General features: G+C 44.8%; 49 protein-coding genes and 2 tRNA genes (1 of these 51 running past the window's edge). 23 read left to right on the top strand and 28 right to left on the bottom strand.

The window, feature by feature from the left end:
• From G5B00_RS00255 to G5B00_RS00245, 3 genes are all read left to right on the top strand, one after another.
• Window positions 1–6,513 carry the 3' portion of a gliding motility-associated C-terminal domain-containing protein gene (locus G5B00_RS00255; protein ID WP_163871241.1) on the top strand. 2,925 nt of this gene lie to the left of the window's left edge, so the window shows 6,513 of its 9,438 coding nt (coding positions 2,926–9,438); its start codon lies beyond the left edge, outside the window; its stop codon occupies window positions 6,511–6,513.
• 108 nt (window positions 6,514–6,621) lie between these two features.
• On the top strand, window positions 6,622–7,629 hold the full coding sequence (locus tag G5B00_RS00250) for a type IX secretion system membrane protein PorP/SprF (protein ID WP_163871240.1): 1,008 nt from the start codon (window positions 6,622–6,624) through the stop codon (window positions 7,627–7,629).
• A gap of 340 nt (window positions 7,630–7,969) precedes the next feature.
• The gene (locus tag G5B00_RS00245) at window positions 7,970–9,760 is read left to right on the top strand and encodes an OmpA family protein (protein WP_317168821.1); all 1,791 of its coding nucleotides are present in this window, start codon (window positions 7,970–7,972) and stop codon (window positions 9,758–9,760) included.
• Between the two features lie 443 nt (window positions 9,761–10,203).
• Here G5B00_RS00245 and G5B00_RS00240 read toward each other — a convergent pair whose 3' ends face one another.
• On the bottom strand, window positions 10,204–11,838 hold the full coding sequence (locus G5B00_RS00240; protein ID WP_163871238.1) for an amidohydrolase: 1,635 nt from the start codon (window positions 11,836–11,838) through the stop codon (window positions 10,204–10,206).
• Window positions 11,839–11,953: 115 nt separating this feature from the next.
• On the opposite strand from G5B00_RS00240, the gene G5B00_RS00235 reads away from it, so the two are divergent.
• Window positions 11,954–13,150, top strand: a complete 1,197-nt coding sequence (locus G5B00_RS00235) for an aspartate aminotransferase family protein (RefSeq protein WP_163871237.1) — start codon at window positions 11,954–11,956, stop codon at window positions 13,148–13,150.
• 70 nt (window positions 13,151–13,220) lie between these two features.
• Here the strand turns inward: G5B00_RS00235 and G5B00_RS00230 are convergent, their stop codons facing one another.
• Both G5B00_RS00230 and upp read right to left on the bottom strand, forming a co-directional pair.
• Window positions 13,221–13,694, bottom strand: a complete 474-nt coding sequence (locus G5B00_RS00230; protein ID WP_163871236.1) for a ribonuclease H-like YkuK family protein — start codon at window positions 13,692–13,694, stop codon at window positions 13,221–13,223.
• Window positions 13,695–13,835: 141 nt separating this feature from the next.
• On the bottom strand, window positions 13,836–14,480 hold the full coding sequence (upp, locus tag G5B00_RS00225; protein ID WP_163871235.1) for a uracil phosphoribosyltransferase: 645 nt from the start codon (window positions 14,478–14,480) through the stop codon (window positions 13,836–13,838).
• Window positions 14,481–14,585: 105 nt separating this feature from the next.
• Between upp and G5B00_RS00220 the strand changes: the two genes are divergently transcribed.
• The 3 genes from G5B00_RS00220 to G5B00_RS00210 all read left to right on the top strand — a co-directional run bounded on the left by G5B00_RS00220 (window position 14,586) and on the right by G5B00_RS00210 (window position 18,090).
• A complete protein-coding gene (locus G5B00_RS00220) occupies window positions 14,586–15,002 on the top strand; it encodes a transposase (protein WP_205966230.1) in 417 nt (138 codons plus the stop codon).
• A gap of 196 nt (window positions 15,003–15,198) precedes the next feature.
• The gene (uvrB, locus tag G5B00_RS00215) at window positions 15,199–17,232 is read left to right on the top strand and encodes an excinuclease ABC subunit UvrB (protein ID WP_163871234.1); all 2,034 of its coding nucleotides are present in this window, start codon (window positions 15,199–15,201) and stop codon (window positions 17,230–17,232) included.
• A 108-nt stretch (window positions 17,233–17,340) separates the two neighbouring features.
• Window positions 17,341–18,090: an SGNH/GDSL hydrolase family protein gene (locus G5B00_RS00210; protein ID WP_163871233.1), complete on the top strand. Its 750-nt coding sequence runs from the start codon at window positions 17,341–17,343 to the stop codon at window positions 18,088–18,090.
• 41 nt (window positions 18,091–18,131) lie between these two features.
• On the opposite strand, the gene mtaB is transcribed toward G5B00_RS00210, so the two are convergent.
• Window positions 18,132–19,451, bottom strand: a complete 1,320-nt coding sequence (gene mtaB, locus G5B00_RS00205) for a tRNA (N(6)-L-threonylcarbamoyladenosine(37)-C(2))-methylthiotransferase MtaB (RefSeq protein ID WP_163871232.1) — start codon at window positions 19,449–19,451, stop codon at window positions 18,132–18,134.
• A 214-nt stretch (window positions 19,452–19,665) separates the two neighbouring features.
• Window positions 19,666–19,815, bottom strand: a complete 150-nt coding sequence (locus tag G5B00_RS00200; protein ID WP_163871231.1) for a hypothetical protein — start codon at window positions 19,813–19,815, stop codon at window positions 19,666–19,668.
• 228 nt (window positions 19,816–20,043) lie between these two features.
• Here G5B00_RS00200 and G5B00_RS00195 point away from each other — a divergent pair, with 228 nt between their 5' ends.
• Window positions 20,044–20,865, top strand: a complete 822-nt coding sequence (locus G5B00_RS00195; RefSeq protein WP_163871230.1) for a thymidylate synthase — start codon at window positions 20,044–20,046, stop codon at window positions 20,863–20,865.
• Between the two features lie 71 nt (window positions 20,866–20,936).
• Window positions 20,937–21,434: a type 3 dihydrofolate reductase gene (gene folA / locus G5B00_RS00190; RefSeq protein ID WP_205966813.1), complete on the top strand. Its 498-nt coding sequence runs from the start codon at window positions 20,937–20,939 to the stop codon at window positions 21,432–21,434.
• A 58-nt stretch (window positions 21,435–21,492) separates the two neighbouring features.
• Here folA and G5B00_RS00185 read toward each other — a convergent pair whose 3' ends face one another.
• Together G5B00_RS00185 and G5B00_RS00180 are read right to left on the bottom strand one after the other, a co-directional pair.
• Window positions 21,493–22,419 (bottom strand): M23 family metallopeptidase, encoded by a 927-nt coding sequence (locus tag G5B00_RS00185; RefSeq protein WP_163871229.1) that lies wholly within the window; start codon window positions 22,417–22,419, stop codon window positions 21,493–21,495.
• A gap of 43 nt (window positions 22,420–22,462) precedes the next feature.
• The gene (locus G5B00_RS00180) at window positions 22,463–23,464 is read right to left on the bottom strand and encodes a D-alanine--D-alanine ligase (protein ID WP_163871228.1); all 1,002 of its coding nucleotides are present in this window, start codon (window positions 23,462–23,464) and stop codon (window positions 22,463–22,465) included.
• A gap of 274 nt (window positions 23,465–23,738) precedes the next feature.
• Between G5B00_RS00180 and G5B00_RS00175 the strand changes: the two genes are divergently transcribed.
• The 7 genes from G5B00_RS00175 (at window position 23,739) to G5B00_RS00145 (ending at window position 32,550) form a co-directional block, all read left to right on the top strand.
• Window positions 23,739–24,491 carry a PASTA domain-containing protein gene (locus G5B00_RS00175; protein ID WP_163871227.1) on the top strand — a complete coding sequence of 251 codons (753 nt, stop codon included), beginning with the start codon at window positions 23,739–23,741 and terminating at the stop codon, window positions 24,489–24,491.
• Between the two features lie 12 nt (window positions 24,492–24,503).
• A complete protein-coding gene (gene mltG / locus G5B00_RS00170) occupies window positions 24,504–25,544 on the top strand; it encodes an endolytic transglycosylase MltG (protein WP_163871226.1) in 1,041 nt (346 codons plus the stop codon).
• A gap of 160 nt (window positions 25,545–25,704) precedes the next feature.
• Window positions 25,705–26,115, top strand: coding sequence for an acyl-CoA thioesterase (locus tag G5B00_RS00165; protein WP_163871225.1), 411 nt, complete (start codon window positions 25,705–25,707; stop codon window positions 26,113–26,115).
• Window positions 26,116–26,134: 19 nt separating this feature from the next.
• Window positions 26,135–27,118 (top strand): YihY/virulence factor BrkB family protein, encoded by a 984-nt coding sequence (locus tag G5B00_RS00160; RefSeq protein ID WP_163871224.1) that lies wholly within the window; start codon window positions 26,135–26,137, stop codon window positions 27,116–27,118.
• A 187-nt stretch (window positions 27,119–27,305) separates the two neighbouring features.
• On the top strand, window positions 27,306–29,240 hold the full coding sequence (gene rpsA / locus G5B00_RS00155; RefSeq protein ID WP_163871223.1) for a 30S ribosomal protein S1: 1,935 nt from the start codon (window positions 27,306–27,308) through the stop codon (window positions 29,238–29,240).
• Between the two features lie 356 nt (window positions 29,241–29,596).
• Window positions 29,597–31,273, top strand: a complete 1,677-nt coding sequence (locus G5B00_RS00150; protein ID WP_240894335.1) for a DUF1800 domain-containing protein — start codon at window positions 29,597–29,599, stop codon at window positions 31,271–31,273.
• A 2-nt stretch (window positions 31,274–31,275) separates the two neighbouring features.
• Complete coding sequence (locus G5B00_RS00145) at window positions 31,276–32,550, top strand: DUF1501 domain-containing protein (RefSeq protein WP_163871221.1); 1,275 nt, start codon at window positions 31,276–31,278, stop codon at window positions 32,548–32,550.
• Between the two features lie 55 nt (window positions 32,551–32,605).
• Here the strand turns inward: G5B00_RS00145 and G5B00_RS00140 are convergent, their stop codons facing one another.
• On the bottom strand, window positions 32,606–33,016 hold the full coding sequence (locus G5B00_RS00140) for a BrxA/BrxB family bacilliredoxin (protein WP_163871220.1): 411 nt from the start codon (window positions 33,014–33,016) through the stop codon (window positions 32,606–32,608).
• A gap of 222 nt (window positions 33,017–33,238) precedes the next feature.
• Between G5B00_RS00140 and ahcY the strand changes: the two genes are divergently transcribed.
• Window positions 33,239–34,555, top strand: coding sequence for an adenosylhomocysteinase (gene ahcY, locus G5B00_RS00135; protein ID WP_163871219.1), 1,317 nt, complete (start codon window positions 33,239–33,241; stop codon window positions 34,553–34,555).
• A 10-nt stretch (window positions 34,556–34,565) separates the two neighbouring features.
• Here the strand turns inward: ahcY and G5B00_RS00130 are convergent, their stop codons facing one another.
• Window positions 34,566–35,117 (bottom strand): AAA family ATPase, encoded by a 552-nt coding sequence (locus G5B00_RS00130; protein WP_163871218.1) that lies wholly within the window; start codon window positions 35,115–35,117, stop codon window positions 34,566–34,568.
• Window positions 35,118–35,243: 126 nt separating this feature from the next.
• On the opposite strand from G5B00_RS00130, the gene G5B00_RS00125 reads away from it, so the two are divergent.
• The 5 genes from G5B00_RS00125 (at window position 35,244) to G5B00_RS00105 (ending at window position 38,918) form a co-directional block, all read left to right on the top strand.
• A complete protein-coding gene (locus G5B00_RS00125) occupies window positions 35,244–35,468 on the top strand; it encodes an addiction module component CHP02574 family protein (protein WP_163871217.1) in 225 nt (74 codons plus the stop codon).
• A 5-nt stretch (window positions 35,469–35,473) separates the two neighbouring features.
• Window positions 35,474–35,779 (top strand): type II toxin-antitoxin system RelE/ParE family toxin, encoded by a 306-nt coding sequence (locus G5B00_RS00120; RefSeq protein WP_163871216.1) that lies wholly within the window; start codon window positions 35,474–35,476, stop codon window positions 35,777–35,779.
• A gap of 146 nt (window positions 35,780–35,925) precedes the next feature.
• A complete protein-coding gene (gene proB, locus G5B00_RS00115) occupies window positions 35,926–36,951 on the top strand; it encodes a glutamate 5-kinase (protein WP_163871215.1) in 1,026 nt (341 codons plus the stop codon).
• 223 nt (window positions 36,952–37,174) lie between these two features.
• Window positions 37,175–38,425, top strand: a complete 1,251-nt coding sequence (locus G5B00_RS00110) for a glutamate-5-semialdehyde dehydrogenase (RefSeq protein WP_163871214.1) — start codon at window positions 37,175–37,177, stop codon at window positions 38,423–38,425.
• 100 nt (window positions 38,426–38,525) lie between these two features.
• Window positions 38,526–38,918 (top strand): hypothetical protein, encoded by a 393-nt coding sequence (locus G5B00_RS00105; protein WP_163871213.1) that lies wholly within the window; start codon window positions 38,526–38,528, stop codon window positions 38,916–38,918.
• A gap of 300 nt (window positions 38,919–39,218) precedes the next feature.
• Here the strand turns inward: G5B00_RS00105 and G5B00_RS00100 are convergent, their stop codons facing one another.
• Window positions 39,219–39,674: a hypothetical protein gene (locus G5B00_RS00100; RefSeq protein ID WP_163871212.1), complete on the bottom strand. Its 456-nt coding sequence runs from the start codon at window positions 39,672–39,674 to the stop codon at window positions 39,219–39,221.
• Window positions 39,675–39,932: 258 nt separating this feature from the next.
• Between G5B00_RS00100 and G5B00_RS00095 the strand changes: the two genes are divergently transcribed.
• Window positions 39,933–40,568 (top strand): peroxiredoxin, encoded by a 636-nt coding sequence (locus tag G5B00_RS00095; RefSeq protein ID WP_163871211.1) that lies wholly within the window; start codon window positions 39,933–39,935, stop codon window positions 40,566–40,568.
• Between the two features lie 435 nt (window positions 40,569–41,003).
• Here G5B00_RS00095 and G5B00_RS00090 read toward each other — a convergent pair whose 3' ends face one another.
• The 18 genes from G5B00_RS00090 to G5B00_RS00005 form a co-directional block, all read right to left on the bottom strand.
• The gene (locus G5B00_RS00090) at window positions 41,004–42,092 is read right to left on the bottom strand and encodes a S1C family serine protease (RefSeq protein ID WP_163871210.1); all 1,089 of its coding nucleotides are present in this window, start codon (window positions 42,090–42,092) and stop codon (window positions 41,004–41,006) included.
• Between the two features lie 7 nt (window positions 42,093–42,099).
• Window positions 42,100–42,693: a sigma-70 family RNA polymerase sigma factor gene (locus G5B00_RS00085; RefSeq protein ID WP_317168820.1), complete on the bottom strand. Its 594-nt coding sequence runs from the start codon at window positions 42,691–42,693 to the stop codon at window positions 42,100–42,102.
• A gap of 167 nt (window positions 42,694–42,860) precedes the next feature.
• Window positions 42,861–43,154 carry a hypothetical protein gene (locus tag G5B00_RS00080; protein WP_163871209.1) on the bottom strand — a complete coding sequence of 98 codons (294 nt, stop codon included), beginning with the start codon at window positions 43,152–43,154 and terminating at the stop codon, window positions 42,861–42,863.
• A 20-nt stretch (window positions 43,155–43,174) separates the two neighbouring features.
• Window positions 43,175–44,263 (bottom strand): RagB/SusD family nutrient uptake outer membrane protein, encoded by a 1,089-nt coding sequence (locus G5B00_RS00075; RefSeq protein ID WP_163871208.1) that lies wholly within the window; start codon window positions 44,261–44,263, stop codon window positions 43,175–43,177.
• Window positions 44,264–44,273: 10 nt separating this feature from the next.
• Complete coding sequence (locus tag G5B00_RS00070) at window positions 44,274–47,864, bottom strand: SusC/RagA family TonB-linked outer membrane protein (RefSeq protein WP_163871207.1); 3,591 nt, start codon at window positions 47,862–47,864, stop codon at window positions 44,274–44,276.
• Between the two features lie 136 nt (window positions 47,865–48,000).
• The gene (locus G5B00_RS00065; protein ID WP_163871206.1) at window positions 48,001–49,176 is read right to left on the bottom strand and encodes a FecR family protein; all 1,176 of its coding nucleotides are present in this window, start codon (window positions 49,174–49,176) and stop codon (window positions 48,001–48,003) included.
• Window positions 49,177–49,252: 76 nt separating this feature from the next.
• Entirely contained in the window at window positions 49,253–50,296 is a 1,044-nt protein-coding gene (locus G5B00_RS00060) for a Fic family protein (protein ID WP_163871205.1), read from the bottom strand.
• 264 nt (window positions 50,297–50,560) lie between these two features.
• A complete protein-coding gene (locus tag G5B00_RS00055; protein ID WP_163871204.1) occupies window positions 50,561–51,157 on the bottom strand; it encodes an RNA polymerase sigma factor in 597 nt (198 codons plus the stop codon).
• 91 nt (window positions 51,158–51,248) lie between these two features.
• Window positions 51,249–51,815 carry a hypothetical protein gene (locus G5B00_RS00050; RefSeq protein WP_163871203.1) on the bottom strand — a complete coding sequence of 189 codons (567 nt, stop codon included), beginning with the start codon at window positions 51,813–51,815 and terminating at the stop codon, window positions 51,249–51,251.
• Window positions 51,816–51,827: 12 nt separating this feature from the next.
• On the bottom strand, window positions 51,828–52,769 hold the full coding sequence (locus G5B00_RS00045) for a relaxase/mobilization nuclease domain-containing protein (RefSeq protein WP_163871202.1): 942 nt from the start codon (window positions 52,767–52,769) through the stop codon (window positions 51,828–51,830).
• Window positions 52,759–53,136 (bottom strand): plasmid mobilization protein, encoded by a 378-nt coding sequence (locus G5B00_RS00040; RefSeq protein WP_163871201.1) that lies wholly within the window; start codon window positions 53,134–53,136, stop codon window positions 52,759–52,761. Before G5B00_RS00040 ends, G5B00_RS00045 begins: the two co-directional genes overlap by 11 nt.
• 188 nt (window positions 53,137–53,324) lie before the next feature.
• Complete coding sequence (locus G5B00_RS00035) at window positions 53,325–54,287, bottom strand: toprim domain-containing protein (protein WP_163871200.1); 963 nt, start codon at window positions 54,285–54,287, stop codon at window positions 53,325–53,327.
• A 22-nt stretch (window positions 54,288–54,309) separates the two neighbouring features.
• Window positions 54,310–54,540, bottom strand: coding sequence for a hypothetical protein (locus tag G5B00_RS00030; RefSeq protein ID WP_163871199.1), 231 nt, complete (start codon window positions 54,538–54,540; stop codon window positions 54,310–54,312).
• Window positions 54,541–54,566: 26 nt separating this feature from the next.
• Window positions 54,567–54,875: a helix-turn-helix domain-containing protein gene (locus G5B00_RS00025; protein ID WP_240894334.1), complete on the bottom strand. Its 309-nt coding sequence runs from the start codon at window positions 54,873–54,875 to the stop codon at window positions 54,567–54,569.
• A gap of 421 nt (window positions 54,876–55,296) precedes the next feature.
• On the bottom strand, window positions 55,297–56,562 hold the full coding sequence (locus tag G5B00_RS00020) for a site-specific integrase (protein ID WP_163871198.1): 1,266 nt from the start codon (window positions 56,560–56,562) through the stop codon (window positions 55,297–55,299).
• Between the two features lie 233 nt (window positions 56,563–56,795).
• Window positions 56,796–56,872: transfer RNA gene (locus G5B00_RS00015), tRNA-Asp, on the bottom strand.
• Between the two features lie 65 nt (window positions 56,873–56,937).
• Window positions 56,938–57,011, bottom strand: a tRNA-Asp gene (locus G5B00_RS00010).
• A 370-nt stretch (window positions 57,012–57,381) separates the two neighbouring features.
• The coding region (locus tag G5B00_RS00005; RefSeq protein WP_240894333.1) for a GIY-YIG nuclease family protein at window positions 57,382–57,671 on the bottom strand (290 nt) is incomplete at its 5' end.

The raw sequence follows: 57,671 nt of genomic DNA, 5'->3' as shown, positions 1-57,671 counted from the left end.
CTTTCTGTCGTCAAGACCGACAATGCTGCGACTTATACGCCGGGTAGTACAGTGACCTATACAGTCACAGTGACCAACAATGGCCCTTCGGATGTTACCGGTGCAAGGGTAGAAGATACTTTCCCCGGTAGCCTGCAAGGTACTTGGACCGTGGCTTTGAACGGTGGTGCCTCGGGGGCCGCACCGAATACTACAGGTGCCACAGGTATCGACCAATTGGTCAATATCCCTAATGGAGGCAGTATCGTCTACACGGTCAATATTGCTGTACCGTCCGATTATATAGGCCATCTGGTCAATACGGCTACGATCGGTGTTCCTCCTGGAGTAACTGATCCGAATCCGGGCAACAATACATCTACGGATGACAATACACCGGCACCGAAAGCGGATCTGTCTGTGGTAAAAACAGGTCCGGCTACATATACCGCGGGTGAGACTGTAGTCTACACCGTGACAGTCCGTAACAACGGTCCGTCTAATGTGACAGGTGCTACGGTACAGGATATCCTTCCTGCCGGTACCACTGGTACATGGACGGCTGTCTATGGTGCGGGAGTATCGGGTGGTGCATATACTACTACGCCTATCAGCGGCCATATCAATGAGACCGTCGATATCCCTAACGGTGCGACCATCACGTACACCGTGACGGTCAATGTACCATCCAACCATACAGGCGCGGTAGCCAATACGGCTACGGTAGCGGTGCCCCTGGGTACGATCGATGAGGTTCCGGGCAACAATACGTCCACGAGCACCAACGATCCGGCTCCGGCAGCGGATTTGGTAGTCGTCAAGACCGATGGATCGGCCACCTACAGCCCGGGTACTACTGTTGTCTACACGGTGACTGTGACCAACAATGGTCCTTCCGATGCGGTAGGCTATACAGTGACGGACAATCTTCCTGCCGGTACCACAGGCTTCTGGACTGCTGCTTTCAATGGCAATGCGACAGGTGCGCTTTTGGGTACAGGCAGTATCAGCCAGACGGTGAACATTGCCAATGGTGCAAGCATCGTCTATACGGTTCACGTCGTCGTGCCGTCTAATTTTACAGGACAGCTGATCAATACAGCTACGGTAACGCCTCCGGGCACTCCTGGAGATCCGGGCTATCCGACTGATCCGAATCCGGGCAATGAAACCTCTACGGATATCGACGATCCGGCTCCAAAGGCCGACCTGTCTGTCGTCAAGACAAACAATTCGGCAACCTATACACCGGGTACTACGGTGAGATATACCGTGACCGTCCGTAATAACGGGCCTTCCGATGTGGCAGGTGTTGCGGTAGTGGACAACTTCCCTACCGGTACGACAGGTACCTGGACTGTTGTTCAGAACGATGGTGCCTCGGGTGCTACGTCGAATGCGACAGCGGCAACAGGTATCAGCCAGACAGTGAATCTTCCTAACGGAAGCAGCATCGTCTACACGGTAGATATAGATGTACCGTCCGACTTTACCGGACAGCTGATCAATACAGCTACGGTAACGCCTCCGGGCACTCCTGGGGATCCGGGCTATCCGGAAGATCCGAATCCGGGCGACGAAACCTCTACGGATATCGACGATCCGGCTTCGGTAGCTGACTTGGGAGTAGCGAAAACCAATGGTGCCACCACATATACACCGGGTAGTACAGTGACCTATACAGTCATAGTGACCAACAACGGTCCTTCCGATGTGGTAGGCGCGGTCATCACGGACAACCTGCCTGCCGGTACCACCGGTACATGGACAGTCACATCTTCTACAGATGCTTCCGCTGTCGCCGGTACCACCGGTACAGGCCATATCAACGAGACGGTCGACATCAAGGATGGAGGTAGCATTGTCTACACCGTCAATGTCGTGGTACCGTCTGATTATACAGGCGATCTGGTCAATACCGCGAGGGCTACTGTGCCTCCGGGTACAACCGATCCTGATCCGGACAACGATAAATCTACGGATATCGACGAACCGGCTCCGGTCGCCAACCTCTCTATTGAAAAAGACAACAACCAGACACAGTATACGCCGGGTACTACCGTGACCTACACGATTACAGTAGCCAATGCCGGCCCTGCTGACGCGTCGGGTGTCCGCGTGACGGATCTTCTTCCTGCAGGTATCACCGAGGCAAGCTGGACAGCCAGCTATATCGGTGGAGCTTCGGGTACAGCTTCCGGCGCGGCTAATGCGACGCACATTATCAACCAGCTGGTCGATCTTCCAAACGGAAGCAGTGTCGTCTACATGGTCAATGTCGAAGTGCCGTCCAGCTTTACAGGCAATCTGCGCAATGCGGCAAGGGTCGATCTTCCTCCTCCGGGACCGGGTATCCCTACGGATCCTACACCGGGCGACAATGAAGATTTCGATGAGGATCCTCCGGCTTCGGTAGCAGACCTGTCTATTGTCAAGACGGATAATTCAGCCACCTATACACCGGGCATGCCGGTAATATACACCATTACGGTGACCAACAACGGGCCTTCCGATGTGACAGGTGCTGTGGTAGAGGATACTTTCCCTGCTGGTACGACAGGTACCTGGACGGTGACCCTCAATGATGGTGCCACAGGTGCTACGCCGGGTGCGGTGGCAGCGACGGGCTTCAGCCAGACAGTCAATATCCCTAACGGTGGCAGCATCGTCTACGAAGTCACCGTGGATGTACCGTCCGGATTTACAGGCAACCTGACGAACACGGCTACGGTCGGCGTTCCTCCGGGTACGACTGACCCGAATCCCGGTAACAATACATCGACAGATGACAATCCACCGGCTTCAAAAGCCGATCTGTGGATCACCAAAAATGCCAACGATGCTACCTATACACCGGGTACGACAGCGACCTACACGGTAAGGGTAGGTAACAATGGTCCTTCCGATGTGACAGGCGCTACCGTACAGGATATCCTTCCTGCCGGTACCGGTAATGGTACATGGGAAGTCACAGCTGTCAGTGATCCTGCAGACGTATCTGTTGCGGTCGGTACGACCGGATCCGGCCATGTTAACCAACAGGTAGACATTGACAATGGCGGTTGGATTGAGTACACCGTCAATGTCGAGGTACCGTCCGATTATACAGGCGAGCTGGTCAATACCGCTACGGTGACTCCTCCTCCGGGATTGGAAGATCCTCAATTAGACAACAATACGTCTACGACCGGCAACCCGCCGAATGCGGTAGCAGACCTGTCTCTTGTAAAAGTAAGCGAATCTGATACCTATACACCGGGTGAGACGGTAATATATACCATTACGGTGACCAACAACGGTCCTTCCGATGTGATAGGTGCTACCGTAACGGACAACTTGCCTACGGGTACCACAGGCCACTGGACCGCGTCCATGAACGGTGGTGCTACAGGCGCGCTTTCGGGTGCGGGCGACATCAGCCAGACAGTCAACATGCCTGGCGGAAGCAGCATCGTCTATACGGTGACAGTCAATGTACCGTCCGGCTTTACAGGCGACTTGACCAATGCGGCCGGTGTTGGCGTTCCTCCGGGAGTGACTGATCCGAACCCGGGCAACAATAACGATGACGATACAGACGGTCCTGCACCTAAAGCTGATCTGTCTGTCGTCAAGACCGACAATGCGGCCAACTTTACACCGGGTACTGCTGTGGTCTACACCGTGACGGTGACCAACAACGGGCCTTCCGATGTGACAGGTGCTACAGTGACGGATGTGCTTCCTGCCGGTACGACCGGTGGATGGGAAGTGACCGCTTCTACGAATGCTTCGGCAACTGTCGGTACCAATGGTATGGGCAACCTAAGTCAGACGGTAAACATCCAAAATGGAGGTAGTATCGTCTATACGGTAACGGTCGATGTACCGTCCGACTTTGCGGGTAACCTGGTCAATACGGCCAGAGCTGATGTTCCTCCGGGTACGACAGATCCTGATCCGGACAACAATACATCTACGGATGAGAATGAACCTGCTTTGGTAGCCGATCTGGCACTTACGAAAGCAGTGAGCAACGCAAACCCGAAAGTGGGTGACATCGTGACCTTTACCTTGACCGTGACAAACAACGGTCCGAGTGATGCGCCTGATGTAGTGGTAACCGACCACTTGCCAAGCGGTTATACTTTTGTCTCGGCCAGCTCGGCAGATTACAGCGAGGCGACAGGCTTATGGACAGTGGGGACACTGGCCAACGGGGCGAATGCACAATTGACTATACAGGCACGTGTACGCGGTGCTGGAGACTACCGCAATATCGCGACAGCCAGCAGCCCTGCACATGATCCTCATCCAGGTGACAATACCGACAATGCGAAAGGATCCGTCATCCAGGCCAACAACGACCATCTTGGATCGGTCAACGGCCATGAGGGCGGCACCACGTTCGGTAGCGTGCTGGACAATGACTTGCTGAACGGTGCAGGCATTACAAGAAATGCGGCAGGTGAGCCGGTCGAAGTAGAATTGCATGTGGGCACGGTGACTACACCTCCTGCCTCCGGTACGATCACGATGAACCCTGACGGTACGATCACAGTCGATCCGGGTACGACAGAAGGTACGTACGAGATACCGTACGAGATCTGCGAGGTTGGCAATCCGACAAATTGTGATCAGGCTGTAGCCACGATCTTGGTGACCAAAGCCATCATCGATCCGGACGACGATTTCTATGACAACGTCGACGGTATCACAGGCGCCACAGTAGGCAATGTACTGGACAACGACAAGCTGAACGGTGTACAGGTCGATCCGGCCGATGTGACCATCACGGTGTTGGAACCGGCTACTTCCGTACCGGATGCAGTAAACGCGAACGTACCTGTGCTGCATGCTGACGGTACGATCACGATAGTTCCGAACACGCCTGCGGGCGAGTACAGGATCCGTTACCAGATCTGTGAGAATATCAACCCAACAACCAACTGCGACTGGGCTATAGCCCGTGTCAACGTGGTGATGCCTCAGATCGATGCGGTGAATGACAATATGGGACCGGTCAACGGTGTGACAGGTGGTTCTGCCGGCAATGTGCTGGACAACGACACCTTCAACGGTAATCCGGCGACAACAAGCAATGTGGCAATCACTGAAGTCAATCCGGCTATACCTGTCATAGACGCGCCAAGCGGCAACACCACTGTGCCGACGCTTGATCCGGCTACAGGTGAGGTTACAGTACCTCCGGGTACACCGGCGGGCGACTATCGCATAGATTACCGCATCTGTGATGTGATCAATCCGAAAAATTGTGACGACGCTACCGTGACGGTACGTGTCTTCAAGCCGGAGATCAAGGCAGAGGACGATAACTATATCACTCCGGACGTAGTGCCATGTGGCATAGGCCGTGCGGGTAGTGACAACATCGGCAATGTACTGAGCAACGACCGCTTCAACGGTGTGACCGGTGCAGGTATATTAGCATTAGCTGATATTTCTGTGGTACAGGCAGCAGTGGCCAACCACGATGCCGTGAATGCCAATGTTCCGGTACTCAATACGGCTACGGGTGTGGTATCTATCCCTGCCAATACACCGGCAGGTACGTATCAAATACGTTACCGTATCACGGACAAGCTGATGCCAACGAACTACTCGGAAGCAACAGTGACCGTGCGGATATGTAAAGCAGAGATCGACGCGGTCGATGATAAAGGTATTCCTACTGTCACCAGACCGGATTATGTATCGATCAACGGTTACGAAGGTGGTGCTGTGCCAAGCGTCATCACGAATGACCTGCTGAACGGTACGGCACTGACCACCGCCAACATCGGTACAGGTATCGATCAAGTGACCTTGACCCCTGACATGGACGGGCCATATCCGGGCAAGCTGACGTTCAACGCGGACGGTACTATTACCGTAGCGCCACAGACCGAAGCAGGCGAATACAGATGGTGGTACACGGTCTGTGAAAACCTCAACCCGCACAACTGTGACCGTGCTGTAGCGACTATCGTCGTACATGCGGCACCGATCGACGCGGTGGACGACAATTTCCCGATCACTATCGGACGTACCGGTTCTACAACACCGAGTGTGCTTGACAATGACCTGCTGAACAATGATCCGATCATCCGTGATGAGATCATACTGACGCCGGGTACACCAAGTCATCTGGGACTGACGATGAACGAGGACGGAACGATCAACGTACCGGCCGGAACTAAAGAGGGTACATATACCTATCCGTACACGATATGTGAGGTGCTCAACCCATCCAACTGCGACGATGCGGTAGCGACGATCGTGGTGACGGCACCGGATCTGGAAATCCCGAATACCTTTACACCGAACGGTGATGGTAAGAACGACGCTTTCGAGATCGTCGGATGGGAAGCGTATGACCGTATCGAACTGGTGGTGTTCAACCGTTGGGGCAACGAAGTGTACCGCAATATAGACTACGCCAACAACTGGACAGGCGCCGGGCTGAACGACGGTACCTACTATTACATGGTCAAACTGATCAAGGGCAATACAACGGATATCCGTAAAGGTTGGGTGTTGATTAAGAGGCGTTGATGATAAGTAGTCAGTGGACAGTGGTCAGTAGTCAGTTACTGATCACTGACCACTGATCACTTCAATCTGTGAAATCCTCATAATCTGTGTAATCATAATAAAAAAGACATGAAAAAGAGATTTAAATATTTAACCCTTGGACTACTGCTGCTGTCGGGTACAGCAGGTCACGCGCAGCAGAACATCCAGTTTACGCAGTACATCTTCAATTCGATGAGCGTAAACCCTGCCTATGCGGGCTACAAGGGGGAGTGGTTCGGACAGCTGGGCCTGCGGAGCCAGTGGACAGGCTGGGGCGGTGGACCGAAGACGGGAGCGATCTCGATCGACGGTGTGCTTGATCCGGATATGCAGCGCCACGGCGTAGGCCTGCAGGTGACGGCCGATGGACTTGGCGCACAGTCCGCTACGGCAGCCTTTGCCAACTACGCGCTGCGCCTTCCCGTAGACCGTTCGGGCGAGCACCGTCTGAGCCTGGGCATTGCCGGTGGCGTGACCCAGTACAAGGTCGACCAGAACAAGATAACGACCATAGACCCGAATGACCCTGCTGCTATCGGTGGCACTACCCTAAAACCCGACATCCGCTTGGGTATCTACTACAGCAATGCAAAATGGTATGCCGGCGTAGCTGCACATGACCTTTTTGCAGGAGCCAACAGCACGGATGACTATGTGCTGGACCAGGACGAGATCGTGGAGAGCATCCGCCGCAACACGCACGGCTATTTTATTGCCGGAGCACTATTCCAGCTGGACAGGGGACTGCTGCTGCGTCCGAGTGTGCTAGTCAAGGATGACTTTAAAGGGCCTACTGCACTGGACCTAAGCGCGATGTTCATCTTCAACGAGAAGTTCTGGATAGGTCCGAGCTTCCGTACACGTAGCCGTATCTTCGACCGTGACTACTCGGACTATTCAGTAGACAGGCTGAGCTCCGAGAACTCGATCAGCGGTATCGCGCAGTTCTTCATCACGCCAAAGTTCCGTATCGGGTATTCGTACGACCACATGATGAACCGTATGTCCAGCAGGGCTGGAGGTACGCACGAGGTGACGCTTGGGATTACATTCGGACAATTGGGCAGACAGATATTAAGCCCGCGGTACTTTTAATAATGGTTAATGATTAGTGGTTAATGGTTAATTGAGAATTGACAGTGGACAATTGAGAATGGACAATGTTTAGAATTACGAATTACGAATTATGGACTTTCATATCCCAATACGCTATACGCACTACGCAAATCTCAATACGCAATACGCACTACTCAATACTAAAACAAAGACAATGAACAGAACATTTAAATACATTATTTCGGGCTGTCTGGCGGGCAGTTTCCTGCTGGGGACGGCTTCTGCCCAGGAACAGCCGAGCCGGGGCCGTCAGGCGGAGCAGCTCTACCACAGCATGGAATATGCCCGTGCGGCGGCGGCCTACGAGAAGCTGGTGGATGTGCGGAAGCCCCGCACCTCCGATATGGAGCGCCTGGCGGAAAGCTATCTTTATCTGAACCAATACGAGTTGGCGGAAAACTGGTACGCACGTATCGTACGTCAGCCGGACGCGAGCAAGGATGCCCACCTCAACTACGCGGAGGCACTGAAGCAGCGTGGTAAATATGCTGCTGCTAAGGAACAGTACCAGCAGTACGCCTCGCGCTACGGTGAGAGCGATGCGGTCACCCGTGCCATCCGCGGTGCGGACTCGGCGCAGGTGTGGATGAAGAACCCGACGTACCACAGGCTGCGCAACCAGAGCGATGTGAACACGGAGCGGGCCGATTTCAGTTATTTCCCTACAGGAGCAGGCACAGGCCTGTACGTGACCGAGCCGCACCGTATCCTGGGTAGCAAGAGCGGAATGACCGGAGAGTCGTACCTGCGTGTGTACTCAGTAGAGGAAGGGGAGAACGGTACGTTGGGCAATCCGAATGCGATCTTCGGCGAACCAAACGATGGCAGGTACCATATCGGCCCTGTCGCAGTGGATGCGGCAGGAGAGAAGTATTACGTGACGCGTACCTATCCGGGCAAGACAGATGCCGAGCGTTTCCGGGCCTTTGGGCAGAAGTGGCGCAAGCAGAACCTTGAGCTCCTTATCTACAGTAAGGAGGGAGATAGCTGGAAAGTAGAGAATTTCTCTTACAACAACGCAAAGGAATACTCCCTGGGCCATGCGGCACTGAGCGAAGACGGCAAAGTGCTTTACTTTGCCTCGGACATGCCGGGTGGCAAGGGCGGTGTAGACATCTGGTATAGTGAATTGCAAGGCGATGGCAGCTGGGGATCCCCGCAGAATGCCGGCGATGCGATCAATACCGATGCAGACGAGATGTTCCCTGGTGTGGATGGAGGGACACTGTACTTCTCAAGCAACGGACATATCGGCATGGGGGGCTTGGATATTTTCAAGACCACCGGCCAGAAAGCCTCTTTCACAAAACCCGTCAATCTGGGCTATCCGTTGAACTCGGCTTCTGACGACTTCGCTTATGTGGTGTCACACAGGGGAGACAACGGCAGCTATACGGGTTATCTGTCGTCCAACCGCAGCGGTGGAGCAGGATCGGATGATATCTATTCGTTTGGCTATAGCAAGCCCTGTGCAAAGATATTGGTCAAGACCATTGTGCGCGACAAGAAGACCGGCGAGCTATTGCCTTATGCCAATGTGACACTTTTCGGTGCTAACAACGAGGTGATCTCCAGAGGTATCGCCAACGACAAGGCCGAGATCAGCTTTACGGTAGACTGCAACACGGATTACCGTGTGCTGGGCGAGAAGGAAAAGTACCACGAAGATACGAAGCCATTGTCGGCGGTCAATCCGACACGGGATACCACGCTACAGGTAGCACTGAACTTGCAACCGGCGTTCAAGGTGGGTGATAAGTTTGTGTTGGAGGACATCTACTACGACTTTGACAAGCATTTCATCCGCAAGGATGCTGCTGAGATCTTAGATCGTCTGGTAGCGACAATGCGTGACAACCCTACTTTGAAGATTCAGCTGTCGAGCCACACGGACAGTCGTGGTACGCATAAGTACAACGAAGGTCTTTCGCAGAGACGTGCGCAAGCTGCAGTTGACTATCTGGTCAGCCGCGGTATAGCACGTGACCGTATGGTGGCCAAAGGCTACGGTGAGACCAGGCTGACGAACAGGTGTGCCGACGGGGTATCGTGTACAGCAGCGGAGCATCAAGCCAACCGGCGTACAGAAGTGGAAGTGCTGGAATTCTAGAAGAAAAGACGAGGGTGTCTCAAAAAAGCAGCAGCTATTGTTGTTTTGTCATTCCGACGATAGGAGGAATCTATCTCCAAAGGTATTCAAAACTGTTTTAGATCCTTCCTGTCGTCAGGATGACAGACTTTCGGGACATCCTCTTTACAAAAATATTTAAGATCAATCCGTCCGGATTATTCATAGGTAGATGAAGTTAGGTGTTACCTCCCGGTAACGCCTTCTTTTTTCTTACGGAACGATAGTTGCATGAGTTACAAATATCGAGATAGACACCCTGAAAAAATCAAGAAACAAGTGGTAGAGAGTATTCTCTCGGGGGTACTGCTGTTGGAAGAAGCTATGTCGAAATACAAAATTCTCTCAAAGAGAACTGTGATTCGTTGGTTAAAGCAACATCATCAAGAAAATGGGGAAAGGCGTATAACCTAAAGCAGACTATGTTAATTAGACAGAAATACCGTCTCTCCGGCAATGAATGTTCTTAGTACTTTTGTTTGGCGGATATCCTTCACAGGAATCTTCATGATATCCTTATCCAGAACGACAAAATCTGCATCCTTTCCTTTTTCTATAGAGCCTCGCTTTTTTTCCTGGAAACAAGCATATGCTGCCCAGATCGTCATTCCACGTAGAGCTTCTTCACGGCTGAGCGCATTTTCGATTTGAAAGCCACCTTTGGGTAATCCATCTTTGTCCACACGTGCCACAGCGGCATGAAAGCCGTATAAGGGGTTGATATGCTCTACCGGAAAATCACTGCCCAAAGCTACTTTTCCGGATGTGTTTAAAAGTCTTTTGTATGCATATGCATATTTTATTCGATCAGGGCCTAGCCTTTCCTCTGCCCAATACATATCCGAAGTGGCATGAATGGGTTGAATAGAAGGAATAACGTTGAACATATGGAATTTTTCAAAATCAGCAGAGTCCACCACTTGTGCATGTTCTATCCGCCATCTCTTGTTATTGTTTTCCCCAAGGTATTTTCCATAGAGATCCAGAATAATACGGTTTGTCGAATCGCCAATAGCATGCGTACTGACTTGGAAACCCGTATTGGCCAGTTTTCTAAAACTGCTTTCTAGTTCCTCTATGCTGTGAAGCAAAAAACCTTTGGTAGGACTATCTTCGTAAAAATCCAATAGACAAGCTCCTCTAGATCCTAATGCACCATCAGCTAGGAACTTGATAGAACGAATTGTCAGTCTATCCGACTGGAATATACCGTCACGAATGTGTCTATCGATGTGCTTGGGATCAGCAACTATCATGGCGAAATTTCTGATTTTTAAGGAGTCCCGCGCATAGAATTTTTGTAACATATCCAGTTGATTGCGATCCAGTCCTGCATCTACAATAGATGTCAGTCCGACTGACAACAAAGAATCCTGGGCTTGACGAAGATAAAGGAGCAGTTCGCTGTCGATAGGTTCGGGAACAAAAGGGCTGACTAATGACATAGCATTGTCTATAAGAAGTCCATCCAGACGGCCTGTACTGTCTGTCGATAGCAGACCTCCTTCGAGGTGGTGGGTACTGTCTATCCGGGCAAGGTGTAAGGCTTTGGAATTGACCAATGCAGCGTGGTAGTCAATGCGGTATAAATAAACAGGTATTTCGGGAAAATATTTATCCAGGCTATCCTTGGTAGGAAGTTCGGGATTCTCCCATAGGTTTTGATCCCACCCACCACCGACGATCCATTTTTTTGTGGGATTGCTTCGATGATAAGCTTGAAGCCTTTCGATGATCTCGGACATGGATCGACTACCTTTTAGGTCGGCTTGCTGCAAAAGATCAGCATACAGGAAGGAATGCGCATGGGTGTCATAGAAACCCGGAAAGACAGCCTTTTGCTCCGCGTCGATAATTTCCTTGGCATGGTATCGGTTTAGGATGTCTTTGCTGCTCCCTATATCGATAAATATGCCGTTTTTTACGGCAAATGCTTCGATGACAGTAAAGGCCGAATCTACGGTATAGATTTTTGCATTGTGTACGATCAGATCGACCTCCGTATTGGTCGTACATCTGGCAAATATGGCCAAGAGAAGTATACTAAGTATTCGGTGCATGTGTTTTTATAATTTCAGCTGTCGTAAATTTACGGATAAAATTAATAGACTTCCGAAGTTTCAAAAACTTCGGAAGTCTTTTTTATTTTTACCTTTTTACTGTTTACTTTTGATCATGCTTAGCAACAGAGAACTTTTCCTGCGCAATACCGCCCAAACATCCGATAGTCCGAGATTGATCGAAATCGTCAAAGCTGAAGGGACTTATTTATACGGTCCCGAAGGTCAAAAATACCTGGATCTGGTTTCCGGTTTCAATGTCAGCAACATTGGCCATCGCCATCCAAAGGTTGTGGAGGCTATCCGAGAGCAACTGGACAAATATCTGCATGTAACGGTATATGGTGAGTTTGTGCAGGCTCCGCAGGTACAGTTTGCCACGGCATTATTAGAAAAATTACCTCCATCTTTTGGATCGGTGTACTTGACCAATTCGGGTGCCGAAGCGGTAGAAGGAGCCATGAAAGTAGCTAAGAAGTATACCGGAAGAAGGCAGATTATTGGTGTGACGAAAGCCTATCACGGAAGTACGCAAGGTGCTTTAAGCTTGATCGGTAATCCGGAATACCATAAAGCATATGCCCCCCTCTTGCCGGAAGTGGGTTTTATTGATTTCAACAATAAGGCCTATCTGGCTTCGATCACAACAGAGACCGCCGCAGTGATCGTCGAAACGGTACAAGGAGAAGCAGGTGTCCGTGTGCCGGACAAAAGCTATATGCAGGCATTACGTGCGCGATGTACAGAGACGGGAACGTTATTAATTTTTGATGAGATACAAACGGGGTTTGGACGTACGGGGCGTATGTTTGCTTTTGAGCATTTTGATGTGGTGCCCGATATCTTATTATTGGCCAAAGGTATAGGTGGTGGAATGCCTTTAGGGGCTTTTGTCGCTCCCAAGGAGATTATGGATGTCATTAAAACCAATCCCATGTTGGGACATATCACAACGTTTGGTGGTCATCCTGTTTCATGTGCGGCAGCATTGGCATCCCTTCGGGTTATTGAGGACGAAAAACTATTGGATCAAGTGGCCGACAAGGCGGAGTTTTTTCGTCAGGAACTCAGGCACCCTAAAATAAAAGAAATACGTGGGCTAGGGCTGATGATGTGTATACAAGTAGAAAGTTTTGATCAAGTGTACCGTGTCAGTAAATACTGTGCGGAACATGGGGTTATGATCGATTGGTATCTGCACTGCGAAACAGCTTTGCGTATTGCACCCCCCCTGACCATTTCTATGGAGGAGATCAAGGCTGCCTGTCAGATTATCCGTGCCGCTTTGGATCAGATGACAATGGAGAGTTGAGAGTTGATAGTAGGCAGTGATCAGTGGACAGTTGTCAGTAACCCCGCACCTCGACCCCCGCACCTCGTACTCACTGTACTAATTTATTCGCACAGGTCGTACTTGCAAAGGACTCGGGTTTGGCTTTGAAACAAAATCCCATACCTAAGATATAGCCCATAGCATCTTTTAATGCCACATTGGATTCAAAAGTAGGATTTGTATTGATGTCTGCATGCACTTCGAGATCGATGTCGTATTGTTCCAGAAGTGGGCAGAGGTGGTAGGCTGTGTCGATGGATTTTTGAACTTCCAGAAGCATGCGCTCCTTGATGCTCATGTTATGGTTTTTACGGTCTTTGTGGATAAACATAAATCCACCTTTGTGTTGTCGGAGAAAGACGATGACGGTAGCGAATTCGACCATTCCACGTTTGACCTGGGAGTCAGTGCCGATGAAAACTTTGAGGGAATTTCCTTGCTTCCGTTCTCTAAGAATTGCAGCCTCAACAGCATCCATGATGGGTAAACGGAGATATTCTCCATTGTATTTTTGCCATTCCATAGTTGATTTGATTTTTGGTTGAATTTAATGTTATGTTGTTCATTTTGTGTTAATTTCGTTTTAAATTATCAGTGGTCAGTTTCAGTTATAAGTATTGACCACTTACCACTGTCTACTTACCACTGCCTACTGATCACTATTTCACTCTTTACTTCCGTACGCTAGATCACCTGCATCTCCCAGTCCAGGCACAATGAAAGACTTGCTCGTCAGCTCATTGTCCACATCTCCTGTCCATATATGAGCTTGCGGGATAAATGCTTTGACGTGTTGAAGGCCTTCCTCTGTGGCGATAATGGAAGCAATATGCAATTCTTTGATGTTGTACTCGCTCAATATCTCTTTGCAGGTCAGCACCAGACTTTTTCCCGTGGCGATCAGTGGATCCATGATAATGACCGTTTTTTCGTCTAATGAGGGGATAGTACTGTATTTTTTGTGGATTTCAAATTCTCCGCTCTTTTTTGTATGCCTAAAGGCTGCTGTAAAGCCACTATCGGCCCGATCAAACACATTTAAAAATCCTTGGTGGAAAGGTAATCCCGAACGGATGATGGTCACTAACACGGGTTGTTCTTCCAGTATGTTCATGGGAGCTATGCCCAACGGCGTCTCAATGTCTTTGTTGTGAAAGCCTAAGGTTTTACTGATTTCGTACGCCATCATTTCGCCTACTCTTTCCAGATTTCTGCGAAATCTCATTCGGTCGCGTTGAATATTCGTGTCGCGCAATTCGGCAATAAAATCATTCACTACAGAATTCTGCTTGGAGAGTATGGTAATCATTTTGTCCCTGTTTTTAGTTGTCCCCTCTAATTTACTAAAAAATGTGGGCTTTTTGCAATAAGCCTATATAAAATCATTATCTTTAGTATATTAGCTATAACCGATATGTCTGATAAATTCCAACAAAAATACCGTATACCATCCGCAAGAGCATCTTGGTGGGATTATTCGCAAGAAGGGACATATTTTGTCACGATATGTACAAAAAACAGGATACCATATTTTGGGGAGATCATAGATGGTGTTGTAAAATTATCGAAGATAGGAGAGGTTGTTAAGAATGAATGGTTAAAGACAGCTGAATTACGCCCGGATATGGACCTGTTTTTAGATGAATGGGTTATTATGCCGAACCATTTTCATGCAATAATCGTCATCGGCGAAAACCCATACAACGAATGTAATGTAGAGACGCAATGCATTGCGTCTCTACGAAACGACAATAAACCGATTAACAAATTTGGTCCGCAATCAAAAAATCTCGGAGCTATTATTTCGTGGATTCAAATCTACTGTTTCTAGATCCGCCCGTTTGATTAATGCCGATTTTGGATGGCAATCCCGATACCATGACCGGATCATTCGTGACCAACCCGAACACGAAAGAATTGTGTCTTATATTCTTAACAATCCTGAAAATTGGTTACAAGACGGATTGTTTATTGATTGTTAAAGCTGTCCAAAAAACACTAACTTTATCTTTTTGGAGATAGCGCACATGAAATTTGATTTAACATCTGAGTACAGCCCAACGGGGGATCAGCCGCAAGCGATAAAAGAATTGGTAGAAGGTATAAAACGAGGTGACCCGTATCAGACACTTTTGGGTGTAACGGGTTCGGGTAAGACTTTTACCATTGCAAATGTCGTCCAGCAGACACAAAAACCCACATTGATATTGAGTCACAATAAGACCTTAGCAGCCCAATTGTACGGCGAGTTCAAACAGTTCTTTCCCCGTAATGCGGTCAATTATTTTGTGTCCTACTACGATTATTACCAACCGGAAGCTTTTATTGCCTCGTCGAATACTTATATTGAGAAAGATCTGCAGATCAATGATGAGATTGAAAAGTTGCGGTTAGCTACCACTTCGTCACTGATGTCAGGACGTCGGGATGTGATCGTCGTATCCTCAGTGTCGTGTATTTATGGTATGGGAAATCCGGAAGATTTTTCCCGATCTATTTTTCGTTTTGGTGTGGGCACAGTCATTTCGCGCAATGCTTTCTTGCATAAACTCGTCGAGATTTTGTATGCGAGGACGACAACGGATTTTAAAAGAGGTACATTTCGTGTCAAAGGAGATACTGTAGATATCTATCCGGCGTATCTGGACAATGCTTATCGTGTTTCCTTTTTTGGAGATGAAATAGACGAACTCAGTGAAATCGATCCAATCAGTGGTAAGACAATCGTGCGGCATGAAACATTGTCTCTTTTTCCGGCCAATCTCTTTGTCACACCAAAGGAAAAGTTTACACAATCGATTTGGGCAATACAGGAAGAACTCGTACAGCGGAAGTCTCAATTGGAAGATGAAGGGAAACTTCTGGAAGCCAAGCGACTGGAAGAAAGGGTTAACTATGATCTGGAAATGATGCGCGAATTGGGGTATTGCTCAGGTATAGAGAATTATTCCCGTTTTTTCGATGGCCGTAGCCCGGGGATGCGTCCTTTCTGTTTATTGGATTATTTTCCGGACGACTATTTGCTTGTCATTGACGAGAGTCATGTGACGTTGCCACAGTTGCGGGCGATGTATGGCGGAGATAGATCCCGGAAGATATCGCTTGTCGAACATGGCTTTCGCTTGCCAGCGGCATTGGACAATAGGCCGTTGAATTTTCCCGAATTTGAATCGTTGACCAATCAAACTATATACGTGTCGGCAACACCGGGTGACTATGAACTGCAACAAACCGAAGGTGTCGTGGTCGAACAGGTCATTCGCCCGACAGGGTTGTTGGATCCGGTCATTGAGGTTCGTCCCGCGATCAATCAAGTGGATGACTTTTTGGAAGAAGTGGAGAATACGATCAAAAGTGGAGGCAGGGTACTCGCAACGACATTGACTAAACGTATGGCTGAAGAGTTGACCAAATACATGAGCCGTCTGAACATCAAAGTGAGGTACATCCATTCGGAAGTGAAAACATTGGAACGTGTGGAAATTCTACGGGGTTTACGCTTAGGTGAATTTGATGTATTGGTAGGTGTTAACCTGTTGCGGGAGGGGTTGGACCTACCGGAAGTTACGTTGGTAGCAATTCTGGATGCGGACAAGGAAGGGTTCCTACGCTCGGAGCGTTCGCTGATCCAAACTATAGGACGGGCTGCACGTAATGACAAAGGGCGGGTCATCATGTATGCCGATAAAATGACGGATAGTATGCGTGTGACTATCGATGAAACGAACCGGAGACGGGATAAACAGATCGCCTACAATGAAAAATATGGCATCACTCCACGGACAGTAGGCAAGACACGGGAAGAGATCATGGAACAGACAGCGGTGGCAGACTACAAATCGGGCGAAGCCAAAATGTATGTGGAACCTGATCCGACCACATCTATCGCAGCAGATCCATTGATCGAGTACATGGGCGAAAAAGAATTGAAAAAGGCTATTGAAACTGTTCGGAAGCGTATGGAAAAAGCCGCTAAAGAAATGGATTTCTTAGAGGCAGCCAAACTTCGGGACGAAATGTTTGCCTTGGAAAACACGTATAAAGATCGTTTCGAGGATTGAGAGGGGACAAATGACAATGGACAGATGATAGATGACAGTGGGAGATAGTTTTTTACTTATTTGCCAAATTACTTCAAAATTCATACTTTTAAGCCTAAACCTTTCAAAATGAGTAATAGAAGAGTATTTTTAAAGCAATCCGCTCTTTCGGTTGGAGCCACATTGATAGGGAGTTCTTTGCTAAGAGCAGAAGACCTTTCTTCTAAAAATTCCAAAATAACCATCAATTCAAACGATATTATTTTATTTCAAGGCGATTCTATTACAGATGCCGGCAGAAAGAAGGATACTTCGACACCTAATGATATTGCCGCGATGGGTAGGGGGTATGCGATGATCGCTGCTAGCGTACTGTTGAATAAATATGCCGATAAAAACCTTCAAATTTATAATAGAGGGATAAGCGGACATAAGGTACCTCAGCTGGACGACAGATGGCAAGCAGATTGTTTGGATATCAAGCCCAATATTCTGAGTATCCTCATCGGGGTCAATGACTATTGGCACAAACGCAATGGGAAGTATGAAGGAACCGCAAAGATCTATGGGGATCAATATAGAAAATTACTGGACAAAACACTGACGGCGTTGCCACAGGTAAAGTTGATTATCGGTGAACCATTTGCGGTCAAGAATGTCAAACACGTAGACGATAGCTGGTTTCCAGAGTTTGCGGAATACCAAAAGGTAGCTAGGGACATAGCTAAAGAATACAAGGCTTTATTCATTCCTTACCAATCTATCTTTGATGCGGCTGAAAAGAGAAATTCGGGGGCATACTGGACTACGGATGGTGTACATACAAGTCTGGCCGGAGCCAATCTCATGGCAGAGAGTTGGTTGGAATGTGTGAAGTAGAGGGCTTAAGAACTTTTCCAAAGTTCCAAACTTTGGAAAAGTTAATGCACAAGCAGTTCCGGCAATTCTGCCACGTCTACATCACCATTATCAGCAATGCTTAGGAATTTGACAGGAATGATCTCGTTGACCAGCAATGGATCGTAAAGTGTACGGACCTTGACATAGTTTTTGGAAAACCCATGCATATAACCATCCTTGACATCACTTTCAAACAGGACTTCGCCTATTTGTCCTAGGTTTTGCTCATAAAAAGCACGACGTTTTTTCTCCGAAAGAATATGTAACATCTTACTACGGTCAGATCGTTGTGCGCCCGGAATAGCACCCTCCATCTGAGCTGCAATGGTATTTTCCCTTTCCGAATAGGTAAATACATGGAGATAGGAAATGTCCATCTCGTTGAGAAAATTGTAGGTGTCGATAAAATCTTCACGGGTTTCGCCCGGAAAACCAACGATGACATCTACACCTATACAGCAATTGGGCATTAAAGATTTGATTTTTGCTACCCGTTCGGCATATAGCTCTCTTTTGTAGCGGCGACGCATCTTGGCCAATACATTGTTATTGCCGGATTGCAAAGGCATGTGGAAATGTGGCACAAAGCGTTTTGATCTGGCTACAAATTCGATGATCTCATTGGACAATAGATTAGGCTCGATGGAAGATATACGGATACGGTCGATCCCCTGCACTTCATCGAGTGCTTTGACCAGATCGATAAACTTGTCCTGCCGTTTGCCGTCACGGATACCAAAGTCGCCGATATTGACACCTGTCAGTACGATCTCCTTGACTCCCGATGCAGCTATTTCTTCGGCTTGTTGTACAATATCTTCGATCTTGCCGGAACGGCTGGCTCCTCTTGCCAGAGGAATAGTACAGAATGTGCAGGAATAGTCACAACCATCCTGTACTTTTAAAAATGTACGTGTACGGTCTCCTATGGAAAATGCCGGTACGAACTGATTGGTTTCGGCGATGGGAGCATTACGGACAATAGCTTTTTCCTGTTTAGTCAGATCATTGATATGTTCGATGATGTTGAATTTCTCCGCCGCTCCCAATACCATATCTACACCCGGTATCTCTGCAATTTCCTGGGGCTTCAATTGCGCATAGCAACCCACGATCGTGATGTAGGCATTTGGTGAATACTTAAGGGCTTCTTTCACAACTTTACGGCATTTTTTGTCCGCATGGTCGGTAACCGAGCAGGTATTGATGACGTAAACATCCGCTTGCGAATGGAAAGGGGTAGTCTCATAGCCTGCATTCTTGAAAATACGGCCTATGGATGAAGTTTCCGAAAAATTCAACTTGCACCCCAATGTGTAAAATGCTACCTTTTTGTTCATACGATTTGCAAAGGTAAGGATTTTTTTAGTTATCAGTTATCAATAGTCTCATACTAGCGCATCTTCATTTTTGTATATATACATGTTGCCAAGTACAACATACATTGAGGCAAACACAGTGTACATGTCGGCAATGTATATGAACAATGCGATGAAGTACACGTACTTGTTCTACATGTATGTGTACATAATAACCAAGTATATGTACATGCTGTCATTGTACATGTAGTTCGCCGCTATGTACACGTACAATGCGCTCATGTACGGGTACATGGTCAACAAGTATATGTACATTGTAGGCAAATACATGTACACGGTCAACAAGTACTGATACATCATCAATATGTACGGTGATATCGTCCACATGTATAGGAACAATGAGGCGGTGTATGTGTACAACATGACGATGTATATGTACATTTTCAGGATGTTCTGTACTTTCCTAACTCTCGAAGGGCAGACAGTTATTGTTAAAGTGAGATTTATGGGCAGGTATATCATCCATGTTCTGAATTGTTGAAAAAATATGACCGCTCCATGATGCAAAAACCCTTATCTTCGTAGGGTTGTAAACAATTGGGAAAATCAAATCATGAAACAGTATTTGGACTTGCTGCGGCACGTGTACACAAACGGAACGGAAAAGACAGATCGTACGGGAACAGGAACCCGGAGCGTGTTTGGCTATCAGATGCGTTTTGATCTGAAAGAGGGATTCCCCTTGGTTACAACCAAAAAATTGCATTTGCGTTCGATCATCCATGAGTTGATCTGGTTTTTAAAGGGAGAAACCAATATCCAATACCTCAAGGAAAATGGTGTCAGTATCTGGGATGAATGGGCGGATGAAAACGGCAATCTGGGGCCGGTGTATGGTTCACAGTGGCGCTCGTGGCCCACACCGGACGGTAGACATATCGACCAGATCACGCAGGTCATCCACCAATTAAAAAATACACCCGACTCCCGTCGTATCATTGTGTCGGCTTGGAATGTGGGAGAAATAGAAAAGATGGCTTTGCCTCCCTGCCACGCTTTCTTTCAGTTTTATGTGTCACCTGCTCAACCGGAAAAAGGTCTCCTAAAACCACAGCTTTCCTGTCAATTGTATCAGCGTAGCGCCGATATTTTTCTAGGGGTACCTTTCAATATTGCTTCGTATGCCCTGTTGACCCTGATGGTGGCCCAGGTGTGTGATATGGAAGCGGCAGAATTTGTTCATACATTTGGCGATGCACATATATACAGCAATCACTTTGAGCAAACAGAACTACAGTTGTCCCGTGATCCCAAACCTCTTCCGACAATGAAAATCAACCCCAATGTGAAGAATATTTTTGATTTCAAGTTTGAAGATTTTGAATTGTTGGATTATGAATATCATCCGCATATCAAAGCACCGGTAGCTGTTTAAGTGGTCAGTAATCAGTGGTCAGTGATAAGTATGTGTGTAATCGTTAAATCTATGTAATCATCTTAAAATCTGTGAAATCATTTACAACAATAACATTGATCGTAGCGGCGGCTGAAAATAACGCCATAGGTAAGGACAATCAAATGCCATGGCACTTGCCCAATGATTTTAAATATTTTAAAAGAAGCACCTTGGGACACTCGGTTATCATGGGCAGAAAGACTTTTGAATCTATTGGCAGACCATTGCCCGATCGCAGGAATATTATCCTGACACGTGATCAAAACTATATCAACCCAGATATAGATGTAGCTAATAGTATAGATGAGGTGTTGACGTATTGTCGCGACGAACGGGAAATCTTCATTATCGGTGGTGCAAATATCTACAAGCAAACGCTGGCTTTGGCACACCGTGTGTTATTGACCAGAGTGCATACCGTGGTGGATGGCGATGCCTTCTTTCCCGAACTTCCCCCCACCGAATGGGAACTTACAGGTAGTGAGCATCACCAAAAGGACGAGAAGCATGCCTTTGACTATACCTTTGAGGTGTGGGAGCGGAAATAGTTTTTTAACCCTTGATCAAAGTGAAATTGATAAGTATGGTATTTAAGGAATACCTACATCATTTCTTTTTATATTTCTTCAGTTCTTTCTTGTTCATTTCCTGCATAATCATCGCATCGTCTAGAAATGCAGTGTAGGTGCTTTTATTGTCGAGTACAGACTTCTCACCGTTATTGACAGCAAATTGGGGTGTGATAAACGCTGTGCGATAATTTCTCTTCTCTCCGGTTGCGGTGTCAAGGTCGTTGGTTTTGATATAAAATAGTAGACAGCTTATTTTATAACTGTTTTCGCCGGCCTTTGCATTTAATCCCAATTCATCACCGGGGAAAACTGTTTGTCCGACTTTTACTTTCATGCTGTTTTTTTCCATACCGGCGTATCGCATGATCGTGCCGTCCTCGTGCTCGATATATACAGTGTTCCGTTCGGAGGTATAGACGAATTTCCCGAGGTCATCGGTGTCGTGTTCGTCTATGGTCTGGACGACCTCACCTTTGCGGCAAGCTGTTACGGCTTGTTGCTGTTTGGTGAGAAAATTGTATGATTTCCAATCCGGCGGAGTTTTTCTTCCGGTAGCCTTGGCAGCTAAGTATGTGGATTCTGTGACACGCACGGAAGTATGGGCTGCATAGGGAAGTGCATAGATAATGCTTTCGTTTACTTTAGGGTTGGGCTTGCCCCGGACATACCGGTAGGAATAGGAATAACGAATGGGTTCGCTGTCCCGAATAGGTTTTAGGGTCACGAGTTCACCCGTATGTCCTGTTGCCACGTATTCGTAAACGGACAGGCTGGAATTTGACAATTCCTTAAATTTTAAAAAAACGGTAAAAGAACCATTGTCTTTTTTTTCGTAAGAAATAGTGACAGAATTGTCTTTGTTTCTCTTTGAGGTCAGTTTTAGCAAGCGTTCTTGGGCATAAAGATGCGCAGAACAAGCCAAGCACAGTACAAGGCAAATCGATTTTAGACTTACAGACATAAGATTCATAATTTAAACGACATAAATATAACCTTTGTGGTGGTTATATCAAAGCCGCTTCGATCAGTTCACCATAGAAGTCGCTTTCTTTCATGCCAAAAGCCCGTACCTGTTGTGGAATGAAGCTTTGGGCTGTCTGTCCAGGAATAGTGTTGATTTCTATAAAGAAGAAATTGTCGGTGTCATTTTCCAAGAAGAAGTCTACCCTGACCATCCCTTTGCAGTTCAGTCGGATGTATATTTCCTTGATAATACGGGCTGCTCGCTCCTGTTGTTCAGCAGTGAGGTCTGCCGGTGTAATCTCTTCGGTCGACCCCGGGATATATTTTGCTTCAAAATCGAAAAATTCCCTTGTCGTTTTGACTTCTGTAGCAGGCAATACCACTAGTTCACCCTTTGTATTTCTGAAAACACCTTGCGAAAACTCCCGGCCGGATACGAACTCTTCTACCAATACCTGTTTGCCGGTATTTTCGGCATCATACGCTTTGCCCAAGGCTTCTTGCAAATCATCCATGATTTTGACCTTACTCATGCCTATACTGGAGCCACCGGCATTGGGTTTGACGAAATAGGGTAGGGTCAGTTTTTCCTGGACGAGCTGTACCGCATTTTTGCGGTGATTTTCGAATAGCAATACCGAATTGGCTACGTGTAGCTCCGGAATATCCTGGATAATTGCTTTTGTGTAGCCCTTATTCATCGTTAGGGCGGAAGTCAAGGCTCCGCAAGAAGTGTAGGGAAGATTTACCATATCAAAATATCCCTGCAAACGGCCGTCTTCGCCAGGAGTACCATGGAGAATGATAAAAGCTACATCGAATCGAATGGTTTCCCCGTTTAAAAGCAACGAAAAATCTTCCTTTTGGATAGTATATTGTTCACCTTGTTCGTTCTTATAGAACCAGCCATCTGTACGGATATCGATCAGATATACGTCATACTTGTTTTTATCGAGCTGGCTGTAGACAAATTGTGAACTTTTATAAGATACTTCGGCTTCTCCTGTGTATCCTCCGGTAATTAATGCTACTTTTGTTTTCATTAGAATGAATTGCTTTTATTGATGTCTTGTTTGTTTTTTAGCAGCATCAATGAGATCGCTACGCTAAGTTTTAATGGCAATGAAGCTTGCATGAGCTGATTTATTTATATTTTTATGAATGGGCAGCTCATGCAGGTCTCATAATGTTAGTTTATTCGGCACAAATATAATTTGTGATACTCGGAAAAACGAATATTTTTGTCCATAAAGAAAGATAAAATTGTTAAATTAGATGGATGGCTTAATTTAACCATCTGTTGAAATAGATACGTACATGTCGAAACTATTGCTTTATTTACGCACGGATACCTTCCGAAAAAACTTGATTTATGCCCTTATTTTTATAGGGGTGCTGTTCTTGCTCATCTATTTTGGGCTTCGTATATACACCAAACATGGCGATGCGCAGGAGGTGCCGGTGCTCAAAGGTCTTACGGTTCAGGAAGCCATGAGAGTCCTCGACAAGGCCGGATTGGAGTATGATATAGATTCGGTGTATCAAGTCGATGCACAGCCAGGATTGGTGATTGAGCAGGATCCTGAACCCAAAGCTTTGGTCAAAAGTGGACGTACGATATACCTGACGATTATCACGCAGGTAGCACCAGAAATCGCTTTTCCAGAGATCATAGATAAAAACCTGATAGAGGCTACAGCCATATTAAGAAATCATTCTTTGAAGATCGGTGACACGGTATATATCAACGACATCGCCCGGGACGTCGTATTGGATGTTAAGTTTGCAGGACAACCTCTAAAGGCAGGAAGGATGATTTCTAAGGGGTCTCGAGTCACATTGGTGCTTGGAAATGGTCGTGGGGCAAATGAAGTGGAGATACCAAATGTGCTAGGGTTGACACTTTCCGAAGCCAAGTTTGCCATTCAAGGATTAGGGCTGACCGTTGGAAATCTTTCGGGTACAATCAGTGATACACTTTCAGCGCGCGTAGTGGCCCAATCTCCCGATACGTCTGCCCGTATCATCAGTATCGGAGCACCCATCAATCTTACTTTGTCAAACGAATAACCGGGTTAATTTATGTCAGAAAAGAAATCAATCAGAAAAGGACTGCTCATTGCTGGAATGGTGCTGTTGTTGATCGTCGGTTTCGTCGGGTTTAAACTGTATCAAGCTTTCTTGGGTCCATCTGTTACATCGCACGAAGCGTATTTTTATGTATATACAGGAGATTCTTATGATCAAGTTTTAGAGCGTATCAAGGCGCAAAATATTGTGCGTCATCCGGCATTGTTTGACTTTGCCGCCGCGCGTATGGATTATCCGGACATGGTAAAGCCTGGGCGTTACAAATTAACTCCGGGGATGAACAACAGACGATTTATAGGTAACTTGAGGGGAGGATACCAGGACGCGGTCAAATTGCAGTTTGCCAATATTCGACTGAAAGAGGATTTTGCGGGTTTTTTAGGTAGGAATTTTGAGGCGGATTCAGTGGCTTTCAGTGCCATACTGAACAATGAGGCCGTTGCAGAAAAATATGGATTTACGAAAGATAATTTCTACACCATGTTTATCCCCAATACATACAATATCTATTGGAATACATCACCCGATAAGGTCATTGAACGGTTGTATGAGGAGTACCGCAAATTTTGGACAGAGGAGAGGTTGGAGAAAGCCAAGGCTCTTAACTTGACACCTGTGGAAGTCTCTATATTGGCATCTATCGTACGGGGCGAAGCTTTACATAATGATGAGATGTCACAGATAGCAGGGCTTTATCTCAACAGGCTAAAAAAAGGTATGTTGCTCCAAGCCGATCCTACCGTTATCTTTGCACATAATGACTTTACGATCCGTAGGGTACTGAACAGGCATCTTATTCTGGATAATCCGTATAATACCTATCGTTATAAAGGGCTTCCTCCGGGACCGATCAATATGCCGCCTATCGTGGCTATAGATGCGGTGCTCAATCCTGCCCAACATAATTATATATATATGTGTGCTAAGGAGGATTTTTCGGGGTACCATGCTTTTGCGGAGACTGTGACCGAACATCAGGTCAATGCACGGAAATTCCAGAAGGCATTGGATGAACGGAATATTAAGAGGTGATGCGTATTGCGATGTGGGTATTGCGTATTGCGATTTGAGTGAGGGTACAACTGACAGTGGAGAGAGGACAGTTGAAAGTGGATAGTGGGGAGAGGGCGTTAATGCTGATTACTGACAACTGATAACTGATCACTGATAACAATTTTTACTTTAAAAAATAGTGTTTGTTTTTGATCATAAAATAAGGGTGCGTTACGCGGAGACTGACCAGATGGGTTATGTGTACTACGGGAATTATGCAGCTTTTTATGAAGTGGCGCGCACTGAGATGCTGCGTCAAACAGGTATTTCGTATAAGGAACTGGAAGAAATGGGGGTGATGTTGCCTGTCATTGAATTGCATACCAAATATTTTCAGCCTGCACGATATGATGACCTGATCACGATACGAACTACTATCCGCGAGCGGCCGGGTGTACGGATCAAGTTTGAATATGAGGTATTCAATGAGCAAGGGGAGTTGCTCAATACCGGCATGACACAATTGGTGTTTGTGGATATGCAAAAAAACAGGCCGTGCAAGTCGCCTCAAATCTTCCAGGACAAGATGGAAGTTTATTTTCGAGAGTAGGAAATGAATAGCTGTTGGAATGAAAAAACTTCATCATAATTTACGTATGTTTAGGCCATATGACAATCTCATCGAATGGTCTAAAGGGGCTTCCCTGCCGGGATTTGGCAAGTTGCCTTTATATACAGTGGCTACTTTTTTCTTTCAAGAGATCAAGCGGGAGACAATCCTCAATAAGGCTTCCTCACTGGCCTATAACTTTATGCTAGCGATTTTTCCGGGTATCATCTTTTTGTTTACGTTGATCCCTTATATCCCAGTCGATCACTTTCAAGAGAGGTTGATGGAGTTTTTAGCTATTATTATCCCGGCAGAAGCTTATACGGCCATACAATCTACATTGGAGGACATTGTCAAAAAGCAAAATGGAGGATTATTGTCTTTCGGTTTTTTGCTGGCGACCTTTTTTTCGACCAATGGTATGGTCAATCTGATGAGAGCTTTTAATAAAGCTTCCTTGTCCAGAGAAAACAGGAGCTGGGGAAAGAGAAGGCTGGTCGCTTTGGGGCTGTCCTTTGCTATTATCCTGGCTCTGTCGGTAGGGATCGCGGTCTTTACCATAGCTGGTGTGGTGATTTCGTATCTCAAAGATCAGATCACGTACGACCTGTCATGGTTCTGGACATTTGTCATCAAGAGCTCTCGGTGGGTCATTCTTTTTGCGATCTATTTTTTCACGGTCAGCCTTTTGTACCGCTATGGACCGGTGGTGTCCAAGCGTTGGCAATTGTTTAGTCCGGGGGCGACACTGGCTACGGTATTGGCAATCTTGATGTTCTCGGGTTTTGTTTTTTATATCAACAACTTCAATGCATACAATAAGCTTTATGGCTCTATCGGAACGATCATCGTGATCATGATATGGATGTATCTGAACTCGTTGATATTGCTGATAGGATTTGAGTTGAATGCAAGTATTGCTTTGTCGAAACAAAGTATTAAGATTGTGAAGCCTAGGGTTTATAATTCGTTTAAGCAGGAAGAGGGGCGGAGTGTTGAGTAAATTTTAGAATGGCGCAAGCGTCCCGCTTGTGCCCCAATGTTAGCGCACGAATCCTTTCGTGCGCCAGCGGTACTTGTGGGCATATACCGATAACCTTCCAAAAAAAATAAAACTTAAATCCTTGGAAATAAAACTTTTTCCTATCTTTGCACTTCCTACGACGTAGGAAAAAGGAGATAATTAATTAATGGCAAAAAAACAAGAAGCAGAAAAAGAGTTAGCGGCGAAAAACGCAGAGCTACAAGATGTTGACACTAAAGTAGTGAAGGACATTGAGAAAATCGAGTCTGAAGCAGATTCAAACTTAATCGACGAGATCAAATCAAACACCTGGATCACACCAGAGGGAGATTTTGATTGGGATGCTGATGAAAAGGCTTTCGGTAACTACAGCGAAGCTGAGCGTGCTCAATTGGAAGAGCAATACGCAGGTACTTTCAACCAAATCAATCAGGGTGAAATTATCGAAGGTACTGTAGTATCCATCAACAACAAAGACGTTGTTTTGAACGTTGGATTTAAATCAGACGGTCTTGTAGCTAGAACGGAGTTCCGCGACTTACCTGACTTAAAAGTTGGTGACAAAGTAGACGTATTTGTCGAATCACAAGAGGACGCAAATGGTCAGTTGGTCTTGTCACGCAAGCGTGCTAAAACACAAAAATCTTGGGAAGCTATCAATGAAGCATTGGAAAATGATGCGGTTATTGAAGGTTTCGTTAAGTCTCGTACCAAAGGTGGTTTGATCGTGGATATCAAAGGTGTAGAAGCATTCTTGCCTGGGTCACAAATCGACATTAAGCCTATCCGTGACTACGATATCTATGTCGGTAAAACGATGGAATTCAAGGTGGTGAAAATCAACCATGAGTTCAAAAACGTAGTCGTATCACATAAAGTATTGATCGAAGACGATTTGGAAAACCAAAAATCGGAGATCGTTGCAAAATTGGAAAAAGGACAAGTATTGGAAGGTACTGTCAAGAACATCACAGATTTCGGTGTATTCATCGACCTGGGTGGTGTAGACGGATTGCTTCACATTACAGACATCTCTTGGGGCCGTATCGAGCATCCGAAAGAAGTGTTGTCGCTTGACCAAACTATCAACGTCGTTGTTCTTGACTTTGACGATGAGAAAAAACGTATTGCTCTAGGTTTGAAGCAACTTTCTGAGCATCCTTGGGAATCTTTGGACACTGCTTTGGAAATAGGTTCTAAAGTAAAAGGAAAAGTAGTGACCGTAGCAGATTACGGTGCATTCTTGGAAATTATCCCGGGTGTAGAAGGTCTTATCCACGTATCTGAGATGTCATGGTCTCAAAACCTGCGTTCTCCACAGGAGTTCTTGAAAGTAGGTGATGAGGTAGAGGCTCAGATCCTGACGTTGGATCGTGAAGAACGCAAGATGAGCTTGGGTATCAAACAATTGACACCGGATCCTTGGCAAAATATCACCGAACGTTATCCGATCGGTTCTAAACAAACAGCTGTTGTGAAGAACATGACTAACTTTGGTGTGTTTGTAGAGTTGGAAGATGGTATCGATGGATTGATCCACATCTCTGATCTATCATGGTCTAAGAAGATCAACCACCCGAACGAATTCACTAAAGTAGGTGAGACATTGGAGGTTGTAGTGTTGGAGCTTGACGAAGAAAACCGTAAATTGTCCTTAGGTCACAAGCAGTTGGAAGAAAACCCTTGGGATACATTCGAAACGATCTTTACCGAAGGTTCTATCCATGAAGGTACAGTGATCAAAGTAGGTGACAAAGGCGATATCGTTGCTTTGCAATATGGTGTAGAAGGTTTCTGCCCTTCTAAGCACTCTATAAAGGAAGACGGTGCTGCATTGAAAGTAGACGATGTGACGGATTTCAAGATCATTGAATTCAACAAAGAAAACAAACGTCTGGTCATTTCCCACTCCCGTATTTGGGAAGAAGCTAAAGAGGAAGCTCGTAAAGAAGAATCCAATTCACGTAAAAAAGATGCTAAAGCAGCATCTAATGCCGTGAAGAAAGTGAAAGAATCTGTAGAGAAATCCACTTTAGGTGATTTAGACATCCTGGCTCAATTGAAAGAGCAAATGGAAGGTGATGAGAAAAAATCGAAGTAATCACTAGATTTTTCTGAATAACTTGAAGCCCCGATCATTTGATCGGGGCTTTTTTTATTAGGCCAAGATTTAGGTACCCTGCAAAAAACGCTAGGCATAGGTATTTGTCGCTCCAATTTTTTTAACATTTCTTGTTTTTATTTTAACAAATGATTCTGTAACTTTAAGCCAATTATAAGCTTGAATGTAAGTCGGTTAAGTTGGCTTTATATTTGTGGCTGTGTATCTTATTAAAGGAGGTCTATATTATGGTCACTCAAGGAAAAAGGATAATCCTGTTGTTTTGTATGCTTTTAGGGCTGTTGCCTGTCTATAGCCAAAAAAAAGCTAAGGTTTTTCCTTATAAAGGAAGCGGTTTGAGTAAAGAGGAAGCTGCCATGCATTTGTTGAGTAGGTTTACCTACGGTTATAATGTGAAAGATGTGCAGCAAATCCAAAAAGAGGGATTGGAAAAATGGTTTTTCAGACAGTTGCAGGCCAAAGGAGAAGACAAGGAGCTGGAGGAGATGCTGGAGCCCTATGCAGATGCGCTATTGGATAACCGTACGGTTGTCCAAAAATACCCTCGAGGGCCTCGTGTACGAAGGATGATGCTCGATGAAGGCTATATTCCTCAAGATTCTGTCGATAATAAAAGTAAGTTTTACAAGGCTGCTGTGAAAAATTATATGGCAGAAAAAGGAATTCATCCCGAACAGGAACTGTATAGGAAATTTATTGCGACTAAAGTCTTGCGGGCAGCATTTTCTACCAATCAGCTGCATGAAGTCATGACAGACTTTTGGTTCAACCATTTTAATGTATCGTTTACCAAGCCGCAGTCTGCCACCTTCATTCCGTCGTACGAGAACCATGTCATTCGACCCGAAGCGTTAGGACGTTTTGAGGATCTGTTGCTGGCCACAGCCAAATCTCCGGCCATGTTGCTCTATCTGGATAATGCTTCGAGTAAAGCGGAGCAGCCCAAGGCAAAAAACAAAACGGGTATCAACGAAAATTACGCCAGGGAGCTCATGGAGCTGCATACCTTGGGCGTAGATGGCGGGTATACACAAAAGGATGTGTCGGAAGCCGCCCGTATACTGACCGGATGGACGAACTATCCGATGAATGGCTATGGCAATACGAATTTCATTAAGAATATAGAAAAGAGTCTCAATAATCCCAAAAATCCGAGTGTAATCGATGGAGATTTTATCTTTGCAGCCAGCCGACACGACAAAGGCAAAAAGGTAGTATTGGGCCGACATTTTGAAAATAATGGGTATAATGAAGGTGTAGAGTTAATTTCCTTTTTGGCGAGTAGACCACAGGCTGCTCGATTCATCTGTAAAAAAATTGCTGTTCGTTTTGTCAGTGACGATCCGGACAGCACCTTGGTCAATGAAATGGCCAAGACATTTCTCGAATCTAAAGGAGATATCAAAAAGGTATTGACCGCCATGGTCTATTCTCCTGAGTTTTGGCGCAAAGACAACGTGTATAGTAAGGTAAAAACACCTTTTGAACTGGCTATCAGCAGTGTGAGAGCTTTGGATGCACAGGTGGAAAATCCCAACCGTTTGGTCAATTGGGTTACACGTATGGGTGAAAAAAAATACTATTACATTGCACCTACAGGATTTCCGGATAAGTCAAGCTATTGGATCAATACGGGTGCTCTCTTGAATAGAATGAATTTTGGTCTATCCTTTACTTCCAGTAGAGCATCGGGTGTAGATGTAGACCTTTTGGAGTTGACAGGCTACCGAGAACCAGAAAGTCCAGAGCAGGCTTTAGAAGTGTATGCAGCCCTTTTGCTGCCGTCAACGGATATCGAGACGTTAAAAAATAGACTCGGCCCCTTGTTGACTGCCCAGAATTTGCAACAAAAAGTAGAGAAGTCATCCGGTGGTAAGATGCAGATGATGAGGGATATGGAGAAAGAAAAGCCGAATAGTAAACAACGGCTAAATGATAAAAAATCAAATAATGCCATGTTGGCGCAGGTGGTAGGGCTTATTATTGGCTCTCCTGAATTTCAAAGACGTTAGTGATGTATACACGTAGAGCATTTTTAAAATCATCGGGATTAGGTTTACTAGGCGTAGGTCTGATAGGTGGTATCCCTGCTTTTGTGGCTGAGGCCGTAGCAAGGGAGAAAAACAATCCTTTATATAGCAAAAGGAAAGTCATTGTCTGTATCTTTCAACGAGGAGCAATGGACGGTTTAATGGCCGTCAGTCCTTTTGAAGATGCTTATTTCCGTGAAGCGAGACCCAACTTGTTCATGGATGCTGCAAAAAGTGCAGGAGGAAATGCCTTGATTGACTTGGATGGACGGTTTGGGCTGCATCCGAGTATGAAGGCTTTTGAGTCTGTCTTTCGCGACAAAAGACTGGCAATCGTACATGGGATAGGTTCTCCTAATACGACAAGATCCCATTTTGATGCACAGGATTATATGGAATCGGGGACACCGTTCCAGAAAAATACAACCAGCGGATGGTTGAATAGGGCTGTAGGCTTGATGGGCCACGATCATGCTCATACTACTACACCGTTTTCAGCGGTCAGTCTGACACCTGCGCTTCCCCGTTCATTATATGGTCACAACGAAGCCTTGGCAATCAGCGATCTGAAGAATTTTAAGATCCAAGGGAATGGAGCTGTTGTAAAGCAGAATGCCAAAAGTTTTGAAGAACTCTATGATCAAACGAGCGTAGACTTGCTACGGGATACAGGCAAGGGGAGTTTTGAAGCGATGAAGCTGTTGCAGCGTAATCTGGTCAAAAACTATAAACCGGCTAATAACGTCGTATATCCAACCAGCAGCTTAGGCAATTCGTTGAAACAAGTGGCCCAATTGATTAAGATGGATGTAGGTTTGGAAGTGGCTTTCACAGAATCGAATGGATGGGATACGCACTATAACCAAGGGAAAGATACAGGGATATTTGCCCGGAATGTAGCGGATTTGACCAATTGTATTATGGCATTTTGGAATGATATGGAAGCTTATCAGGATGATGTGTTGGTCATGACGATGACAGAATTTGGCCGTACGGTACATCAGAATGGTACGAATGGTACGGATCATGGTAGGGCTTCCTGCAATTTTATCTTAGGCAATCATGTGGACGGAGGTAAGGTACACGGGATCGTGGATACTTTGGCCAAAGAGAATCTGGAAGATGGCCGGGACTTGAAGGTGACGACAGACTTTAGGTCCGTGTTTTCCGAAGTTGCAGAAAAACATCTCAAGGTAAAGGATAAAAAAGAACTTTTCCCGGACTGGAACGGAGAGGGAATAGGCGTGATGAAAGGGTGATAATGATATAGCCCTATAAGTTTTGAGAACCTTATAGGGCTATATATTTTCAAATTTAACAATACTCGTCAAAAGCCGCGATAAGATTGTCGGCGATCATTTGAGCGGGTCTGCCTTCGATCATGTGTCTTTCAATCATGTGTACAAGTTTGCCGTCTTTGAATAAGGCCATAGCGGGTGAAGATGGAGGATAAGGCAACATGTATTGACGAGCCTTGTCTACAGCATCTTTTTCCATGCCGGCAAAGACAGTAACCAATTTACTTGGTTTTTTTCCATTCTCTACTGCAAAACGGGCTGCAGGACGTGCATTGGCTGCGGCACAGCCGCAGACAGAGTTGACGACAACAAAGACGGTACCCTCTGCAGGGATGGCCCCATCTACTTCTTCCGCAGTTTTTAACTCTTGAAAACCGGCATCTACCAATTCTTGGCGCATCGGTGCTACTAAATATTCTGGATACATCTCTCTTTAAATTAAAAAGTTAAAATTCAAAAATAAAAACCAACCGTTCCCTCTCTTTTGGGGAGGGATAGGGAGGTGAATACAAAGATAGGGGATTCTAGTTCGTTCATCAAGATATTATCCTCAATATAATGTCACTTTTGAGCAGAAAGCTTTTGTGAGGTTTTGAAATGACCTCGGTTTCAAGTAATTTTGTGACTTAAAAAAAATAAAAGAATAATTATGTCATCATTAGAAACTATGTATGTGCCTTACAAAGTCAAAGATATTTCTCTAGCAGAGTGGGGACGCAAAGAAATAGAGTTGGCCGAAGCAGAGATGCCGGGCCTGATGAGCCTTCGTCGGGAGTTCGGAGCTTCCAAACCGTTGAAAGGCGCCCGTATAGCCGGATGTCTGCATATGACTATCCAAACGGCCGTTTTGATCGAAACTTTGGTGGAACTAGGAGCAGATGTTTCCTGGTCATCGTGCAATATTTTCTCTACACAAGATCATGCGGCGGCTGCTATAGCTGCTGCAGGAATTCCAGTCTACGCGTGGAAAGGCATGACAGAAGAGGAATTTAATTGGTGTATAGAGCAGACATTGTTCTTTGGTGAAGAGCGCCAACCGTTGAATATGATATTGGATGATGGAGGGGATTTGACCAATATGGTTTTTGATCAATTTCCGGAACTGATTGCTGGTGTTCGTGGGTTGTCTGAGGAGACCACTACAGGCGTGCACCGTCTGTACGAAAGATATAAAAACGGTACACTGCATTTGCCGGCGATCAATGTCAATGACTCCGTGACGAAGTCAAAATTTGACAATAAATACGGATGCCGTGAGTCATTGGTGGATGCGATCCGTCGTGCTACGGATCTGATGTTGGCCGGAAAGGTAGCTGTAGTAGCCGGTTACGGAGACGTGGGAAAGGGATCGGCGGAATCCTTGCGTTCGGCAGGCGTACGTGTGATCGTAACTGAAATCGATCCTATCTGTGCGCTGCAAGCGGCCATGGAAGGGTATGAAGTGAAGAAAATGGCGGATGCCATCAAGGAAGCGAATATCGTCGTCACGACGACAGGCAATAAAGATATCATCCGTGCTGAGCATTTCCAGGCTATGAAGGATAAAACCGTTGTTTGTAATATCGGGCATTTTGACAATGAAATCGACGTAGCTTGGTTGAATACCAACTACGGTAATACGAAAGTAGAGATCAAACCGCAAGTGGATAAATACACCGTAGACGGTAAGGATATTATTCTGTTGGCTGAAGGCCGTTTGGTAAATCTGGGGTGTGCTACAGGACACCCATCGTTTGTGATGTCCAACTCGTTTACCAACCAGACGTTGGCACAGATCGAATTGTGGACAAATACAGATCAATACGAGAAGAAAGTATATACCTTGCCTAAACATCTGGATGAAAAAGTGGCTCGCTTGCATTTGGCACATATCGGTGTGGAACTGGAAGAACTGACTGCGGAGCAAGCGGCTTATATCGGTGTAGCCGTAGAGGGTCCTTACAAGCCGGAAGCGTATAGATACTAGTTTTAAAGTACTATCGGCTACAAGCCGATAGTACTTTAATTGCTTTTAACCCATTTTCCAACCTTTCTTTTTCTAAGCCGGAGATCATGGTATAATTAGCTTCAATAGCCTTCAACTCTTTTTTCCAAATTTCTAAGAAATGCGCTTGTTGACCCGGAAAATCCCGTAGGGGATCGTCTTCCCAGGGCAGATCGATGTCCATGAGTAGGTAGTGGTCGTATTTTCTGTTTCTGATCTCATCTTTTACTTCTTGAGGGGTATCGCCAAAAAGGTGGTCACACCATATCTTGATGGTCATGATGGTCACATCACAGATGAGTATGTTGTTTTTTGCCAGAGGAATAAGTGCTTCCTCCAACGCCAATTGACCATAGAACATATTGACCTCATCTTGCAAGGTATATTGATTGCGAAGATTTCGGCAATAGTAGCGGGCATATTCGGGTACGCATACTGTTCCAAGCTGTTCGCCAAGGTATTTTGCCATCGTTGATTTTCCGGTGGATTCGGGACCTACAACGGCTATCTTCAGAATACCTCGCTTGTTCTCTCGTATATTCATACAAGGCAATATTACTGAAAATTTTGTAGGATACGAGAAGCTTTATGCGACAAAAGCGATAGGATTGCTCTGTTGCGTTTGAAAAAAATATTTTTTATTTTTACGTAATGTAAAAAAAATCAGCTTATGAAGCCCCAGGTTATACAAGATCACAACGGAAAGCCGACAGGAGTATTTATTCCGATTGAGGATTGGAACAACATCAAAAAAAAGTATCCGGACTTTGACCAGATTGGCGATGAGTTGCCCCAATGGCAAAAGGATATAATAGATTTAAGATTAAATGATTTGGATAACCCCGAAAAAATTAAATCTATTGAAAATCTTTTTGAAGTATTGGATAAAGAGTAAGAGTTGTGGAATATACTGTTGTTTACCATAACGATACAGAGGAGGACATCAGAAAAGCAAAAAAATGGTATAAGGAACAGTTGCAAGGTCTTGAAAAAAGGTTTGCTTTATCTGTAAAAGAGACTATAAAGTATATTATTGACAATCCTTTGCTTTTTGAAGTGAAATATAAGGAAACAAGAATTGCTTTTACTAAAGTATTTCCTTTTGGTGTACATTATCACTTCAACCAACATACAAAAACGATCACGATCGTGGCTATTCTTCATACGTCTATAAATCCCCAAAAATGGGTTAGACGAAGGCTTTAAACTCTGATATGTAATTGTTCCTATCTTCACCTAAGGAACATTTGTATGATTGCTGTATTTGAAAATTCTTGAGAATATTCATTTTTATTAGAAACAATACCTACTTTTACGGTTTGTGAGATAATGTTGTGCTTTTTTGAAAAAACATGAAAAAACCTGTTCTTGTTATTAAGTTTGGTTCGGCTTCTGTGACATCCCAGGGCGAGATTGATGAACGTGTTATATTGGAAATAGCCAGGCAGGTTTCTATATTGCAGTCCGATTATAACATCGTTTTGGTGTCTTCGGGAGCCGTAGCGGCAGGCAAGAAATTTATACCTCGGTATAAGGGAACCTTGGAAGAGCGCAAGGCTGCGGCGGCTATCGGTAATCCGTTGCTGATCCGTAAATATTCAACGTATTTTAAACCTTTTCATATCGCATTGGCACAAAGCTTATGCGAGCGGCATCATTTTTCGAATAGGAATCAGTTCTTACAGCTTAAAAGTACGTATGAGACCCTTTGGAAGCATAATATCATCCCTATAGCCAATGAAAACGATGTGGTCAGTAACAAGGAATTGAAATTTTCGGACAATGACGAATTGGCTACTTTGATTGCTGTTGGTTTTGGAGCAGAAAAACTGTTGCTATGTACTTCTGTTTCTGGTGTATTGGACGCGGACGGCAATGTCATAAGGGAGATCAAGGCTATTGATAAGTCGGCACTATCGTTGGCCCGAACAGACAAATCATCTGTGGGATTGGGTGGTATGACTTCTAAGCTGACATTTGCACGACTCGCTACGCAGATGGGTATCAAGACTGTTATCTTTAGCATGGCCGAAGATAATGCAATCCTGAAGGCTGTAAAGGACGAGATTGGTACGGTGTGTCTGGCACAACAGAAAAAAGTGTCCTCCCGCAATAAGTGGCTGGCGAGTGGTAGTCTGATTACGGGATTGGTACAGGTGGATAAGGGTGCTATGGAGGCCTTAAAGAAGAGAAAAAGCCTGCTTGCGGTGGGCGTGACCCAGATTGTGGAAGGGTTTGAGATAGGGGAGGTTTTTCATATTGCAGATGAAGAAGGCACTATACAGGCGGTGGCCAAATCAAAAGTCGATTCGACAGATTTAAAAACTAAAAGAAAGAACCTGGAAATAGCACATGCCGATGATATCGTGTTACTGTAAAGGTTAGTGTATGATAAAAAATAAACCACAATTTGGTTTGATTGGGCGTATAGACGTCAAGTTAAGCACATTTGTCGTCATATCGACGAAGTATGAGGAGATATCTATGGATAAATGGGACTAATTTTCTAGCTGACCATAGATTTCTCCCTTTGGTCGAAATGACGTTTTTTGAGAACATGTGGTATAATAAAAAGTAGTGTATAAAAAGACAAAATAGACTATGCAAAAAGATATTAAACAGGAATTGCTAAATAGCCGTAAGGCCAAAAAATCATTGAGCAGTCTCAATAGAGAGGACAAGCAGCGTATATTGAACGCTTTGGCCACCGCTTTGCGAAATCATGTAGCCGAGATTTTGGTTGAAAATGAGAAAGATCTGATCAGAATGGATTCCGCAGACTCCAAGTATGATCGGCTGAAACTTACGGCAGAGCGTATAGAAGATCTTGCACAAAGTGTTCTTGACGTATCTCAGCTGGATGACCCAACCAACCAGTTGATTTCCTCGCGAAAGCTGTCCAATGGGCTGTTGGTTGAAAAAAAGACCGTGGCTCTCGGTGTGGTAGGTGTCATCTACGAAGCTCGTCCAAATGTGACTATCGACGTGGCAGCTTTGTGTATCCAATCCGGCAATGTATGTCTGCTGCGTGGCGGATCGGATGCCTGGTTTACGAACAGTTATTTGGTGAGCTTGATTCGGGATGTACTGCTTGAGGTAGAGGCGGATTCGAACATTGTACAGTTATTGCCCACGGATCGGGAGCTGGTTTCTGACTTGTTGACGGCTACGGATTTTGTCGATATCATTATTCCACGTGGATCGCAGTCGTTGATCGATTTTGTTCGTGAAAATGCAAAAGTCCCTGTCATTGAGACAGGCGCGGGAGTATGCCATACGTATGTGGACAAGACTGCGGATCTGGATAAAGCAGCAAAAATCGTGGCTAATGCCAAAATATCCCGCCCTTCGGTATGCAATGCGTTGGATACGGTTTTGCTAGACAGAGAAATTGCGCCCGACTTTATGAATAGGGTATTGCCTTATTTCGAAGAAGCGCAGGTAGAAGTCTTTGCGGACAAAGCCGTGTTGGATAAAGTAAAAGAGACGGGCTACCCTTATGTACAAGAAGCGCAAGAAGCGGACTTTGGCAGGGAGTTTTTGGATTTCAAATGTTCGGTCAAAGCAGTTGAGGGATTGGACGAAGCCTTGGAGCACATTGCCAATTATTCATCAAAACATTCGGAGTGTATTGTTTCCAATGATCCTCAAAATATTGCTACGTTTATGAATGCGGTGGATGCGGCTGCAGTATATGCCAATGCTTCTACACGGTTTACGGATGGCGGTGAGTTTGGTCTTGGAGCTGAGATCGGTATTTCGACGCAAAAACTCCATGCGAGAGGGCCTTTTGCTCTGGAAAAATTGGTGACGGAGAAATGGTTCGTGACGGGAGATGGACAGGTGAGGTGATCGAATTGTATGGGCAAAAACCGAACGTAGCGAACTCATCGAAGATAAATCTTTTGCCCCTACTGATAACTGGCCACTTACAACTTACAACTAGAAAAAAATGGGAATTCGTTACGAAAAAGATACAATCTTGAATTGGATCAACGAAATGGGGAAATTTCTCCGGCTCGTGGTGGGCAAATGGGAAGGCAATGTGGAAGAGCTTTCCGAATCTGTAGATGTGGAGTCGGGTTATACAGAGTTTTTTCGACAAGACAGAACCCGGTTTTTAGAATGGGACAATCTGCAATTGGAGGAGTTTGTGTCTACATTGGAATCGGAACAGGTGCGTCCATTGGCGCAATTGTTGATGTACGACGGCCTTCTGTCGGAAAACCGGAATCTACTGGAAAAAGCCAGGTTTCTCTTTGAACTGAATATGCGAAACAGTGGTAGTTTTGCTTTTGAAGACTATGGTTTTCTAGCGAAAATTGATAATAAACTGAAATCTTAACTTTTCCAAAGTTCAGACCTTTGGAAAAGTTTAAACTCCTATTTTACTGCTTAATCAACATAACCCTCTTTGATTGATACACAATAGTATCTCCGGGCTGTAACTGCTTTTTTATTTCATTATTAAATGTCCGGAAAGAGCCTGCCGAAGCAGAAAGACAGGTTTGGTCTTGACCTTTAGAGTGCACTAAAAGAGCCATCAAAGGTACGTATAGTTGTCCGTTTCGAATTTCGAGCCGTCCGGTGGGATAAAATTCGTAATAGCCTGAATACCCCGTTTCAGGAGGTAAATAATGAAATATTATGGATTGGGTCGGGCTGGAAGAATTTTCCATGAGTACCAACGATTAGGGTTGGGGCCGATAGGCATTATAGCAGATTCAATCGCTGTAATATCGATGTAGGAAGAGGTTCGTTGGCTTATTTTCCCTTTTGAAGAAGCCGACTCATTCATATAATAAGTGTCTACCGTACCATCTTCATGAAAATCTAATCTGAGCGTCGATGAATTGTTGTCGGTAAGGTCGGTTCTCTTGTCGAAGAGAAAGTAATCTTGTTGTCCATGCCGTTGTACAAATTCTTTGATCAAGCTGGTCTTCGTGATCTGTCCCTCTTTGGTCAGCATCACTACAGCATCTATGGTGACGGTAGAAGCCGGTTTATATTGTCCGTTGATCAGTAATTCATCATTTTTCTTACAGGCTATGAAAGCTGCCAGAGAGAAAAGTAGGAGGCTATTTTTGTATAAGCTGTTCATAATGTAATTAGTTTGCAATATTTTTGGTCATATAAAATGTAAACCTAAGAAAAAGACACGATTTTTCAATAATATGTTTTGTCGAATGTTGCCACAGTATAATTAATAATTGCTTATTGTTATATTAGACAAATATAAATGTGAATATTGGATTTAATGATAAATATATGGAATTTGATTAGGAGACTTGATGTTTCTTATATAATCTACTATATTTGTAGACATTAATTTATTGTTGGTTTTTAAAATTTAAATAATATGGGATTAAGACTAGGCGATGATGCGCCAAACTTTCAAGCAAAGACGTCAATAGGAGATATTGACTTTTATGAGTATATCGATGGTAGTTGGGCAGTGTTGTACTCGCACCCGGCAGACTTTACACCCGTATGTACGACAGAATTGGGTCGTACAGCACAACTGAAGTCTGAGTTTGAGAAACGCAATGTCAAGGTGTTGGCATTGAGTGTAGATGGTGTTGCAGAGCACTTGAACTGGATAAACGATATCAATGAGACACAAAACTGTGAAGTTGATTTCCCGATTATTGCAGATAGTGACCGTAAGGTAGCGGAATTGTATGATATGATTCACCCGAATGCTTCGGCTACGGCTACCGTAAGGTCAGTGTTTGTTATTGGTCCAGACAAGAAGATAAAATTGACATTGACTTATCCTGCATCTACAGGACGTAATTTCAATGAGATCTTGCGTGTGATTGATTCATTGCAGTTGACAGCAGATTATTCAGTGGCGACTCCTGTAGATTGGAAAGATGGAGAGGATGTGATTGTCGTTCCGGCAATCAAGACGGAAGACATTCCGGCCAGGTTTCCGAAAGGGTTTAAGGAAATCAAACCTTACCTACGTACGACACCTCAACCCAATAGGTAGTAAATTTGTACCGTATTAAATAGAAAAAGCCAACTTTTTTAGTTGGCTTTTTCTTGTTTATAGTCATTTTTCTTTTTTCGTAACATCAAGGATACTATTGACGCAATCAATGTAATGATAATCAATTGCCCCAACATGTAAAGAGGACTGAAGGCATATGTCTCCGTGCCAGAAAAATAAAGGAAAGTCTGTGTTGAAATAGACAAACACAAAAAAATACAAAAATATATCCAAAAGGTTCGCATAGGAATATTTTCTTAAAGTTAAGGATTAATTTTGTTATTGTCAAATATTCCCGTTTTGTAGCAAGAGATAGTTATTAGGAAAAGGAGCTGTGGTAGGTAAGTAGAGACGCGTTAATCGCGTCTCAGAAAGGTATACAACAAAAAAGGTATGATCTACATGTGATCATACCTTTTTTTGATTAATTTTTTATTAAAATACCTTAACAATATAGATATAGTCCTGCAACCTTTTAATCTGTTCGGTTCGCGGCAGATGGGTCAAAGTGTTTTTGTTGTTCAGAACAATGTTTCCTTTCAAAGAATCGGTAGGGATGCGATTCAGTGTTTCGATGAGTTCTTTTGTTTTGATGGCGAAAGCAGCACCATCTATTCCTTTTTGTTTACCCGAAATTATCCCAATAACATTCCCATGGTGATCTAATACAGGTCCACCACTATTTCCTGGGTTGACGGGAATAGATATTTGATAGGCAATGGTGTCCCCTGCATATCCGGTGTTCGAACTCAGATAACCCTGACCATAGACGGCTTCATCCCGTGGGAAACCAATGGTATATATGTCTTCACCAAGATCTGATTTTTGTTTCTTGAATGTGTAAGGTACATTTTTGGGTGTTTTGAAATTGTCATCGTCAATATGAAGGATTGCCAGATCCTTGATGGGATCCGAGAATACGATTTTGGCACGGAAAGACTGGCCTTTACTGTTTTGTAGATGTACCGAATCTGCCCCGTTGATGACATGGTTGTTGGTGACCACATAGCCGTCTTTGGTCAGCATAAATCCTGTTGCTCCAAAGTGGATAGGTGTGGAGGCTTTTGATGTATTGCTGTTCATGTCACGAATAGCTTTGTTTTGTTCGTTGACATCTTTTTTTACAGAATTCATCTCACGGCGTAGTGCACTGTAGTCTGTTGTTGCTTTTTTGATATTAGTGAAATATCCGGTCAGCCAAAGTGTCGAAAAGACGGAGATCAATGCTACGGCTGCTGCTATGCCGGCGTTGATTTGCAAACGGCTCCATAGAGACAATCTCTTTTTCTCTGTAGTAGGTGTAGATGATGGTTGTATGTTTTTACCTTCCTCCACCAAAGCTTTGTTAAAAGCTTTTCTTTTCTCTGCTTCTTGCCAAATGGCCAAAAAAGAGATATGCTCGTCCAATAAATCAGCGTACTCCGGATGGTTACGACAGTACATTTCAAAAGCTGTCTTATCCTCGCCTGTCAGCTCATCCCTTAAATATTGGTCAGCCCAATCCAAAAACTCTTGTCGCCCCATGCTTACTCTATTTTTCCAATTTATTTATACTAAAATATAATTTTTTGAGCCGTTGCAAGCACTTGTATTTCTGTGTCTTTGCATTGTCTGTAGAGGTATAACCAAACTTGTCCTTGATATCCTGCATAGACATATTGCCGATATAGAAATCATTCAGCAATGTCTTGCAAGGCTCTCCAAGCTGTTCTAAGGCCAACCCCATCTGTTCAAAGTTGCTCTCGATAATCTCGTGTCTTTCGATGTCATCCTCTACTTTCAGTACATCTTCAAAATCAGAAATGTCTGATGTCTTTGTCGACGTTCCCTTCCGTGTCAGTTGTTTGAGCCATAACCTTCTGCTGACGGCATACAAAAAAGTACTGAGCTTGCTGTTTAACTCAAATTTACCTTGAGTAAGTCTATCATACAATACCATCACAGCATCCTGAAAGATATCCTTGGCCTCATCTCCCGAACCGTTGTTATTGATGATCATGTGGGATATACTGGGGAAAAAGAGTTTATACAATTTGTTGATGGCTCTGTTGTCACCCTTTGCTATCCCCTTCATCAATTCCTGGTCGGAAACTTCAGATGGCAATATGTGCTTTATCTTACTCACTTATTAATACCTTAAAATCCAAATAGTAACCCTTGTAATGTCTAAAATCTGATGTAAATAGATACGAATCCAAACGTAATCGTATTTTCGGACAATTGCCACTGTAAAAATATAATTTTTTGCCTTAATACGTTTGTACTATAACGTATGATTTTATAAGAAAATTATTAAGGAGTAATATCCTTATTTATGTGTGGTGGTTTTAGGTGTTTGCATGGTTCATTTTGAGGTCGTTCAAATATCCCCATTATACTACCATCATAACCCTGGGCATGGAGGAGTATCAATATATACTCTTCGTTCCTTTCGGATGATTCTATGCGGAGTACAGCGTCTTCGTCTTCCAAGTCAATACTTAGATTTGAAACCGTTGGCAATTCTTGAGAGAGGTGTTTTTTTAGCTTTTGGAAGCGTGACCAGGTATCTATGGAAGTTTTGTAGATGAATACGTAGTTTTTCATATTTGATAATACACGTGCTTTTATGAAGGGCCTATCTTAATAGTGTCAAGATAGGATTGATCTGTCATGCATAAAAGATTCTTTCGGTCAATGCGTGTTAGATAGGGGGTAAAACAGTCGGTTTTTTCGGTGGGGTGACCATTACTTACGTTAAAGAAAAATATGTTTTTTCGTAAATCATTTTCCGTATATAATTTATATACGTTGGTATCAACATATTGAGTATAATTGATAAGCCATAGATGACCTGTCTCGTTCACACCATTTATGCCGGAATAATAGAGAACTTCATCATTGGTAGGATTAAAGGGATATTGCTGTGTAGCATTTACTTGATTAAAATCAATTAGCTTTAAATCGTATTTAAGACTTGCATCGCTGTATTCCAAACTCTTTTCGTAGTTTCCCATACTTAAATACACCCTGCTTAACATCGCTAGTACGGCTGGTTTTGAAGGTCTAGTTACAACTAAAGGTTTGTCGGGTAAAAGAGGTAAGGCTTCCAACAGGTCTGCAATAATTTTATCATATGTTTCTTTCAGCGTGGCTCTGCGTGATGGAGTGGATATATCAGCTGTTTCACGGAGCGGAATACCGGGCAAATTATCGGCCTGCTGTTCATCGAATGGGGGGGCAAACACCTGAGCCAGATTCCAAAACTGAAACGAACGGTAAAATAATGCACTACCTTTTATATTATTATAAGCAGCTTGTTCGGCAGGTGTGGGCTGGATTTTTTCTAACCCTTCCAAAGCTATATTAGCATAGAACACTACACGATACGGGGCTACCCAATCTTTTGTGTCATTTGGCCAAGGAATATCCTTGTTCCAGGTATAAATGGCTTTTAGGAGCGTACTCCCACCTTCATAATCCACATCTTTCAAATAGTATTCGTCGGCTCCAGCGGTGGCTATAGCAGGATCGGCCCCGCGTGTATTACGTCCACCATTTATATATTCGTCATTGTCAAGTAGCTTTTGCAGGTCCTCCAACCCCTCGGGAACGACAAGCCCGTCATTTGGTTTTTCATCCAAATAATTATCGCATGCAATATAGAAGATAGCGATCAGGGAATAGAGTGGAAAAAGTATATGTTTAGCTTTCATTTTATAGCGGTTAAAAGGTTACATTAATACCCAGGGCATACGTTTTACCCGGTGTTAAGCTATAGGTATGGTTGGGGTCTATATCATTTTTATTGGCTTTCCAGATGATTCCTAAATTGGATAGGTAAGCATTGATGGAAATCCTTTGAACTGGCAGAAATGCCGGGCGCTCAAACGTATAGCCAGCGGTAACATCCTCAAAACGGATATGGTCACCTTTTTCGATAAGTGCATCCGAATACAGATAGAAACTTTCGCTTAGCGAATTGGCAGGATATACCATCGCAGGTACATTCGTATTTGCTTCGTCTCCCGGTTTTTGCCAACGTTTGCTGTAATCACCATGCCCTAACCAACTACTAAATAATTGAGAATATTGGACAGATGGTCTTCTGAAATAATAGTTGAACTTGTAGCTGATATTAAAGGACAACGAAATATTTCGATAGTCAAAGGTATTTCTTAATGCACCAAAAGAAGTAGGGTGCGTAGGATAATAGTTCATTTCTGACAAGGGTGTTTGATTGTACAAAGCAGAAGCATCACTACTTATTTCATTATTAATGTAACCTTGTGGAGCACCGTTTTCAGCATTCAGTCCCGCCCATTTAAACGCATAAATGGCGTTAATATTCCTTCCAATTACAGGGTTGATCATATAGTCCGCCAGATAAGCATTCCCCAATGCAGACACAGGCATATCATATTGGGTTACTTTGGTGAAATGGTAGTTATACAGCAAATCTGTTTTCCAACGAAACAGTCGATCAAGCAGTACTGCACCGATTTTTAAATCCACCCCATCACCTTTTATCTGTGCAAGATTTCCGTAATAGCTAACAGGGCCATCATTCACGGACATGCCCGTCGTAGGGTCTAAAGGGGCCGATCCAAGCAGGTCGTACCCCTTTTTACGATAGTATTCCATACTGCCGTAAAATCTGTTGTCGAGTATAGAGAAGTCTAGCCCTATATTCGCCATCTTGATCGTCTCCCAACGTAAAGAAGCATTCGGAGGAGTTATTATTGTTATATGTTCCAATTGGTTAAGCTTCCAATTAAAATTTTCATATCTTCCCGTTGTATAAGCCGATACCCTTTTTGAAACATTTCCTTGTGAACCATAGGTAAAGCGAAGTTTTAGGCTATTTACCCATTCCAGGTTAAAATTTGGCTCTTTATCAATTTGCCAGGCTGTACCCACGGACCAAAGCGGCACCTGCTTCTGATTGGTTTTTACACCGAAAAGGTTAGACGCGTCTACCCGGGCACTTCCGGACAGATAATATCGGGATAGGTAACCATAGGTGGCATTGGAGTAGTACGATATGTACCTATCCACTGCTCCACTAATCGCCCAGCCTGACGGTATTCGCTCTGTAACATATGGCGCTAATATACCGTATTGGTACTGTGGATATTGCTGATTATAGTTTAGTCCGGTCGTATTGGTACTTCCTTTTTTACTATAGCCATAGTATGTATTCGTATTGCCTGCAGATCGCAATTCCTTGATTTCCCAGCCTGCTATGGCGTTAACTTCATGCTTGCCTGCCCAGTTCTTATCGTAGCTTAGCTGTACCCGTCCTTGGTGCGAAAAAGAGGTGCTGTTGTCTTTTCTGATAATTTCACCCATAGGTATGGGGCGGATAATATTACTATTATCGTCGATGGTTGAAAAGCGATTGACTAAATCCCGCACGTAATAGGCATCTTTATTGTAATGGTTGTTAGTGAGATTGTCGGCGTAAAGGAGCTGATATCTTAAACTTAGTGCCAGCCCATCGATAAATATATAGGTTGCTCCTGTATTGGCAATAGCTTGGCGGGTTCTCATTTTAAATTCCCTTCTATCTATTTCATCTAAAGGGTTGTATTCCCAATTCAGTAGACCCTTACTTTGGGCATCATCAATAAAGTCCTTTGTATAGTTCCAATAGATAGGCTGGCCATTACCATTGTCATCCACCAATTGCGCATACGGGTAAAGGCTTTTAAAGCTCCCGCTTTGCATCCCGATACCTAAATTTTCGCCGTAAGTATTGTTACTCTGCATAAAGTTTAGGCCCAAATCAATCGAAAACTGTTTGGATAGGTAAAATTGATTTTGACTTCTTAGTGTTATCCTGTCTCTGCCGTCACCAACCAGTGCCATCTTTTGTTTATCGTAGCCTGCCGAAATATAATAGTTTGCATTTTCCGTTCCCCCGCTTACGTTTAATGCGTGTTGTTGTATAACGCCAGTCTGGTAAAAATACTTTTCTAAATCTTTCCTAACATCATAGTTTCGATACTTATCGATCGCCTGTTGCAATTCGCTTTCTGTCATTGTGGGATTACTTTTCTGCTGACGTAATAGCTGGATTACCGGTGTAAAAGGTGGAAAGAGATAGCCGTCTTGGTGCATGCTTTCGTCCGCCTGGTAATACCCCAATTCATAAAGCTGTTGTTCAAGATCTATATAATCGGAGCTTGATATCTTAGGCAGACTATAGAGATCGGGTTTTCGGTTTACGGTCACATTTGACGTAATCGAGATATGCTGTGTGCCTGGTTTCCCTTTTTTTGTCGTCACTACGATAACACCGTTCCCGGCACGTGCTCCCCAAATGCTGGAAGCGGACGCGTCTTTTAATATGGTCACGTTCTCTATGTCATTGGGGTTAATGTCTTCCAGATTGCCATCAAATGGAAAATTGTCCAATACAATAAGCGGTTTAGCGTCTGCTAAAATGGTACTCCTACCACGGATGAGATATTTATCAGGGCCGACGTCATTTTGGCTGGTATATAGTCCATTGGTCACATTCTCCAATCTTTCGAACAGATTGGTACTGATTGACCTGTTAAGCAACTCGTTGTCGATTGTCTCAAAGCTCCCTGCGGTCCGCTCTTTTGGAAGTGTTTGATACCCTGTATTTATTATATCAACGGCCTCCATCATTGCAGCATAACTTTGCATCCTGATATTGATCTCCGAACGGTCAATGTCCGTTTTGTACGGTTGGTAGCCTACGGAAGTAAAAAGAAGTGTATTGCCTGTCGATGCTCCGGCTAATTCATAGTAGCCGTTAGCATCTGTTATGCCCTTAATCGGTCGCCCAACTACGCTAACGGTTACGTTGGGTAAGGGATTACCGATGCTGTCGGTCACACGCCCCCGGATAGTGCGTTGTTGCTGTTCCTCCTCCCTGGAATGATGTTGTGTCGGTTCTTTTTTAGGAACAATGGTGATGACCTTATTCTTAATCGTATAGGTAAATGGTTGTGTCGCAAACAGCATAGAGAGGGCTTGCCCAATTTCTTTCTCCTTAATATTCAGGGTAACGGGGCGTGCCTGCTGCAAGTATCTGCTATTGTACATGAATGCATAGCCGCTTTGCTTCCTTATTTCCTTCAGCACATTTTCGAGGGTCTCGTTTTCGACGTGCAGGCTGATCTGCTGTGCCTTGGTATGGGCTGCCACATGAAGGCTGAAAGCAATGGTGAGTAATAGGATGAGCTTCATGACCAATACGTATCTGTAGGGGAAGTGACCATACCAACGGCTGACTGATTGATTTTTACAGCCTATGGTATGGACATGAATATTATAATTCATACATTTGTGTTGTTAGGTTAGAAATTTATTTACTTCGCAGTGATAATTTTGATATGCCTGGCAATCGCCGGATTCCGATAGCGGTCGGAACCCGGCCTTCTTATTGCCTCGACAAATACATATCTATTGTCTTGATTTACTTGTCTATAACGATCCTCCTTCCTTGTATTTTGAATTTGACACCTGTATTGAGTTCGAGTACATCCAAGATCCCGGATAGTCTCGTATCTGTAGGCAATTCACCGTTCAGGCTTTGTCCTCCCGGTAGACCGGAAGGGTCAAACTCCACGTCATACCAACGTTCGAGCCGCCGTACTATGGTGGGCAGGTCAGCCTGCGACAAGACGATCAACCCGTCTTTCCATGCTACATAATCGGCAGCATCGACCTCACGTAAGATAAGCCTGTCATTGCGGAGTACGGCCTGTTGCCCCGGTTTCAGCAGGGCACTTTTCCTGTCGTCCGTACCGTGAATGATACGGACGCTACCTGTGACGAGCGTAGTAGCGACCAAAGGTTCATTTTCGTAGGCGTTAATATTGAAAGCTGTCCCTAGCACCTGTACCTGCTGCCCTTTACTCTGTACTACAAACGGTTGCTTTTCATTATGGGTCACTTCGAAATAGGCTTCGCCTTCCAACTGCACCCGTCTTTCTGTCCCCGCAAAACGCGTTGGATAATGTAATGAGCTTGCTGAATTAAGAATGACCTTTGTGCCATCTGGTAATGTGACCTGATACGTTCCTGCTCTTGGCACGGTAACAATAGCAGTAGCAATATTGTCTAAATCTGCAACCAGGCTGCCATCCGTGTACATGATACCTTTTTCATTGACGGTAATACCCTGTTGGCTCTCGATTAATTCATATTGACTGCCATCAGATAGCGTTATGGTGGCTTTGTTGGTTCCGGGCAGGATGTCGTCTGTGACCTCCACGACGTGCTGTGAGGCGTCCGGTGCAGGTCCTTTAGTAGCAAAATATATACTGATCGAGATACAGGCAATGACAGCAGCGGCGGCGTAGGGAAGCCATTTTTTAAACGGCTTAATACGTCGTGCTTGCTGTGTGGGGGAGTGTAGCTGCTGCTGTATATGGAAATAGGCATCGTCTATGATACTGTCTAGCCTGTCACTATCCAGTTCATCCGTAGTTGGTTGCTCCTCTAATTGGGCCAGTACCAGTTCCATAAGCAGTTCTTGCTCCCGGCTGTCTTTGCGGAAGTATGCCAGCAGTTGTTTCACCTCTTGGGGTGAACATCTGTTGTCCCGGTATTTTTCCAGTAATTGTAGTAAGTAAGCTCTATTTTCCAAAACGTCTCTTTATTGGTACTACGTTTGGTAAAAGAAATCCTACTACTCTAATGAAATTTTTTTTATATAATGCAGTCTATAGGGTGTAGAACGTACCCTTGCCTGCTCCATGTTTTTGTAGCTGCCTGTTCGATACCAGGTTTTCCAGATGCTTTTTTACCGTATTGCGGTTAGCACCTGTGATCGTGACGATCTCACTGTTGGTGACTTGTCCCCGGGATTTTACCAGTTCTAAAATACTTAGGGATAAAGGGGGCAACTGCCCCAATAGCAAATGTTCTTTTTCCAGTTTGGTTTCCAGCCTTTGTTTTTGTCTGGATATCGCCTTAAGGAAAAATACTACCCAGGGTTGCCAATCGGGGGCATCATGTTCAAGTGTGACCTGTGTCTGTCTCAGTGCCAGATAATAGGCCTCTTTGCTGTGTTCGATAATGGCTTCGAGCGAACTGTATGGTACATACGCATACCCTGTACGCATCAACAGGTAGGTGGTCAATATGCGGGAAAGCCTGCCATTACCATCCTGAAACGGATGTATGGCTAAAAATTCGACTACAAAAATCGCAGTCACCAATAAGGGATGCAATGATCTGTCGGCGAGGGTTTCATTCGTCCACTCTACGAGATGTTGCATCCGCAATGGCGTGTCAAAAGGGCTGGCCGTCACAAAAATGACACCGATGCTCTTCCCCTCTGCATCAAACGCCTCTACCTGATTGCTGTGCTTCTTGTATTCGCCCCGGTGACGATAGTCTTTGTCACTGTATTTGAGCAGGTCTTTATGCAGTTGACGTATATAGTTCTCGGTAAAAGGTATTTCCTCATAATGTTCAAAAACGGTATTCATTACCTCGGCATAGCCTGCTACTTCCTGTTCGTCACGATTTTCAAATTTTTGGATTTGCAGATTGGAGAGCAATACCTGTACCTGTTGGTCGGTCAGCTTGCTGCCCTCTATACGGGTAGATGAGCCTATGCTTTCGATAGTGGCTACTTTCCGCAGCGAAGTTAATTGTTCGGGTGCCAAGTTGCCCAGCACTTTCCAGGTACCTTTAAATTCGTCTATGGCAGCGATGATGCTCAGGATTTCGGGTGTGATATGTAGTGAATGGGTCTTCATTATCCAATAAATTACCCAAAAATATCCATAAAAACAGTAATATCCAAAAATATATCCATATATATCCAAAAAGTATGCAGAACAATCTGGTCATGTTTTTTAACTTCCTTTTGCAGAGTTTGTCACATTTTTTGTGTTCTTCGAACAAAAAATCCGCCAAAACATGTTTGTTCGGAAAACAGTTCTACAAATATTGTACCCCGATGGGGTGCTTTTTAGAATGACCCGATTGCCCTGAAAAAGTACGGAAGATAAGGGTCAGGCTTATAACTGTACAAGGAACCAGGCGGCAAGGATAGCCATACCGCTTTCTGTATCATACAGGTATTCTTTAACTGTTCGGGTGGCTTTGACCAATTGGTTGCCTACTGTCGAAACGGATATGCCCATAATGCTGGCGACTTCATCATAGCTTTTGCCTTCTATCTTGCAAAGGGTAAATATTCTCTGGCGCTGCAAGGGCAGCTTTGCTATGGCTTGTTGCAGCAGGATAGCGCTTTCTTTGTCCTGTATCTTGCTTTCGATATGGTCATATAGCGCTGTTCCCGTTCTGATAAGTTCGGCTTCCAATTTTCGGTTATGGGCTGCCTTGCGAAAAAAATCACGGATCAGATTTTGTGCTACAGTAAAAAGATAGGACTGGAAAGGTTTTGCGAGATCTATATTCTCCCGGCTATTCCAAACCCTGATAAATGTTTCCTGCAAAATATCTTGTGCCTCGTCTTCGTTTTTTACCAACTTGACCGCATTGATAAAAATACGTCTGCTGTACGTCTGATAGAACCGGTCAAAAGCCGCATGATCGCCACCTTGCAATCTAAGCAGCAGTTCCTTTTCATCCGGTAATAGGCTTGCAGTCAAGTCTGTTCTTGATTAATTTATTCAAATTTAATTATTTTATCATATAAAAAGAATAGCCACGAGCATAATCTGTCGCCGTGGCTATCGGATTTTACGGTGCTTTGCGTTTCAGGTCTTCCAGTTTTTCCCGTGCTTTGAGGGCTTCTGCTTCCTTTTGGCGGGCATTGGTCTCGGCTCGTTGCAGGGCTTGTCTTTGGGCCTCCATTAGTAAGACCATTTTGTGAAAACCGTCCGGGTTATGCTGGTATAGGGTGTCGGCATGAAGGGCTGCATCCGGTATGGTCAGCCTGTGATAACGGTATTTGAGATCGCTCTCACGTAGCTGTGCATTTTCCCGGCGGGATGCTATCCAGGCCCCGGTAGTCAATGCCATAATTATCATTCCCAGCAGAAAAATAAGCCCGTAAATCCGTGTCCTGCCCTCGAAGCGGTGCCTTAATCGTACCTCTATCTGTGTGGGCAGGCTGCCGATGGCCGTGTCCAATGCGGTAGCTGTGCCGGATAACCTGTCCTGTGTCCCGGATAAATCTGCACGTAGCTTCTCCATGTGCCGGGCGGTCTCTATACGCTCTGTTTCGCTCCATTCGTATTTTGAAAGCAGGCTTACGACTGCTTCGGTCTGGTCGTTGAATGCCTGTGCCAGCTCTTTTATTTCCATTTTTTTCTGATTTTATAGTTTGCGTTTACGTTTCTTTTTCTTCCTCTTTAGGGCCTGCCCGAACGGGTCGTAAGGGACGCTGTCCGCCCTGCTTTCGAGTAGTATATCCAGTATATCCTTGCCCGTGTGCGGATGGCTTGCTATGGTATATCTGCCTGGCTCCAATGTATCCGGCAGGGGTCGCAGCGGGTTTGGCTTTGTCGGGTCTTTCGTAGGTATGTGGAGCGCTACATGGTGCTTAAGGGCCTTGTCTATGCCCGCAAATCCCATGCTCCGATCTATGGCAGACCCTTTGAACTTCACGCCGTCTTTTTCAAAGGAAATGCCCTGTATCTCGCCTGTATTGCCCTTGTATTTGTAATGGATCGTGATACCGTTTTGCTTTAATTTGTGTTCCAATTCTTGCCAATTCGCACAGGTTTTCAGTGCCTGCCTGATCGTGTCATAGATGCTAAATTTTAGCTTGTCAGCACCTTTTAACCGCTGCCTGTTGACGGCTTTTTTGCCCTCGGCTATGTGGTAGCCGTACTTCAATGTGAGGTCCTTGCACGCCTGAACATTGCGCCTGTAGTTGTTGCGATCACTAATGGTTTTGCCTTCATTGTCCACCCGGTTGTACACGATATGCAGGTGCGGGTGCGCCGTGTCGGTGTGCCTCACGATCAGGTACTGCGTGTCACGAATGCCCATCATTTCCATATACTCCCGTGCTACGGCTGCCATATTTTCATCGGTGAGCCTGGCACTGTCTTCCAAGCTCCAGCTAAGGATGGTATGCCCTACGGCCTTGCCCAGACCGGGGTTCATCTTGCGCTGCATATTGAAGTCCTCCCTGATGCTGCGGGCACTCTGTATGCGGACGCCTTCGGCTTCGAGTATATGGGCTTCGGGCCTGTTCACCAGGTAGCGGACGCACCCGCCAAAGCTCTTGCCCGTGATCGGTTTACCTATCATCCCCTAACAGTTTTCTAATCAATCTGTCCAGCTCTCCGAGTAGCCGGCGATGTTCTGCTATCACACTTAATAGTCCGACCTGGTGTGCCAGTTTTGTAGATTGATTGAGATTGTTGGCTATCCCGGTCATTGCCCGCAGGTAGCCTGTCTGTTCGGGCGTGATCCTGGGTATTATCTTTGCATTCTTTGCGGCCTGCCGGAACCATTCGCTGGGCTTTATGCCTGCATTCCGGGCCTTGTTTTCGATATGCAGCCGCTCGGAAACCGTCAGCCTCACGACCATGATTTCGCTCCGCCTGATGATCTTCTTTGGCCTGCCGCCTTTGTTGTTTCCGGCCGTGCTTTCAGGCCCTTTCACTTCGTCCATATTACACATTTTTTTAAATTAATACTCTCTTTGTGGTGCCTGCTTTCCCTGATGGCATGGTGATCGTCTTATACTCTTTTGCGACCAACGGGAGCAAATGCCCCCCGCTGCCGTCGGGGGCAAGTTGGTTTTTGTATCGCAAAAACATTAACTTGCTCCTTCAGGACGGCTACGGCGTACTGCTGTTTTCACAGTCTGGGCCTTCGCTTCTTCCCGGGCTGGTTTTCTGCCTGTGTCCTGATCGCTGGCTTTTGGTTCAGGTAATCGTTGAGGTCTTCGTAGTCTTTATATAGTATAGAAGCATCGCACGCCTGCGGCAGTTGTGCTTTCAGTGCTGCGGTGGCTTTGATGCCTGCGGTATTCCGGTCCAGGAACAGGAAAATGTCGTTGTACGGCTTCAGCAGCTCTATACTTTTGTTCACAAAACTAAGGGAGTTCAGCACCAGGTAATCCGTCTGTACCTGACCGTCGTTTTGCAGCGTGAGCAGGGACAGAAAATCGGTGAAGCCTTCCAGTACATGTATCCCTGGCTGTGGGGTATCACTTTTGATATGGGTGATGTCTTTGGGCGCGGATGCTCCCTTAAAAAATCGGGAGCGCAGCTCGTAGCCCCCGGAGTTATTTTTGAAGCCTATAACGGTGTGCGTCTTTCTGTACAAGGTAAAGTCTATTTCACAACAATATTTTTGTGCTGTCCTGATGGGAATATTCCGGCTTTGCAGGTAGGACAGCAAGGCTTTGTCTTCCAATGGCCGGACGGCAAGGATCACGATCTGGCTGAAATCGTCCTTTTTCTTTTCACCCGCAATAGAGCTGGAGTGGCCGGGTGGGTTTTGCGGGCCTTGCGGGATTGGCTGGTGAAAAGAAAGCCAAGGGATTTGGCCTTCCAGTATCCGTAATAGTTCGGTGACTGTACACCTGTGATAACGGATGCCAAAATCAATCAGGTTGCCGCCTTCTCCGGTTCCGTGATCGTACCATACGTTCAGTTTTCTATTGACCTTAAATGAGGGTGTCCTTTCATTCCGCAAAGGGGAGATGTACCAATAGTTTGGGTGACGGCTGTATTTGGGAACGGGGTGATGTCCCAGGGTTGCCAGATAGTCCACCATATCCATTTGCCTCGCCCGGGCGCAGTTTAGTCTTTCCATACTGTACTGATTTCTTTAACCTTTAGGGTGTCTTGTCATACTTCATTGTCCAAATCCAGTCACAGGCCAGGGTCTTCCAGTTGGCTACGGGTGTGCCGTTGGTGTGCTTCCATCCCTGCTGCTGGTAGTGTCTGAAAAAGAAGGCTGCATCTTCGGGTGTGCAGCCTTTCTGAATGAAATAGATTTCGACATGAATAAATAGGGGTGGCAGCTGTCTCCCCAGGCCCTGCCGGGTAGTGCTGGTATTTATCACTTTCCTTAACTGATTTTTGGTATTTTTCATTTAAGGGATTTTTTTTGGTCTTCAAACATTTTGTGTATGTCGTCCACATTGTAATAAATCACGCCACCTATACGGGTATAGGGCAATACTCCATTGATACGAAGGGTCAGCAGCTTGCCCGTAGATATGTCGAGCAGCTTGCGTACTTCGTGGGACTTCAACCATTGCTTTGTCGTGGACGTGGGTTTCTCTTTTATTAACCCTTTGAATAGCTCTATAAGCTCTTTTTTGAATTGCTCCAGATCTTCGACGGTTACGATCTGGTCTTTGGTCATTCTCATTCTGCTCTCTGACGGATTTCTCATCTTCACTAAATTTTAAATTTTCACACTTCACATTATCCGGGAAACAGCAGGAGAGGCACGGGTAGTTATGTACTCCTGAATAGAATGAGAGGAATAAAGCACCTTATCCAACCATCACATTTACCTCTGCACTCTCCGGCACTTCCGATACAAAGTTAGCCAGCTTGTTGTGGATTGCATATAGTTGTTTAAATTCTAAATGACCAGTTTGTGGCTGTTTGGCGGTGTTTACAAGTATCGTTCCCGTTGTGATTGACAACAGCAAATTAAAATGTCACTGGTCAATAAATTTGCTACTTTGGTGGTAGATACTATTTTTATTTAAGTCCCTTTTGTGGATGTTGGAACATACGGACCGGGCAACCCGTCCGCAACGGGAAATAAAAAAGGAAACGCTTATATACGTTTCCTTTTTTAAAAATTATGCTACTGCTTTTTCTTCCAGCATAGATACAGGCATTTTCAGTTGCAGGGCTTTCTTCAGTTCCTTCATATCCTCACTGATTTTTTTGGCGACTATCTTAGCATAAATCTGTGTAGTCCTGATCGACTTGTGACCGAGCAATGCGCTGACGGTTTCGAGAGGTACACCGTTTGCAAGGGTTACGGTGGTGGCAAAGGTATGGCGGGCGGTATGGGTGGTCAGATTTTTATTGATACCGCATATTTCGGCTATTTCCTTTAGGTAAGTGTTGAATTTCTGATTGCTCTTAATAGGGAGCAATGTGCCATTAGCTACGCAAATGGGATGATTTTTGTATCGATCAATGATTTCTTTTGCAATAGGCAACAAAGGCACGTTTTCGCGGCACCATGTTTTTTCCCTGTTTTTCATGATCCAGTCTTCGCCGTCAAAGAATTTGGTTACATGGTCGGGACTAAGTAAAGCAGTGTCTTTGTAGGCATAACCTGTGAAGCACATGAAAAGATAGGCATCACGTATCTCTGCCAAGCGTGCCACAGGCATATGCTTGTTGTAAAGCACCATGATTTCTTCTTCGTCCAGGATGTCACGGTCTGGATTGAAATAGGGGCATTGGTAGGCCGCAATCGGGCTTTTGTCGAGCCAGCCTCTGTCTACGGCTGTACGAAGTACTTTTTTGATGTTTTTGAGGTACTTCATGGCGGAGTTGTTTTCCAATCCTTGCTCCAACATAAGGAAGTCTGCAAAGTCTTCGGCGAATGCGTACACAATCTTATCGAGGGCGATGTCCTGGAGCTTGTACTCAAAGGCAAGGAACTGTGTTATCTTCTTTTTCGTGGTTTCCCATTTTGACAGGGTGGACTTTGCAAGTTTTCCTTTCTCCACTTTCTTCTCCATCTTTTCGATCATAAAGTCAATGGTTTCGGAAATCATTTTGCTTTCTTTTGGTTTGACGCCTTTATAGGCGTCTTTGACCATAGCAGCGCTTACATACTCATGCTGCGTCGATAGGACGTCATAATGCCTTATCAACGCATCCCTAAGCCTGTGAATAGCCGTATTGATCTGTCTTGCTTCGGTGGTGCTACCGATTGCCGTACCGGCGTCCTGGTTCCATTTGTCAGGGGCAATCTTCATGCCGAGGGACAGCTCAGCTCTTTTGGAATCTATGGTAAGCCTTACCGTTATGGGCATCTTACCGTCTTTTGATACTTTGGATTTTTCCAGCATCAATAGCATGGAAAGTTTTTCATTAACCTTCATAACACACAATTTTCAGGTGAACAAATACCTAAAGCCCTACATCACACAAACCTTCGGGTTAAGTCGAGGGTACCAAAATTAGCCAATAAAAAAGGTACCCTCAATAGGCACCTTTTAGCTTGTATTTCTTTGATATTGTTTGTTATGCTTTTTTTCTGAAAAGATTGATTTTGAACACTTTTGAACAAAAAAACCACCCTGAAAGAGTGGCTTTGTGATCCCGCTGGGACTTTTGGCGGTCTGGACGGGACTCGAACCCGCGACCCCATGCGTGACAGGCATGTATTCTAACCAGCTGAACTACCAGACCTAAAATTTTAAAAACAAATTTATATAAGAACGATCGGAAACTTGATTTTCCTTTTATGTTTAGAGCGGTCTGGACGGGACTCGAACCCGCGACCCCATGCGTGACAGGCATGTATTCTAACCAGCTGAACTACCAGACCTAAACCCTTCTCGTTAGAAGGTGTGCAAATATAGGTGTATTTTGGTATAATGCAAACTTTTTTCAAAAAAAACATCTCTATTTTATCTAAAAATGGAGAAGAGTATAGGAAGGGAAAAAGCGTTAAAGTTACGTAGCTCACGGACATAAAAGCTTAGTAAATTGGGTTCAATAAAAAAAGCCTCAACTTTCGTTGAGGCCTTACTTAGTAGCGGGGATCCGCCGAAAGGCGGACACGGCCTACTCGAACTGATGTCCGCCAGCTGGCGGATATGAGCCCGACATATATACTTGCGATTTGCGTTTTTCACCCTGCAATATACTATCTGTTTGATTTTGTCTTGTATCTGGGTTATTTGTTTCGCTTTGGCTTACGATCCGAGCTCGGACTGTTGCCTGGTTTGCGTTATCAATGAACGTATGAAGAGTCTTCCCTTAGCACTTTTGAGTTCCTTTTCATGTTTCATGGCCCTCTCTTTTTCCTCAAAATCTTTTTTGTATATCAAGCTCCACGGTCTATACCGGATTGTCCATCCCTTTTTTCCGAGCTGGTTGTGGGAGAGCAGCCTTGCGTTTAGATTTGAGGTAAAGCCTATGTAAATTTTATTATACTTGGCAGAATAGAGTGCATATACCGTAAACATAAGTCTATTGTTGGTTC

Source organism: Parapedobacter sp. SGR-10, assembly GCF_011030405.1.
Classification (GTDB): domain Bacteria; phylum Bacteroidota; class Bacteroidia; order Sphingobacteriales; family Sphingobacteriaceae; genus Sphingobacterium.
This window is presented reverse-complemented; position numbering and strand designations above follow the sequence as displayed.

Bases quoted from the DNA above. Each gene is read 5' to 3' on its own strand.
- G5B00_RS00250 (WP_163871240.1), top strand. From the start codon at position 6,622: ATGAAAAAGAGATTTAAATATTTAACCCTTGGACTACTGCTGCTGTCG.
- G5B00_RS00240 (WP_163871238.1), bottom strand. From the start codon at position 11,838: ATGCACCGAATACTTAGTATACTTCTCTTGGCCATATTTGCCAGATGT.
- G5B00_RS00235 (WP_163871237.1), top strand. From the start codon at position 11,954: ATGCTTAGCAACAGAGAACTTTTCCTGCGCAATACCGCCCAAACATCC.
- G5B00_RS00230 (WP_163871236.1), bottom strand. From the start codon at position 13,694: ATGGAATGGCAAAAATACAATGGAGAATATCTCCGTTTACCCATCATG.
- upp (WP_163871235.1), bottom strand. From the start codon at position 14,480: ATGATTACCATACTCTCCAAGCAGAATTCTGTAGTGAATGATTTTATT.
- G5B00_RS00220 (WP_205966230.1), top strand. From the start codon at position 14,586: ATGTCTGATAAATTCCAACAAAAATACCGTATACCATCCGCAAGAGCA.
- uvrB (WP_163871234.1), top strand. From the start codon at position 15,199: ATGAAATTTGATTTAACATCTGAGTACAGCCCAACGGGGGATCAGCCG.
- G5B00_RS00210 (WP_163871233.1), top strand. From the start codon at position 17,341: ATGAGTAATAGAAGAGTATTTTTAAAGCAATCCGCTCTTTCGGTTGGA.
- mtaB (WP_163871232.1), bottom strand. From the start codon at position 19,451: ATGAACAAAAAGGTAGCATTTTACACATTGGGGTGCAAGTTGAATTTT.
- G5B00_RS00195 (WP_163871230.1), top strand. From the start codon at position 20,044: ATGAAACAGTATTTGGACTTGCTGCGGCACGTGTACACAAACGGAACG.
- G5B00_RS00185 (WP_163871229.1), bottom strand. From the start codon at position 22,419: ATGTCTGTAAGTCTAAAATCGATTTGCCTTGTACTGTGCTTGGCTTGT.
- G5B00_RS00180 (WP_163871228.1), bottom strand. From the start codon at position 23,464: ATGAAAACAAAAGTAGCATTAATTACCGGAGGATACACAGGAGAAGCC.
- G5B00_RS00175 (WP_163871227.1), top strand. From the start codon at position 23,739: ATGTCGAAACTATTGCTTTATTTACGCACGGATACCTTCCGAAAAAAC.
- mltG (WP_163871226.1), top strand. From the start codon at position 24,504: ATGTCAGAAAAGAAATCAATCAGAAAAGGACTGCTCATTGCTGGAATG.
- G5B00_RS00160 (WP_163871224.1), top strand. From the start codon at position 26,135: ATGAAAAAACTTCATCATAATTTACGTATGTTTAGGCCATATGACAAT.
- rpsA (WP_163871223.1), top strand. From the start codon at position 27,306: ATGGCAAAAAAACAAGAAGCAGAAAAAGAGTTAGCGGCGAAAAACGCA.
- G5B00_RS00145 (WP_163871221.1), top strand. From the start codon at position 31,276: ATGTATACACGTAGAGCATTTTTAAAATCATCGGGATTAGGTTTACTA.
- G5B00_RS00140 (WP_163871220.1), bottom strand. From the start codon at position 33,016: ATGTATCCAGAATATTTAGTAGCACCGATGCGCCAAGAATTGGTAGAT.
- ahcY (WP_163871219.1), top strand. From the start codon at position 33,239: ATGTCATCATTAGAAACTATGTATGTGCCTTACAAAGTCAAAGATATT.
- G5B00_RS00130 (WP_163871218.1), bottom strand. From the start codon at position 35,117: ATGAATATACGAGAGAACAAGCGAGGTATTCTGAAGATAGCCGTTGTA.
- G5B00_RS00125 (WP_163871217.1), top strand. From the start codon at position 35,244: ATGAAGCCCCAGGTTATACAAGATCACAACGGAAAGCCGACAGGAGTA.
- proB (WP_163871215.1), top strand. From the start codon at position 35,926: ATGAAAAAACCTGTTCTTGTTATTAAGTTTGGTTCGGCTTCTGTGACA.
- G5B00_RS00110 (WP_163871214.1), top strand. From the start codon at position 37,175: ATGCAAAAAGATATTAAACAGGAATTGCTAAATAGCCGTAAGGCCAAA.
- G5B00_RS00105 (WP_163871213.1), top strand. From the start codon at position 38,526: ATGGGAATTCGTTACGAAAAAGATACAATCTTGAATTGGATCAACGAA.
- G5B00_RS00100 (WP_163871212.1), bottom strand. From the start codon at position 39,674: ATGAACAGCTTATACAAAAATAGCCTCCTACTTTTCTCTCTGGCAGCT.
- G5B00_RS00095 (WP_163871211.1), top strand. From the start codon at position 39,933: ATGGGATTAAGACTAGGCGATGATGCGCCAAACTTTCAAGCAAAGACG.
- G5B00_RS00090 (WP_163871210.1), bottom strand. From the start codon at position 42,092: ATGGGGCGACAAGAGTTTTTGGATTGGGCTGACCAATATTTAAGGGAT.
- G5B00_RS00080 (WP_163871209.1), bottom strand. From the start codon at position 43,154: ATGAAAAACTACGTATTCATCTACAAAACTTCCATAGATACCTGGTCA.
- G5B00_RS00075 (WP_163871208.1), bottom strand. From the start codon at position 44,263: ATGAAAGCTAAACATATACTTTTTCCACTCTATTCCCTGATCGCTATC.
- G5B00_RS00070 (WP_163871207.1), bottom strand. From the start codon at position 47,864: ATGAATTATAATATTCATGTCCATACCATAGGCTGTAAAAATCAATCA.
- G5B00_RS00060 (WP_163871205.1), bottom strand. From the start codon at position 50,296: ATGAAGACCCATTCACTACATATCACACCCGAAATCCTGAGCATCATC.
- G5B00_RS00050 (WP_163871203.1), bottom strand. From the start codon at position 51,815: ATGGAAATAAAAGAGCTGGCACAGGCATTCAACGACCAGACCGAAGCA.
- G5B00_RS00045 (WP_163871202.1), bottom strand. From the start codon at position 52,769: ATGATAGGTAAACCGATCACGGGCAAGAGCTTTGGCGGGTGCGTCCGC.
- G5B00_RS00040 (WP_163871201.1), bottom strand. From the start codon at position 53,136: ATGGACGAAGTGAAAGGGCCTGAAAGCACGGCCGGAAACAACAAAGGC.
- G5B00_RS00035 (WP_163871200.1), bottom strand. From the start codon at position 54,287: ATGGAAAGACTAAACTGCGCCCGGGCGAGGCAAATGGATATGGTGGAC.
- G5B00_RS00025 (WP_240894334.1), bottom strand. From the start codon at position 54,875: ATGAGAAATCCGTCAGAGAGCAGAATGAGAATGACCAAAGACCAGATC.
- G5B00_RS00020 (WP_163871198.1), bottom strand. From the start codon at position 56,562: ATGAAGGTTAATGAAAAACTTTCCATGCTATTGATGCTGGAAAAATCC.